The 57671-nt window shown below is 63.0% G+C and carries 51 protein-coding genes and 1 tRNA gene (2 of these 52 cut by a window edge); 15 read left to right on the top strand and 37 right to left on the bottom strand.

The features are described from left to right. The 3 genes from NEK97_RS02130 to NEK97_RS02140 all read right to left on the bottom strand — a co-directional run. Positions 1-696, bottom strand: the 5' portion of a protein-coding gene (locus NEK97_RS02130) for a phosphatase PAP2 family protein (RefSeq protein ID WP_257368215.1). Its footprint begins 78 nt before the window's first position; only the first 696 of its 774 coding nucleotides appear in the window; its start codon is at positions 694-696; the stop codon falls past the left edge of the window. Positions 697-738: 42 nt separating this feature from the next. Then, complete coding sequence (locus NEK97_RS02135) at positions 739-864, bottom strand: hypothetical protein (RefSeq protein WP_255774361.1); 126 nt, start codon at positions 862-864, stop codon at positions 739-741. Positions 865-1034: 170 nt separating this feature from the next. Then, a complete protein-coding gene (locus NEK97_RS02140; RefSeq protein WP_257368216.1) occupies positions 1035-3266 on the bottom strand; it encodes a catalase in 2232 nt (743 codons plus the stop codon). A gap of 437 nt (positions 3267-3703) precedes the next feature. Between NEK97_RS02140 and NEK97_RS02145 the strand changes: the two genes are divergently transcribed. Beyond that, entirely contained in the window at positions 3704-4051 is a 348-nt protein-coding gene (locus NEK97_RS02145) for a hypothetical protein (protein WP_257368217.1), read from the top strand. Here the strand turns inward: NEK97_RS02145 and NEK97_RS02150 are convergent. Next, complete coding sequence (locus NEK97_RS02150) at positions 4035-4370, bottom strand: carboxymuconolactone decarboxylase family protein (protein WP_235521639.1); 336 nt, start codon at positions 4368-4370, stop codon at positions 4035-4037. The genes NEK97_RS02145 and NEK97_RS02150 overlap by 17 nt on opposite strands. Before the next feature lie 180 nt (positions 4371-4550). Here NEK97_RS02150 and NEK97_RS02155 point away from each other — a divergent pair, with 180 nt between their 5' ends. Together NEK97_RS02155 and NEK97_RS02160 are read left to right on the top strand one after the other, a co-directional pair. Then, positions 4551-5459 (top strand): helix-turn-helix transcriptional regulator, encoded by a 909-nt coding sequence (locus NEK97_RS02155; RefSeq protein ID WP_257368218.1) that lies wholly within the window; start codon positions 4551-4553, stop codon positions 5457-5459. Positions 5460-5560: 101 nt separating this feature from the next. After that, positions 5561-6547, top strand: coding sequence for an aldo/keto reductase (locus NEK97_RS02160; protein WP_257368219.1), 987 nt, complete (start codon positions 5561-5563; stop codon positions 6545-6547). Positions 6548-6872: 325 nt separating this feature from the next. Here the strand turns inward: NEK97_RS02160 and NEK97_RS02165 are convergent, their stop codons facing one another. The 3 genes from NEK97_RS02165 to NEK97_RS02175 form a co-directional block, all read right to left on the bottom strand. Continuing rightward, a complete protein-coding gene (locus NEK97_RS02165) occupies positions 6873-8033 on the bottom strand; it encodes an acyl-CoA desaturase (RefSeq protein ID WP_257368220.1) in 1161 nt (386 codons plus the stop codon). Positions 8034-8046: 13 nt separating this feature from the next. Beyond that, positions 8047-9111, bottom strand: a complete 1065-nt coding sequence (locus NEK97_RS02170; protein ID WP_257368221.1) for a ferredoxin reductase — start codon at positions 9109-9111, stop codon at positions 8047-8049. 189 nt (positions 9112-9300) lie between these two features. Beyond that, positions 9301-10344, bottom strand: a complete 1044-nt coding sequence (locus NEK97_RS02175; RefSeq protein WP_257368222.1) for an NAD(P)-dependent alcohol dehydrogenase — start codon at positions 10342-10344, stop codon at positions 9301-9303. Between the two features lie 193 nt (positions 10345-10537). Between NEK97_RS02175 and NEK97_RS02180 the strand changes: the two genes are divergently transcribed. Both NEK97_RS02180 and NEK97_RS02185 read left to right on the top strand, forming a co-directional pair. Next, positions 10538-11146, top strand: coding sequence for a TetR/AcrR family transcriptional regulator (locus tag NEK97_RS02180; RefSeq protein WP_257368223.1), 609 nt, complete (start codon positions 10538-10540; stop codon positions 11144-11146). Positions 11147-11251: 105 nt separating this feature from the next. Next, the gene (locus NEK97_RS02185; protein WP_257368224.1) at positions 11252-12844 is read left to right on the top strand and encodes a long-chain fatty acid--CoA ligase; all 1593 of its coding nucleotides are present in this window, start codon (positions 11252-11254) and stop codon (positions 12842-12844) included. Positions 12845-12910: 66 nt separating this feature from the next. Here the strand turns inward: NEK97_RS02185 and NEK97_RS02190 are convergent, their stop codons facing one another. From NEK97_RS02190 to NEK97_RS02205, 4 genes are all read right to left on the bottom strand, one after another. After that, a complete protein-coding gene (locus NEK97_RS02190; protein WP_257368225.1) occupies positions 12911-13942 on the bottom strand; it encodes an aldo/keto reductase in 1032 nt (343 codons plus the stop codon). A gap of 129 nt (positions 13943-14071) precedes the next feature. Beyond that, positions 14072-15868 carry a selenocysteine-specific translation elongation factor gene (gene selB, locus NEK97_RS02195; protein WP_257368226.1) on the bottom strand — a complete coding sequence of 599 codons (1797 nt, stop codon included), beginning with the start codon at positions 15866-15868 and terminating at the stop codon, positions 14072-14074. A 3-nt stretch (positions 15869-15871) separates the two neighbouring features. Then, a complete protein-coding gene (gene selA / locus NEK97_RS02200) occupies positions 15872-17200 on the bottom strand; it encodes an L-seryl-tRNA(Sec) selenium transferase (RefSeq protein ID WP_257368227.1) in 1329 nt (442 codons plus the stop codon). A 39-nt stretch (positions 17201-17239) separates the two neighbouring features. After that, positions 17240-17334 (bottom strand) — tRNA-Sec (locus NEK97_RS02205). Positions 17335-17377: 43 nt separating this feature from the next. Here NEK97_RS02205 and selD point away from each other — a divergent pair. Further along, positions 17378-18403, top strand: a complete 1026-nt coding sequence (gene selD / locus NEK97_RS02210; protein WP_257368228.1) for a selenide, water dikinase SelD — start codon at positions 17378-17380, stop codon at positions 18401-18403. A gap of 15 nt (positions 18404-18418) precedes the next feature. Here the strand turns inward: selD and nrfD are convergent, their stop codons facing one another. The 3 genes from nrfD to fdh are packed head-to-tail and all read right to left on the bottom strand — an operon-like array spanning position 18419 to position 23826. Beyond that, complete coding sequence (nrfD, locus tag NEK97_RS02215; RefSeq protein ID WP_257368229.1) at positions 18419-19510, bottom strand: NrfD/PsrC family molybdoenzyme membrane anchor subunit; 1092 nt, start codon at positions 19508-19510, stop codon at positions 18419-18421. Next, a complete protein-coding gene (locus tag NEK97_RS02220; protein WP_257368230.1) occupies positions 19507-20517 on the bottom strand; it encodes a 4Fe-4S dicluster domain-containing protein in 1011 nt (336 codons plus the stop codon). Before NEK97_RS02220 ends, nrfD begins: the two co-directional genes overlap by 4 nt. Continuing rightward, positions 20518-23826, bottom strand: a complete 3309-nt coding sequence (fdh, locus tag NEK97_RS02225) for a formate dehydrogenase (protein ID WP_257368231.1) — start codon at positions 23824-23826, stop codon at positions 20518-20520. Positions 23827-23953: 127 nt separating this feature from the next. On the opposite strand from fdh, the gene NEK97_RS02230 reads away from it, so the two are divergent. Continuing rightward, complete coding sequence (locus NEK97_RS02230) at positions 23954-24406, top strand: rhodanese-like domain-containing protein (RefSeq protein WP_257368232.1); 453 nt, start codon at positions 23954-23956, stop codon at positions 24404-24406. 21 nt (positions 24407-24427) lie between these two features. Here NEK97_RS02230 and NEK97_RS02235 read toward each other — a convergent pair whose 3' ends face one another. The 5 genes from NEK97_RS02235 to NEK97_RS02255 all read right to left on the bottom strand — a co-directional run bounded on the left by NEK97_RS02235 (position 24428) and on the right by NEK97_RS02255 (position 32442). Then, the gene (locus tag NEK97_RS02235; RefSeq protein ID WP_257368233.1) at positions 24428-27772 is read right to left on the bottom strand and encodes a galactose oxidase-like domain-containing protein; all 3345 of its coding nucleotides are present in this window, start codon (positions 27770-27772) and stop codon (positions 24428-24430) included. Between the two features lie 232 nt (positions 27773-28004). Continuing rightward, complete coding sequence (locus NEK97_RS02240; RefSeq protein WP_257368234.1) at positions 28005-28754, bottom strand: ABC transporter permease; 750 nt, start codon at positions 28752-28754, stop codon at positions 28005-28007. An 86-nt stretch (positions 28755-28840) separates the two neighbouring features. Then, a complete protein-coding gene (locus tag NEK97_RS02245) occupies positions 28841-31423 on the bottom strand; it encodes a bifunctional lysylphosphatidylglycerol flippase/synthetase MprF (protein ID WP_257368235.1) in 2583 nt (860 codons plus the stop codon). Between the two features lie 99 nt (positions 31424-31522). Further along, positions 31523-31789: a hypothetical protein gene (locus NEK97_RS02250; protein WP_235521945.1), complete on the bottom strand. Its 267-nt coding sequence runs from the start codon at positions 31787-31789 to the stop codon at positions 31523-31525. A gap of 68 nt (positions 31790-31857) precedes the next feature. Next, positions 31858-32442, bottom strand: a complete 585-nt coding sequence (locus tag NEK97_RS02255; protein ID WP_257368236.1) for a TetR/AcrR family transcriptional regulator — start codon at positions 32440-32442, stop codon at positions 31858-31860. 88 nt (positions 32443-32530) lie between these two features. On the opposite strand from NEK97_RS02255, the gene NEK97_RS02260 reads away from it, so the two are divergent. Together NEK97_RS02260 and NEK97_RS02265 are read left to right on the top strand one after the other, a co-directional pair. Further along, a complete protein-coding gene (locus NEK97_RS02260) occupies positions 32531-33472 on the top strand; it encodes a proline dehydrogenase family protein (protein WP_257368237.1) in 942 nt (313 codons plus the stop codon). A gap of 186 nt (positions 33473-33658) precedes the next feature. Continuing rightward, on the top strand, positions 33659-35320 hold the full coding sequence (locus NEK97_RS02265) for a phosphodiester glycosidase family protein (protein WP_257368238.1): 1662 nt from the start codon (positions 33659-33661) through the stop codon (positions 35318-35320). A 31-nt stretch (positions 35321-35351) separates the two neighbouring features. Here NEK97_RS02265 and NEK97_RS02270 read toward each other — a convergent pair whose 3' ends face one another. The 11 genes from NEK97_RS02270 to NEK97_RS02320 are packed head-to-tail and all read right to left on the bottom strand — an operon-like array spanning position 35352 to position 46360. Further along, positions 35352-36032 carry an SDR family oxidoreductase gene (locus NEK97_RS02270; RefSeq protein ID WP_257368239.1) on the bottom strand — a complete coding sequence of 227 codons (681 nt, stop codon included), beginning with the start codon at positions 36030-36032 and terminating at the stop codon, positions 35352-35354. Further along, positions 36032-37525, bottom strand: coding sequence for an NAD-dependent succinate-semialdehyde dehydrogenase (locus tag NEK97_RS02275; RefSeq protein ID WP_257368240.1), 1494 nt, complete (start codon positions 37523-37525; stop codon positions 36032-36034). Before NEK97_RS02275 ends, NEK97_RS02270 begins: the two co-directional genes overlap by 1 nt. Beyond that, positions 37526-38713, bottom strand: coding sequence for an iron-containing alcohol dehydrogenase (locus tag NEK97_RS02280; RefSeq protein WP_257368241.1), 1188 nt, complete (start codon positions 38711-38713; stop codon positions 37526-37528). 5 nt (positions 38714-38718) lie between these two features. After that, entirely contained in the window at positions 38719-39705 is a 987-nt protein-coding gene (locus tag NEK97_RS02285) for an NAD(P)-dependent oxidoreductase (protein ID WP_257368242.1), read from the bottom strand. 26 nt (positions 39706-39731) lie between these two features. Then, on the bottom strand, positions 39732-41249 hold the full coding sequence (locus NEK97_RS02290) for an aldehyde dehydrogenase (RefSeq protein ID WP_257368243.1): 1518 nt from the start codon (positions 41247-41249) through the stop codon (positions 39732-39734). 11 nt (positions 41250-41260) lie between these two features. Further along, positions 41261-42364: a mandelate racemase/muconate lactonizing enzyme family protein gene (locus tag NEK97_RS02295; protein ID WP_257368244.1), complete on the bottom strand. Its 1104-nt coding sequence runs from the start codon at positions 42362-42364 to the stop codon at positions 41261-41263. 5 nt (positions 42365-42369) lie between these two features. Then, on the bottom strand, positions 42370-42879 hold the full coding sequence (fae, locus tag NEK97_RS02300; protein ID WP_257368245.1) for a formaldehyde-activating enzyme: 510 nt from the start codon (positions 42877-42879) through the stop codon (positions 42370-42372). A 2-nt stretch (positions 42880-42881) separates the two neighbouring features. Next, complete coding sequence (locus tag NEK97_RS02305) at positions 42882-43814, bottom strand: glycine betaine ABC transporter substrate-binding protein (RefSeq protein ID WP_257368246.1); 933 nt, start codon at positions 43812-43814, stop codon at positions 42882-42884. A 26-nt stretch (positions 43815-43840) separates the two neighbouring features. Next, positions 43841-44626: an ABC transporter permease gene (locus tag NEK97_RS02310; RefSeq protein WP_257368247.1), complete on the bottom strand. Its 786-nt coding sequence runs from the start codon at positions 44624-44626 to the stop codon at positions 43841-43843. Continuing rightward, positions 44623-45642 carry an ABC transporter ATP-binding protein gene (locus NEK97_RS02315; RefSeq protein WP_257368248.1) on the bottom strand — a complete coding sequence of 340 codons (1020 nt, stop codon included), beginning with the start codon at positions 45640-45642 and terminating at the stop codon, positions 44623-44625. Before NEK97_RS02315 ends, NEK97_RS02310 begins: the two co-directional genes overlap by 4 nt. After that, positions 45635-46360 carry an ABC transporter permease gene (locus NEK97_RS02320; RefSeq protein ID WP_257368249.1) on the bottom strand — a complete coding sequence of 242 codons (726 nt, stop codon included), beginning with the start codon at positions 46358-46360 and terminating at the stop codon, positions 45635-45637. Before NEK97_RS02320 ends, NEK97_RS02315 begins: the two co-directional genes overlap by 8 nt. Positions 46361-46440: 80 nt before the next feature. Between NEK97_RS02320 and NEK97_RS02325 the strand changes: the two genes are divergently transcribed. Further along, positions 46441-47349: an IclR family transcriptional regulator gene (locus tag NEK97_RS02325; RefSeq protein ID WP_257368250.1), complete on the top strand. Its 909-nt coding sequence runs from the start codon at positions 46441-46443 to the stop codon at positions 47347-47349. 43 nt (positions 47350-47392) lie between these two features. On the opposite strand, the gene NEK97_RS02330 is transcribed toward NEK97_RS02325, so the two are convergent. Next, positions 47393-48067: a DUF1345 domain-containing protein gene (locus tag NEK97_RS02330; protein ID WP_257368251.1), complete on the bottom strand. Its 675-nt coding sequence runs from the start codon at positions 48065-48067 to the stop codon at positions 47393-47395. A 148-nt stretch (positions 48068-48215) separates the two neighbouring features. Between NEK97_RS02330 and NEK97_RS02335 the strand changes: the two genes are divergently transcribed. Next, positions 48216-48455, top strand: a complete 240-nt coding sequence (locus tag NEK97_RS02335) for a hypothetical protein (RefSeq protein ID WP_257368252.1) — start codon at positions 48216-48218, stop codon at positions 48453-48455. Between the two features lie 9 nt (positions 48456-48464). On the opposite strand, the gene NEK97_RS02340 is transcribed toward NEK97_RS02335, so the two are convergent. Both NEK97_RS02340 and NEK97_RS02345 read right to left on the bottom strand, forming a co-directional pair. Beyond that, positions 48465-49472 carry an intradiol ring-cleavage dioxygenase gene (locus tag NEK97_RS02340; RefSeq protein WP_257368253.1) on the bottom strand — a complete coding sequence of 336 codons (1008 nt, stop codon included), beginning with the start codon at positions 49470-49472 and terminating at the stop codon, positions 48465-48467. Between the two features lie 247 nt (positions 49473-49719). Continuing rightward, the gene (locus NEK97_RS02345) at positions 49720-50661 is read right to left on the bottom strand and encodes a LysR family transcriptional regulator (RefSeq protein WP_257368254.1); all 942 of its coding nucleotides are present in this window, start codon (positions 50659-50661) and stop codon (positions 49720-49722) included. Positions 50662-50781: 120 nt separating this feature from the next. Here NEK97_RS02345 and NEK97_RS02350 point away from each other — a divergent pair, with 120 nt between their 5' ends. Genes NEK97_RS02350 through NEK97_RS02360 form a run of 3 tightly spaced genes read left to right on the top strand, consistent with a single transcriptional unit; the run spans position 50782 to position 53407 of the window. Beyond that, positions 50782-51774 carry a DUF1852 domain-containing protein gene (locus tag NEK97_RS02350; RefSeq protein ID WP_257368256.1) on the top strand — a complete coding sequence of 331 codons (993 nt, stop codon included), beginning with the start codon at positions 50782-50784 and terminating at the stop codon, positions 51772-51774. A gap of 20 nt (positions 51775-51794) precedes the next feature. Further along, positions 51795-52832: a methionine synthase gene (locus tag NEK97_RS02355; protein WP_235521934.1), complete on the top strand. Its 1038-nt coding sequence runs from the start codon at positions 51795-51797 to the stop codon at positions 52830-52832. Between the two features lie 2 nt (positions 52833-52834). After that, on the top strand, positions 52835-53407 hold the full coding sequence (locus NEK97_RS02360) for a flavin reductase family protein (RefSeq protein ID WP_257368257.1): 573 nt from the start codon (positions 52835-52837) through the stop codon (positions 53405-53407). A 142-nt stretch (positions 53408-53549) separates the two neighbouring features. Here NEK97_RS02360 and NEK97_RS02365 read toward each other — a convergent pair whose 3' ends face one another. After that, on the bottom strand, positions 53550-53807 hold the full coding sequence (locus NEK97_RS02365) for a hypothetical protein (RefSeq protein ID WP_257368258.1): 258 nt from the start codon (positions 53805-53807) through the stop codon (positions 53550-53552). Next, complete coding sequence (locus tag NEK97_RS02370; protein WP_257368259.1) at positions 53804-53929, bottom strand: hypothetical protein; 126 nt, start codon at positions 53927-53929, stop codon at positions 53804-53806. The genes NEK97_RS02365 and NEK97_RS02370 overlap by 4 nt, the downstream gene beginning before the upstream one ends. Positions 53930-54202: 273 nt before the next feature. Between NEK97_RS02370 and NEK97_RS02375 the strand changes: the two genes are divergently transcribed. Continuing rightward, the gene (locus NEK97_RS02375; protein ID WP_257368260.1) at positions 54203-54409 is read left to right on the top strand and encodes a DUF4177 domain-containing protein; all 207 of its coding nucleotides are present in this window, start codon (positions 54203-54205) and stop codon (positions 54407-54409) included. 164 nt (positions 54410-54573) lie between these two features. Here NEK97_RS02375 and NEK97_RS02380 read toward each other — a convergent pair whose 3' ends face one another. Then, complete coding sequence (locus NEK97_RS02380) at positions 54574-55416, bottom strand: pyruvate, water dikinase regulatory protein (RefSeq protein ID WP_257368261.1); 843 nt, start codon at positions 55414-55416, stop codon at positions 54574-54576. Continuing rightward, positions 55417-57671, bottom strand: the 3' portion of a protein-coding gene (gene ppsA / locus NEK97_RS02385) for a phosphoenolpyruvate synthase (RefSeq protein WP_257368262.1). 145 nt of this gene lie beyond the right edge of the window; 2255 of the gene's 2400 nt are visible here — the last part of the coding sequence; its start codon lies off the right edge, out of view; the stop codon is at positions 55417-55419.

Genomic DNA, 57671 nt, shown 5'->3' on the forward strand with positions numbered 1-57671 from the left:
GACCGCCCCGAGCACCACCAGCGACAGTGACACCGACGCAACCGCGTCGGTGAGCCAGTGATAACCGAGGTATATCCGGCTGACGGCCGCAAAGACAACACCAAAGACGGCACAGAGAAAGCTGACGACGGCGATTTTTGGGTTTCGATGCCGGGAGAAGACAAGGAACGTCAGGACAAGCAGGAAGTCCGACGCGCCAAGGACGTGCCCGGACGGAAAGGAGAACGTCGTGTCAGCGCCGAAAAGCATGAGGTCCACAGGTGGCCGCTGCCGGCCGACCACGCGCCCGATGATCTGCGCCAAACCCACCCCGGTGAGCATAGCGGCGGCAAGGAGCATGGGCCGCCATGCGTGCTTGGCGAGCAATCCCCAAACAACTGTGACAACCAAAACAATGACCGGCAACCCTATTGGCCCGAAAATGACTGCGACAACAATCATCACCACCGTCAGCGGCTCTGAACGAATCCCGAGGAGCCAACTTTCAGCCGCTGCGTCGTCCAGTGCGAGCCCATTCTTCTGCAGCACGCCCATGAGTGTCACCACAAAGAGCGTCACGCCAAGGAGTGCCAACATCGCGGCTGTTGAGTAGAGCGCCTTTCTGGCGCGGGGCTCCATGTAACGCTCCTCGACCACGAATTTCTGGTGGAACACTTCCCACTTGCCGGGCGTTTGCGAAGCTTCTGCCGCCGCCATCAATCTCCTTCGACCCCCTGGAAACCGTTCCTGACGAGAACGCTAGTCCTCCTCCTTGGGCTTGTGGTCCGGTGCTTTGTCATCGTTTGGGCCGTCATGTATTTTTTTCGGAATCTTGCCCTCCACGTCGGCGGGTACAGGTGGGTCTTTTTCTTCATCAGTAGACATGACCCAAGCATAAAGGCCGCGTAAAGCACGCCGGTCAGGAAACCCGCGTGCCCTCGCGAAGCACTATTCGGCGGCCGCCGCGGGCACACTGCACGGCGGTCCGGTATCGGAATTGATGCCGGCCCGCCGTGCAGATCATGTCATGCGGTTGCCCTGATCCCGCGTCCCTGTCAGGCCTCGCTGCTGCTCGGTCCTGCTGCAGGGAATCGTTCCCACACCCGGTGGGCGGCCAGCAGTTCCTGGACTGGAGTAAGCACGGCGTCCGGCGCGTCGCCGACCACGACCCCGGTACCGTCTGCAGGGATACCGGCCGCCTCCAGAGCCGTCGCACCGGTTCCCCACGCCGCGATGGCCTTGGCATGGCGGAACGCTTCCGTGAGCAGAAGGACTACCCGGGGATCAAGACCGGGTGAGGGTGCGCCGGCCTTGGCGTCCCTTCCCGCTGCTGCGTCCGGCGCCGGAGCCCCGCTTCCCGCGACGATAACGGCGTCGAACTCTGTGGATCGGGCGGTGAGGTAGGTCCGCTGGACGGCGACGGCGGCGCCGTGCTCCGCGCCCAGGAACCCGCCAACCGGTGCAACAACCAAGGGCGTGATGCCTTCGGCATCCAGGGCTTCGCGTGCAGCGGCAACCTGGGACAGGTCGCTGCTGTCGTCAGCAATAATCCCCACTACGCGGCCCGCAGCCGGCCACGTCCCGCCGATCTGCGACAAGGCCGCGCTCGGTTCGGAATCGGGGACCTGGACCGTGGCCCCGGGAACCGGCATACCCAGTCCACGGGCGACGGCGGCGCAAAGCCCGGCGTCGATGTTGGCCAGGGCCATGAGTTGCCGTTCCCTGACGTTGGATTCGTAGCACTTGCCGAGCTCGAACGTGTACGCCTGCACAATGTGGTCCTGCTCCACCGGGGTCATGCTCCGGAAGAACAGTCGGGCCTGGCTGAAGTGGTCGTCGAACGAAGCCGGGTTGCGCCGTTCCTTAATGGACTCCGCAAGGGCCTCGGGAACATCCACGAACGCTCCAACGTCCTGTCCGGCCATAAAGGGGCAACCGCCGTCGAGGGAGTTTGGATGGTACGGGGCGACCCCACTGTGTACCGCCGTCTGGTGCATCCCGTCGCGAAGCATGTCGTTGACGGGTGCATGCGGCCGGTTGATGGGAATCTGCGCGAAGTTCGGGCCGCCCAGCCGAGAAATCTGGGTATCGAGGTAGGAGAACAGCCGGACCTGAAGGAGCGGGTCATTGGTGACGTCAATGCCAGGGACCAGATGTCCCGGGTGGAAGGCTACCTGTTCGGTCTCTGCGAAGAAGTTCGTCGGATTTGCGTTCAACGTCATCAGCCCAATCGGCTGGACAGGCGCAAGTTCTTCGGGAATGAACTTGGTCGGATCCAGCAGATCGATGCCCTCGAACATCTGGTCCTCAGTGTCCGGGAAGGTCTGGATGCCAAGCTCCCATTGCGGGTAGGCGCCCGACTCAATGGCGTCGGCAAGGTCACGGCGGTGGAAATCCGGGTCCATGCCGTTGATGATCTGGGCTTCCTCCCAGACAAGCGAGTGCACGCCCTGTTTGGGCTTCCAGTGGAATTTCACCAATGTGGTGCTCCCGTCCGCGGCCACCAGCCGGAAGGTATGCACGCCGAAGCCTTCCATGGTCCGGTACGAGCGGGGAATGCCGCGGTCGGACATGTTCCACATCGTGTGCGCCTGGGCCTCGGTATGCAGTGAGACGAAGTCCCAGAACGTGTCATGGGCGCTCTGGGCCTGGGGTATTTCCCGATCAGGGTGTGGCTTGGCAGCGTGGATGACGTCAGGGAACTTGATGCCATCCTGGATGAAGAAAACGGGAATGTTGTTCCCGACAAGGTCGTAGGTGCCTTCATCAGTGTAGAACTTGGTGGAAAAGCCACGGGTGTCCCGTACCGCATCCGCCGAACCCCGGGAGCCCAAAACGGTGGAGAAGCGGACGAAAACCGGAGTTTCGACGTCGGCCGCCAGGAACCCTGCCTTCGTGATCTTCGATGCCGTTCCGTAGGAACGGAACACGCCGTGTGCGCCCGCGCCCCGGGCGTGGACAACGCGCTCCGGGATGCGCTCGTGATCAAAGTGGGTGATCTTTTCCCGCAAGTGGTGGTCCTGAAGCAGAACAGGTCCGCGGGTGCCCGCCCGCAGGGAATGATCAGTGTCCCCCAGCCGGAGCCCTTGGGCGGTTGTCAGGTACTGGCCCGATTGCGCCCGGGAGTTCACCGGCGCACCGGTGGGGCTTCCCGTCGGGGAAACCGCCTCCGGTGCTTGCTGATCGGGCTTAGGGGGCAATGGCTCACGTGGGGTCGTCGGCTCGTCGACTGTGGGAGGCTCACTGGAGGGAGCGCCGGGAATCACGGTATTGTCCTCAACTGGCACGATTTGTTCTCCTTTTGATTCGCTGCCTTAACCCGGAAGCTAAGCTTGCTTACTAATCCTAGGGTGATGTTCACTACATCACAAAGCGGGCCTTGCTTCGATACTGGGCGACGTCCTGGGAGCAGGAATATATGCGCTCGTGGGCGCCGGCGTGACCAGCGCCGCGGGGCTGAGCTTGGCTTTCGTCGGCGATTACCTCAAACCCTTCCTGGACCCACCGCCGGCGCCGACAACTTTTGGCTTTCCTGCTACAGGTCGGTTTGCTGAACGCCCGCGGCGTCAAAAAGTCCGTTCGCGCCAACGTGGTCATGACAGCTATTCAATCCGGAAGTCTCGCCGGGGGCTGGAATCCTGGCCGCATCTCCGCCGCCTATTGATCCTTCGTTGGATTCGAGACTTCAGCCCACGTCGCCGAAGAGGTTCGAGGCGTCAACCGCGTGTACCCGAAAGCCCTTTTCGGCACCCTGCTGACTGCCGGCGTCGTTTATGTCCTTATCGGAATGGCATCTTCCATTGCGTTGCCGGCAGCCGAACTCAACAGTTCCTCAGGCCCGCTGCTGCAGGTGGTTGAGGCCACCGGTTTCGGCATTCCGGGCCCTTCGTGGTCCCCAACCTGGCCCTGTCAAGCAGAGTCAGCCGCAACAGCGCAGCGACGCCGGCAACGGCTTCGGCTTCAGCAGCGGCTTCGGAGCGGAAGCGCTTGGACTCCCAGGGGGGCGCCGCCCAACGGAACGCAACCGGACGGGCAGCGGGAAATGGAGATCCACCCTACTTCTCCTTGGTGAAGACCTTCTTGGCCACGGTCATCGCGCTCATTCCGTTGGGCCAGCCCGTGTAGAAGGCGAGGTGGAGGATGACTTCCTTCAATTCTTCTTCGGTTACCCCGTTTTGGCGTGCATAGTCGAGGTGAAACGTCAGTTGATCGGCTTTTCCCGTAGCCGTTAATGCAGCGACGGTGATCAGGCTACGGTCTCTCTTGGACAAGCCCGCGCGTTCCCATACTTCGTCGAACAGCACCTTGTCGGTGTAGTGGACCATTCCGGGCGCAAAGTCACCGAACGCGTTTTGCCCGCCGGTCCATCCTGCACGTGGGTCCTTCGCCATGTCTTTTTCCTTTCGTGTATAGGTTCCCTCGCCAGTTGGGCGTGTACCGGCCAGCGGCCGCATGCCCTGCGGGTGTTGAGATTCCATAGGACCTCAACGACGCCAGTTATGGGAGTCACCGCTGAGGGGCGTACCAACAGGGCATCCCTCGCAACGCGTGGACGTCGTAGCCTTGGGAACGTGGACAACCGGAATGAAGTTCGAGAATTTCTCATGTCCCGCCGTGCGAGGGTAACCCCCCAGCAGGCCGGGCTGGCAGTTTCCGGGAACCGCCGCGTCACGGGTCTCAGAAGAAACGAGGTAGCAGCCCTCGCCGCTGTAAGCGTCGAGTACTACGCCAAGATTGAGCGCGGGAATCTCTCCGGGGTCTCGGATGCTGTTCTCGATGCACTTGCGGTGGCCCTCCAACTGGACGACGCTGAACGCGAACACCTCTTCGACCTTTCACGTATCGCCAACGGCGCTGTCCGCGCCGTGCGCAAGCGCAAGTCGCAGAATTGGGTGGCGAGGGAAAGCCTGACACGCGTCCTCGCCGTGATAACGGAAGGGCCGGCATTCGTGCGTAACGGCCGGATGGACATCCTCGCCACCAACGCGCTGGGACGGGCGTTCTACGATCACGTGTTCGACGGTCCAGGGCAGGGCAACCTGGCGCGGTTCTGTTTCCTCGACGAACGGGCCAAGGATTTCTATCCGGGCTGGGACGCAGCCGCAAACGTCACCGTCTCAATCCTGCGAACTGAGGCGGGACGCGACCCGGAGGACAAACGGCTTCACGACCTGGTTGGGCAGCTTTCCACCCGAAGTGCAGAGTTTGGGATCCGGTGGGGGTCTCACAATGTCAGGCGGCATGGATCCGGCACCAAGAGCTTCCACCACCATGAGGTAGGCGAACTCACGCTGACATATGAAGGCCTGGAGCTAACCGCAGAGCCGGGCCTGTCAATGCTCATCTACACAGCCGAACCTGGCTCTGCCAGCGAGGAACGCCTACGGCTCCTCGCCAGTTGGGCCGCCACGCTCCAACAACAGAACGACGCCGGGCCGATAGTGCCGCACGTCGACTCGCCCAGGGGGACGCAACCGTAAGGGCAACTTCCGTCGTCCCGCACCTTGGATCTCCCTGGTCGGCACGAACACGTTCCAAACGAAGACACCACCGCATTCAACAGCACAATGGAGGCACCAGCATGCATACAAGAACTCTCGGACAGGGACTTGAGGTATCGGCCATCGGCCTAGGTGCCATGGGCATGTCCCAAAGTTACGGGCCCAACCCCGGCAGCCGCGATGAAATGGTCAGCGTGCTCCGTTCAGCCGTCGACCATGGCGTCACCTTTTTCGATACGGCCGAGGTATACGGCCCCTATGTGAATGAGGAACTTGTCGGCGAGGCACTGGAACCGATCCGCGACCAGGTGGTGATCGCCACCAAGTTTGGCTGGGACATCCAAAACGGCGAAAGCATCGGGCTGAACAGCCGCCCGGAACAGATCCGCCGAGTCGCCGAAGAATCCCTCAAGCGGCTCCGTACCGACGCCATCGACCTGTTCTATCAGCACCGGGTCGACCCCGAAGTGCCCATCGAGGATGTCGCCGGCACCGTCCGGGATCTGATCTCGGAGGGCAAAGTACGACACTTCGGACTATCCGAGGCTTCCGCCGCCACAATCCGACGGGCCCACGCCGTGCAGCCCGTCGCTGCCCTACAAAGTGAGTACTCGCTGTGGACGCGCGACCCCGAGGCCGAAATACTTCCAACCCTTGCCGAACTCGGTATAGGCCTTGTTCCCTTCAGCCCCTTGGGTAAGGGCTTCCTCACCGGTACGGTTACCGCGGACACCACCTTCGCCGAGGGCGACATCCGCAACCTTGTCCCGCGTTTCAATGACGAAAATCTGACCGCCAATCAGGCTCTTGTTGCACACGTCATCGAACTCGCTGCGGCGAAGGATGCGGTTCCTGCCCAAATCGCGCTTGCATGGCTTCTCGCCCAGCAGCCATGGATCGTCCCCATTCCGGGCACTCGACGTACCGCACGCATTAAGGAGAACGCCCAAGCTACCCGCGTGGCGCTCACTGCCGACGAGGTTGCCGCCCTCAATGCCCTAGCCCGCAATGTAGGAGTGCATGGCGATCGCTACAACGCCACGCATATGGGCTACGTCAACGGCTGAAGCACCGAAATAGCCAGTGGCATTTGCCCGTCTTGGGGAGCAGAGTTTACGGTGAATAGTAAGGAGCCTGCGCATCAAGCTCTGAAGGAGGCCCCCGACAACAACGGGACAGCTGCAATGGACCCACGACAATCAGCTCGAAACCTTCTCCAACGAGAGGCCATCACGCTTGAACAGTTATGGATCAAATACTGGGCGGAAGGCGGCAATGCCACCCCCGTGGAATTGGATGCCTACGTGCACGACGCGCTAGAGCCTCACGAATTCGAACTAACCCTCCTCGCCTGGGCAATGGAAGGGATGCAGGGCAGCTAGCGATTCTGCTCTAACGCTGTGGCGGAAGAGCGAGCTTGAAGACTTTGGCCCACGCTGAGCCAACCTGCTTCAACAGCGGCCCCGTGGTGTACTTCAGGCCGTAACGATCGCAGATTTCGCGGACCTTCGGTGCAATCTCTGAGTACCTGTTCGAGGGAAGGTCCGGGAAGAGGTGGTGCTCGATCTGATGTGAAAGGTTTCCGGTCATGAGATGCATAAACCGCGGGCCTGAGATGTTCGCGGATCCGATCATCTGACGTACATACCAGTCGCCCCGGGTTTCGCCTTCGACCATTTCCTCGGTAAAAGTATCCGTACCTTCGGGGAAGTGGCCACAAAAAATGACTGCGTGGGCCCAGACGTTGCGTACGGCGTTGGCCACGAGGGTGCCGTAGAGGGCTTGCTTCCCGGAGCCCGTGAGCATGGCCAAAGCGGGGGTGGCCGCATAGTCCTTCGCGAACTGCTTGGCGGCCTTACGACCCAGTGCCTTGAGGTCCTTGACCATCGCCTCTTTGGACTTCAGGCCCTCCTTGTACTCGGGGATTTCCAGGTCGTAGATGGCGATACCCCATTCGAAGACGGGCGCCAGCAGGGCGTTATAGAGGGGGTTGCCCAGGTTGAAGGGCTTCCATTCCTGATCAGGGTCCATCCGCAGAAGGTTGTACCCGACGTCGCGGTCTTTGCCTATCACGTTGGTCCAGCGGTGGTGAAGATCGTTGTGCGTGTGCTGCCACGAGCGCGATGGGGTGACGAAGTCCCATTCCCAGGTGGTGGAGTGGATGTCCGGATCGCGCATCCAGTCCCACTGTCCATGGAGGATGTTGTGCCCCAGCTCCATGTTTTCAAGGATCTTGGCCGCGCTTAGGAGGGCTGTTCCAGTGACCCACGCGCCCTTGTTCCTGCTGACGAGCAGCGCCGCCCGACCGGAAACTTCCAGACCCCGCTGGATCTTGATCATGCGCCTGATGTAGGCCGAATCGCTGGAGCCGCGCTTGGCCAGGATCCCGTCGCGGATAGCGTCGAGCTCGCGTCCCAATTCGGCCACTTGCTCGTCACTCAAGTGCGCAGCCGCCGGAGGACGCATCGTGGGTCGACCCGCCTCGGCAAGGGCGCCGGGCCGCGTTTTGAGCCCGACGGCGGTGGCGGGGTTTTTGGCCGAAGCTACTGACATGCGGTGGTACTCCTCAGAGCTTGAGATTGACGGGCCCGGCGGCAGCCGAGACACAGGTTTGGATGAGTTCACCCGGTTCGCCACGCACCTCACCGGTACGCAGGTCGCGGACGCTGCCGGAAAGCAGCGGAGTGAGACAGCTATGGCAAATCCCCATGCGGCAGCCACTGGGCATGAGGATGCCCGCATCCTCCCCGACGTCAAGGAGGGGCACGCCGCCGTCGGCCATGACCTCGCGGTCCGATGTTTCAAAGATGACCAAGCCGCCCTCACTTCCGTCCCGCCCTTTGAGCTCGACATGGAACCGCTCAATGGTCAGCGAGCCCGCTGTAGCTTCCTGTGCTGCCTGGTTCCAGAGGGCTTCGGCATCGTCCAGAAAGCTCTCAGGGCCGCAGGCGTAGGCGGTTCTGTCCTGCCAGTCAGGGCAAATGCGCTCAAGTTCAGCCGGAGTCGCCAAGCTCAGGCGTCCACGGCCACCCGTTTGCCACTGCACCACGCGGAAACTGGGAAACTGATCAGCGAGCTCGAACAGTTCCTCTCGAAAAATACTGTCATCCTCCCCGCGGGAGGAATGAATCAGGACAACGTCGGCGTCGGGTCGTCCGGGGACGAGGGTCCGAATCATCGACATGACGGGAGTGATGCCGCTTCCGGCAGTAAGCATGAGCAGGGAACGCGGATGCTCAGGCAAGACGAAGTCGCCTTGTGGCGGGGCCAGGAAAAGGATGTCACCAACCTTGGTCTCACGAACCAGAACACGGGACACCGACCCCACGTCCGTGACAGTGATGGCTGGGTCCTGACCGGCCGGCGCGCTCAGGGAATATGATCGCCAGTGCCGCACCCCATTGAGCTCTACGCCGATCCTCGCCCACTGGCCCGCGAGGTGGGCGTGCCAGCCACGGCCGGGACGGAAGAAAATGGTGACTGACTGCGCAGTTTCCTGAACCACTCTGGTGACGACCCCGCGCAACTGGCGCGATGAGTAGACCGGGTTGAACAACGCCAGGACGTCTTCCGGGGCCAGCGGCGTGGTCAAAACCGAGGCGATGCGGGCCAGTGACCGGAAGTTGAACATGGACTACTCTCCGCAACAGGGAAATAAGAATCCCGACCATGCCGGTCAGGATCCCTCCTACTCAATATCATAAGCATACTTATGATAAGTCCCCCAAAGCCGCGCTGGAATGTGCGGAAAGCCCCCCGGAAGGGGCTTTCAACATTACCAAGAAGGAGCGGGGTCCCCAACCGTGCCGGCTCGGGACTACTACTGGTGCGGGACTACTACCGCCCGGGCGCTCAGCTGCCCGTCGGCGAGTTTGCGGTAGGCCGAGAGACCGTCCTCGAGGCTGAAGGTTTCTACTTCGGGGACGATCTGCCCCGCACGGTACATATCCACTACTTCATGGAGTTCCTCGATGGTGCCCCAATACGTGTTGGTGATGGTGGATTCATAAGGCGTGTTGAAGAAAGTCCACTCATGCAGGCCGCCGGCAATTCCGACGACGGTCAACCGGCCACCCTGGGCCATGGAACCGGTGGCTGTGGCGATCGTCGGGGTCACCCCGACAAAGTCGAACGCAGCGTCCACGCCGCGTCCGCCGGTGATTTCACGGATCCGGGAAATCTGGTCGGGACCGCCTGGAACCGTCAAGGCCCCCGCCGCCTCGGCCTTGGTCATCGCTTCGGGCTTCATATCGGTGGCAATGATGGTTGCGCCAGTCAGTGCCCGGAGGATCTGGACGGCGATCTGACCCAAGCCTCCCAGCCCCACCACCAGCGCGAACCGGCCACCTCCATTCAGGTGTGGCAGCGCCTTCTTAATGGCGTGGTACGGGGTCAGCGCTGCATCTGCAAGCGGTGCCGCAGCGATGGGGTCTGCATCTCCAAGCGGGATCAGGTTGCGGACGGGAACCGTGACGTATTCCGCCATTCCGCCGTCGCGACCCAAACCTATGCCAAGGTATGGGTTGGTCGCAGCGTTCTCGCAGTAAGTGTCCTGCCCGCGGGAGCACGCCTTGCAATGCCCACAACCGATGGGCCCGTAGACCAGATACGCGTCACCTACCTCGATACCCTCAACACCGGCACCCAACTCCTCGACCCAGCCCGAGTTCTCGTGCCCCAGCACAAAGCCCTTGGTGATATTCCCCGGGACCTCGGCGGTGAAGTCCTGGAAAATACTGACGTCCGAATGGCAAGCACCTGCGCCCGCTACCTTCAACAGCACTTCGCCTGGCCCTGGTACGGGCCGGGCCACGTCCTCCAGTACGGGGAACTGCTTCCATTCTTTGAATACGATCGCACGCATCTAATGTCCTTCTTGTCTGTGTCGCGTCTCTTTGTTGCGTCTATCAAGGGACTGCAAATCCGCCGCCGACGGCCTTCGGTGCGATGAATCGGCGCAACTATCCGACATCTGTTGGATAGTTAGAACGGTACGCTTGAGTCGTCCGAATTTCCACCGCCGGAGGGCAAGATCACGGAGGAGTGTGACCTGAATAATGCTGGAACCGAAACAGTCCGCCGAGACAGCTTCCAGTGACCCCCGGGCCCTGCGTAGCCGGGAAAAGCTTTCTTCGGCCATCCTTGACCTCGCGGCCGGGCACGACGCCGGAACACTGTCCGCGGGGCAGGTCGCCGCCACCGCCGGGGTCAACAGATCAACGTTCTACCAGCACGCCGCCTCTCCCGCAGCGCTTCTCCGGCAGGTTCTGTCCGAAGAGCTGGACACCCTCCGCGAAACCCACCTCAGCGGGCCGGGAGACATTGGCCCGGCCATCGTCGCAGTCACCGCCGATGTTGCCAGGCACGTGGACCGGCACCGCGACGTCTACCGCCGGGGCCTGGTTACCGACTCGGGCACCGGAGCGCTGCACGCGATGCTGGGATCCCACTTTGAGGCATCTGTCCGCCTGCTGCTCGCCCGTCGTGCCATCGAAATACCGGCACCGGGCGGCCGCGAAGTCCCACCATCCATGGTTGCCCGGTACATCGCCTACGGCGTGGTGGGCGCCTTGGAGTCGCGCCTCCTGGAAACCCCGCCGCGGCCCGTGGACGAATTCCTCGACGACCTGCGCGAGCTTCTTCCGGACTGGTGGCCCATCGGCTGAGCAACCCAGCTCCTCACGTGTTAGATTCACGGGCATGCCCAACGATTCCTCCCCTGATCCTCAAGGCATAACCAGCGGCCACCTTCATCAAGCAAGGACACGACCATGACAAACACGCCAGCCAATGACGGCTTCGGCACCATTACTGTTGCAGCCATACTGGCCGAGTCCGCCGCCCGCCACCCTGAGTCCGTCGCGATTATCGTGGAAGACGAGGAAACAACCTACGGACAACTCTGGAAAGAAACACTGTCCTATGCCGGGGCCCTGCGTGCCCGGGGCATAGGACCGGGAGACCCCGTTGCGCTCCTCATCCCCAACGTTGCCGACTTCGCCCGCGCCTATTATGCGGTCCTGGCCCTTGGCGGAATCGTGGTTCCCGTCCATGCGCTTCTTAAGGCGCGTGAAATTGAGTACGCCTTGCGTGACAGCGGAGCCAAGCTGCTGATCTGTGCTGCACCGCTGATGACCGAGGGCGTCCCGGGGGCGGCGGGAGCCGACGTCGACGTGCTGACGGTGATGGCGACAGACGCCGCCGACGGCACCCCGCGGCTGGAAGCCGAAGCCGCCGCCGCGGAGCCGATTCGAGGGTACGTTCCGCGTAGGCCACAGGACACCGCGACCATCCTTTATACCTCCGGAACCACAGGGAAACCGAAAGGTGCCCTCGGCACGCACTTCGCCCTGATGGAACAGGTCAACGTGCTACTGTCGGACACCTTCGACCTCCGGGCGGGCGACAAGATCTTCGGTGGCCTTCCCCTCTTCCACACCTTCGGCCAGACCTGCGTGCTCAACGCCGGCCTGCGTGCCGGTGCCACGATCATCATGTGCCCGAGGTTCACCGGGCCCGCTGCGTTGGATCTGGTGCACAAACACGAGATCACGGTCTTCTTTGGCGTGCCAACCATGTACGTTGCCCTGCTGGAGGCGGCCAAGGCCAACCCGGGACGCCCTGAAGCGCTGCGCTACGGAATCTCGGGCGGTTCGTCACTTCCGGTCGCCGTACTGGAGAAATTCCGTGAAGCGTTCGGGGCCCAAATCTACGAGGGCTACGGCTTGACCGAAACCTCTCCTGTGGCCAGCTTTAACCACGTGGGCGTAAGTCCGCGACCAGGGACCATCGGCACTCCCATATGGGGCGTGGAAATCGAGATCGCCCGCCCCGAGATCATCGACAGCATCGAATTCCTGCCCCGGGGCGAACTCGGAGAACTCGTGGTCCGCGGGCACAATCTTTTCAAGGGTTACCTGAACCGGCCAGACGCTACGGCTGAAGCGGTGGTGGATGGCTGGTTCCGCACTGGAGACCTTGGCATCAAGGACGACGACGGTTACCTGCGGATACTGGACCGCACCAAGGACATGATCATCCGCAATGGCTACAACGTCTACCCACGCGAGATTGAAGAGATCCTGAGCCAACATCCCGATGTCGTCAGCGCCGCTGTCTTCGGTGTTCCGCATGAGATGCAGGGGCAGGAAATAGCCGCCGCAATTGTGCGGACCCCCAACAGCACCACCACTGCAGAAGAACTGATCAGCTTCGCCAAGGATCGACTGGCTGCCTACAAATACCCGCGCATTATCGAACTTCTGCCGGAACTGCCTCTTGGCCCCAGCGGCAAGATCCTCAAGCGGGAACTGGCCGCCACATATAAGGGGAACACATCCGCCGCAGGAGCTGATGCGGAATAAACAACGACACTCTGAGCTACATCGAATATGACGTCCTGGTCGGTGCGATCACTCCCGACCCCGCCGTTACCTGCCGCCTTCGATCTTCCGGCTGCGCTGTTCATCGGCCATGGGCCCGTAGGGATAAACCCCGACGCGCGGCTGGCTGGCATGGGTCAGACGCTCAGTTTCGTCGGACGTGAGTTCAAGGTCAGCAGCGGCAAGGTTGTCCATCAATTGGTCAACAGTACGGGCACCCAGGATCACGGACGTCACGGCTGGCCTATCCACCAACCAAGCCAGCGCGACCTGCGAGGCGCTCACGCCGTGGTCAGCGGCAATCTGTCCTACGACTCCAACAATGTCCCACGTGCGCGGGTCATCGTTGCGGGCCTGCCATGCTTCCATGCCCCGTGTGGGGTTCTCCCCCAACCGGGTCGCGCCAACAGGCGGCTCATCGCGCTTGTACTTCCCGGACAGCCAGCCGCCACCAAGCGGAGACCACGGAAGCAGGCCTATCTTCGCATCGAGGGACGCCGGCACGATCTCACTCTCGATCCCGCGAACCAGCAGGCTGTACTGCGGTTGGAGGGTTACGGGCGCGTTCCAGCCATGGGCCCTGGCCACGTGGACAGCCTTGGTCAATTGCCATCCGAGGAAGTTCGAGAATCCGTAGTAGGCGATCTTGCCGCTACTGACAGCGTCATGCAGGAAACGAAGGGTCTCTTCCAGTGGGGTGAGGGGGTCCCACGCATGCATTTGATAGAGATCAATCTGCTCCACTCCGAGGCGGCGGAGGGAATCGTCCAAGGCCTTGGTCAGGTGGCGGCGGGATGTGCCCACGTCGTTCGGCGCCTTGCCCATGGGGAAGCGTCCCTTGGTGGCCAAAACAACCAGGTCGCGTTGCTCCGGCCGGCGCGAAAGCCATCGTCCGATGATTTCCTCCGACGTGCCGGCACTGTAAACGTCGGCTGTGTCGATGAAGTTGCCGCCCGCGGCAACATAGTTGTCCAGGATGGCGTGTGACGTTTCCTCCGTGGCTTCGGCTCCAAACGTCATTGTTCCGAGCGCGTAGTTCGATACCACTGCCCCGCTGTTACCTAGTGTGCGATACTGCATAACTCTCCTCTGCTCTCGGGCGGAGTGTTCCGGCTGGAGTCGACGATACCCACTTCGCACGGCCTGGTCAGCAGGTTTTCCTGTCCCTGTTCTTCCTAGGACGCTGAGTCCTACCTTGGGAGCAGCGGGTCAGCGCACCACTTTGCGATGGCCTGCGTCCAGGCGCTCTGTCCAGCCGCGTGAATCCAGATATTCCAGCAGCGGGACCGCGATCCGGCGTGTCGTGTCCAGTGCTTGGCGTGCCTGGCTCGTGGTGAAGGGCTGGTCAAGGCGGGCAAGCGTTCGCATCGCAAGGGCCGGCGCCGTCGGGAGCAGCACGACACCGTCGCCCAACCTCAGGAGGCGACCCTTGCGTTCCGCAGCAGCGAGTTCGCGTGCGCCGAGACCCAACGCGGCCAGTTCATCGGATTCGGGTGCGCGGAATGCGTCCGCCCCCATCCTGGCCTCCAGCGTGGCGACGGCCTCCTCGATGGGGCCAAGATTGTCCCCGCTGCCGGGCAGGTGGATGTGTCCGCCATCCTGTTCCAAAGCGGCACCGTGGATGACATCGGAAAGCAGCCTTCCGTCCGGCAGCATGAGCAAGTCCCGCGCTGCTCCCATGGAAAGACCCGGGGCCAGGGGATCGCGTTCCTGCAACAGCTCGACGGACGCGCGCAGGCGACGCTGCCATGCCTCGAAAACCGGGACATGCACCCACCAGCCATTCAAAACTTTGACTCCCTGCGGGGCTTCCGAGTCGGGGCCGGCCACGAGCCCAAGCTTGTGCAACTGCTGCACCTGGACAGCTCCGCGGGCTGCCACCTCACCCAACACGTCTCCGGCGGGATCCATGCCTGCGAGGCGCTCAGCCCAGCGGGCGCCATCGCCGCGTCGCCGCAGGGCAGGCGGGTTTGCATCGAGGATACGCGCACCGCCCAGCACCGAACGGCTCCCGGGGTCCCGCAATACGAGGCGGTCGCCGAGCACAAGGGGCAGTTCCCTGTCGAGGACGAGTCGGGCGTGGTCAGCCCCAAAGGGACGCAACCGTGCCGGCACCGACGCGGTGCCGACGTGCACAGTGAGCTGCTCCGGAGTCGCTGTGTACTCCACTCCGGTGGTGCGTTGGATGCCGATAACCGAAGTGGTGGGCCAGGCGTCGGGAGTAAGCAGTGCGTCGCCACGACGAATGTCCGTGGCGGCGACGTCGCGAAGATTCAACGCCACCCGGCTGACCGGCTCCACGGACGGGCGGGCCGTGTCACGGCTCTGCAAGCCACGGACGACGACGGGCCGGGAACCGGCGTGGCCGACCAGGTCCAGCACGTCTCCCTGGGTCACTGTTCCGGCTGCCAGGGTACCGGTCACCACTGTTCCGGAACCGGTGATGGTGAACGAGCGGTCCACCCACAACCGAACCCGCCCAGTCACTGGAGGAGCAGGCACCCGCGCCAGGACTTCGTCCAGCGCGGCACGCAAATCATCCAGGCCAGTCCCGTCAATGGCGGAAACTGCTACTGCGGGCGCATCCTGCAGACCTGTTGCAGCCAACTCGATACGGGTTTTGGAGAGGACTTCTGAGATCCGCGCGGCGGATGCCCTGTCCGCGCGGCTGAGGACCACGACCCCGTTGTGGATGCCGAGGGCAGCAACTGCATCGCGGTGGTCGCTGGATTGCGCTTGCCAGCCTTCGTCAGCAGCAACGACGAAGCAGACCACCGGCGCCGGCCCGATTCCCGCGAGCATGTTCCCGAGGAAGCGCTCGTGGCCGGGTACGTCCACGAATGCCACTTCCTGTCCGGACGGCAGGGTGGTCCATGCATAACCCAGGTCGATGGTCAGCCCACGGCGGCGCTCCTCTTCCCAGCGGTCCGGTTCCATGCCGGTGAGGGCGCGGACCAGGGTGCTTTTGCCGGAATCGACGTGGCCAGCGGTGGCAATGACGTGCATTTCTCAGCCCTGCCCAGCGGACTGACCCGCCCGGACCGACAAGGCCTGCCGTGCCGCGGCGAGAATCCGGTGGTCATCGGCAGCGGGAATGCAGCGTAGGTCAACAAGGCAGGCACCGTCGTGGACACGCGGCAGGACGGCCGGATTTCCGGTCCGCAAAAGGACTGCGAGGTCGGCAGGGAGCTGCAGCGCCCATCCCGGCAAGGGAACTCCGGGAGCGCCGCCACCCCCCACCCGGCCGTCATGGGCCACGACTGGCACGCCGAGGGATTGTGCCAGCTTGTCAGTTCGGCGCCGCAGTTGCTTGACGTCGGCGTGCAGTGCCTGGACAACCGGTGGTGGTCCGCCCGCAAGAGTCGCCTCGAGGGCGGCGAGAGCGAGCTTGTCCGCACGAACGGCGCGCGCCAGCGGATGGCGTGCCAACCGTTCAATGATCTCCCTGCGGCCCAGCAGCAATCCTGCCTGGGGGCCGCCCAAAAGTTTGTCACCGCTGGCGATGACGACGTCGGCCCCGGCCGCCAAAGCCGAAGCAACATCGGGTTCATCGGGCAGTTGCGAATCGGGGGCCAACAGCCCGCTGCCGAGGTCGGCCACAAGCGGGACTGCGTTTGCCCTTGTCACCGTGCCCAGGTCCTCCAGCGCTACTGTCGAGGTGAATCCCTCCACGCGGAAGTTGCTCGGGTGCACCTTTAGCACGCAACCGGTGTCCGGGCTGAGGGCACCCTCATAATCGCGCAGGTGGGTCCTGTTCGTGGTGCCTACTTCGCGAAGCCTTGCACCCGTTGACTCAATCAGGTCGGACAACCGGAAACCGGCACCGATCTCGACAAATTCCCCACGACTGACCACCACTTCGCGGCCGGCGGCGAGCGCCGTGGTGGCCAGTACCAACGCCGCCGCTCCGTTGTTCACTACCAGTGCATCCTCGGCGGCCGGACAGGCCGACAGCAGAGCGTTCCTGGCACCGGCTCCACGGCGCGACCGGCTGCCGTCCGTCAGGTCCAGCTCCACGTCGACATAGCCACTGGCGGTGACCACGGCTTCGACCGCATCAGCGGAAAGGGGCGCGCGCCCGAGGTTCGTATGGACGATCACTCCGGTGGCATTCAGGACGGGGCGAACGCTGGTCACCTTGTGTCCAGCGACGGCGGCCAGCAGGGTCGGCTCCACGTCCGACGGCGGGAGCTCGCCGCGCCGGGCCCGGTCCTGGACGTTGCGAACGATTCGGCGGATGACGTGTTCGCTCAAGCGGTGGCGGGCTTCGACGACGGCCGGCAGCGCAAGCAGGTCATTCGTACGTGGAATCATTCTGCGGGGATCTACGTGGTCCACAGCGGCTCCTCGCTTCACGGCAACTGCACGGCGGTGCTTTGGCGGTGGCGGACGGGAATCGAACCCGCCAAGCCGAGATACTCAGCCTCACCGGTTTTGAAGACCGGGGGGCCCACCAGGACCCGGACGCCACCGCGCCTCAATATAGCAGGTTGCTTACGAGGGTACGCTGAACGGGTGAATGAGACCCAGGCCACAACAAACGACGTCGAGCAGGGAACCGATGGAGGGCTCCGGCTCACCGACTACGCCCACGGCGGGGGTTGCGCATGCAAAATTCCGCCAGGGGAACTCGAAGATGCTGTCCGCGGCCTGATCGGCCAACCGGGCGCGGACGTTTTGGTCGGCTTGGACAGCGGGGACGACGCGGCTGCGGTCTTGGTGCGCGAGGACCTTGCAGTCCTCTCCACCGCCGACTTCTTCACCCCTGTGGTCAACGACGCTTTTGACTGGGGCCGGATCGCAGCCGCCAACGCCCTCTCGGACATCTACGCCATGGGAGGTCGCCCGATCACGGCCATCAACCTGATCGGCTGGCCCCGCGGGGTTTTGCCGATCGAAGTCATGACCGAAGTCCTCCGCGGAGGCCTGAGTGTCGCATCCCAGGCAGGGTGTCCCGTCCTGGGCGGACACTCAATCGACGATCCGGAGCCGAAGTACGGCATGGCCGTGACCGGCGTCGCCCATCCCGAGCAGCTGCTCCGCAACGATGCCGCCCGGCCCGGGCTGCCCATCACGCTGACCAAGCCGCTCGGCGTCGGACTTCTCAACAACCGTCATAAGAAGACTGGCGAGGTGTTCCCTGAAGCTGTGGAGATGATGGCGGCCCTTAACCGTGAAGCGTCCGAGGCCGCAGTGGCGGCAGGCCTTCGCGCGGCAACGGACGTGACCGGTTTTGGCTTGCTGGGCCACCTGCACAAGATGGTCCGGGCCTCGGGCATTGGGGCGGTGATCGACGTCAAGGCGGTGCCCCTGCTCGATGGTTCGCTGGAAGCCCTGCGGGACGGTTTTGTGTCCGGCGGAACCCGTCGCAACCTCGAATGGGTGCGGCCACATCTAGGTTCGGCGGGAACCGTCACTGAAGACGATCTCCTGCTTCTGGCCGACGCCCAAACCTCCGGCGGACTGTTGGTAATCGGCGAATTGCCCGGGTACCCGGTGATTGGCCACACCACGGCGGGTCGGGGCGTCGAGATCCGCTAACGTGCCGGGGAAGCACTACCTGGCTGTGGTGATCGCGTCATCGGTCACGCCGGCAGCACGGCGCGCCGCCAGTCGGTTCTTCTGCGGCTCAATCGTGTAGCGCGGATCCCGGGCCGAGGCCAGACCTGCCTCGAACACCCCGAACCGTGTGAGCGCTGAGGCGGCAAGCAACGCAAGCCCCGACGCCGCGGCAACCGCACGGTTGCGGCCGGCCAGTAAGGCTCCCAGGCCACCACCGAGTGCCAGCCGCTCGCTCCATGTGAGCATGGTCCCGGCCTTGCCCAGGTGCAGCGGCTCCGCGGCCACAGGATCCATCCGGTGTTCCATCACCTTCATTGCTGCCAGATCGCCCAGGACGCCCAGCACTGCGAGCTTCCGGGCAGGACCGGCCTCGTGGACCGGTGTGGTGACCATGGCCAGCCCCGCCGATGCCAGACAGGCAGAACTCACGAAAACAAACGGCAATTCCTCGTGCGCAGCGTTCCACGTCGGGGTCGCGGTGTCCCCCAGCAGGACAGCCGTGTACGCCGCAAGCGGACCCGCGAACACCGCCGCCTCAAACCCTGCGGGCCCCTCAACAGCCTGTAGTGCCTTCCGCAACGGACCCAGGGGGATCCGGCAGCCAGTCATCCGATCAATCTCGGCGGCCGCCACGACGGCGGTCCCCGCACCGAAAGCGCTCAGGATCCACGAACCCACGCTCATCGGCGAAGTTACCTTGAAGGTACGCAGCATATTAAGGAAACGCTCGGGCCTGCCGAGGTCCTTCACCAACGCGCCGGCACCCAGGCTCAGTGCTGCCAAGGCACCCAGCCGGGCATTGCGGCGCAGAATCGGCCGCCCGGTGAGCTGTCCACCCAGGCCAAGGAGGGCCGAACCCCCTGCGACGCCACCAAGGAACAAGTAAAGAGCGACGTCCTCGCCCCACGGCGCCGGTTTGACCACTGGACGGCCATAGTAGGAGGTGAATTCAGCTTCCGGAACCATGGGCATTTCCCGGGAGCCGTCACCGTTCTCCCGACGACGGCGGGTGCCGGGTTTGCCGTCCGCCCCTCGGCGTCGGGCAGGCCCGGAGGGGCGGAGGTTGTCGAACTCAGACAGGGTCACGCGCGTCCTCCAAGGAAAGCCAGGGCAGCCGCCGCGGCCATACCAGCGACCGCAAGCCCGGCCCGGCGATACATCGTGGGCAGATCTGCAGTCGGCACGCGGGGATCCGGCGGAAGTCCATAAACTTCAGGTTCGTCCAGCAAGAGGAAGACCGATCCGGTTCCGCCGACGCCGTCGTTTTCGTTGGCACCGTACAGCCTGGCTTCCGTTAGGCCCTTGGCGTGGAGGTCGGCCACGCGTTCCTTGGCGGTCTCCACCATGGCGTCGTGGTCACCAAACTTGATGGACGTCGTCGGGCAGGCTTTGGCGCAGGCGGGTGTCTGGTCATCCACCAGCCGGTCGTAGCACAGCGTGCATTTCTGGGCGATGCCTGCATTGGGAACCGCGGGATGTTCGTCGTGCTGGTCTTCCCTGCTGGTTGCCACTTTGACCGTACCGTTGCTGCGGCGCTCGATAACCCCGAACGGGCAGCCGGCCACGCAGGTTCCGCAGCCGTTGCAGACGTCGTCCTGTACCACCACGGTCCCGAACTCGGTGCGGAACAGGGCTCCGGTGGGGCAGACGTCAAGGCAACCGGCGTGCGTGCAGTGCTTGCAGACATCCGAAGACATCAGCCACCGGAAGTCAGCAGTGTCAGGCGGTGTGGTGTCCGCTTCAGCGGGATCACTGGAATCCGGCGCAGCCGGGGCGGGAGGACCGATGCGCGGCATGCCCAGGTTGACCAGGGCGCGGCCGGACTCTCTTGCTTGGGTGATGCGTTCCTGGCCCTGCTCGATGAAGGCGACATGTCGCCATGTGCTGGCACCCAGTGATCCGGTGTTGTCGTAAGAGGACCCGAGGAGTTCCAGGTTCCCGTCCTGCGGGTTGTGGTTCCACTCCTTGCAGGCGACTTCGCAGGCCTTGCAACCGATACAAATGGAGGTGTCGGTGAAGAACCCCTTGCGTGGATGGTTGTGCTCCCAATGGGCATCGGTGGTGGGGTCGGTCGGTCCGGACAACTGGCCCATCTAGTCCTCCAATGTCGGGTCGACGCCTTCGGCCGACGGGTTTGTCACGGCGGCGTTGCCGGTCTCCATGGTCACTCCTGCCCGCTCCCGGTATTCGGCAACCAGGGCGAGGAGTTCCTCGCCGCGGGGCCGGCGCCCGGGGCGGATGTCGCACGAGGCAACCTTTGATTCCTGGATCTGGACATTCGGATCCAGGGTTACGCCCAGCAGATCATTGGCCGCATCACCGCTGACGACGGCGTTGTTTCCGACGCCCCAGTGGTAGGGCAGCCCGATCTGATGCACCGTGTGGCCACCGACCTTGAGGGGCACCATCCGATCGGTAACCAGCACCTTCGCCTCGATGGCGGAGCGCGGCGAAATGATCGTGGCCCAGCCGTAAGGTTCCAGTCCCCGTTCAGCCGCAAGTTCAGGCGAGACCTCGCAGAACATCTCCGGTTGCAGTTCGGACAGGTAGGGCAGCCACCGGCTCATCCCGCCTGCCGTGTGGTGCTCAGTGAGGCGGTATGTCGTGAACACGTAAGGGTAGATGTCGGCGCCCTTGGTCCCGGCGCTCGGCGCACTCGGGTTGTCCGCGCGGGGGAACACCAACCGGGCGGGGCTTTGCTGCTGCGAGTAGAGCGCGTTGGCCACCGGCGATTCCTGTGCCTCGTAGTGGGTAGGCAGGGGCCCGTCCAAGAGTCCTTTGGGGGCGAAAAGCCAGCCCTTGCCGTCGGCCTGCATGATGAAGGGATCGTCTCCGCTCAGTGCCTCAGGGCCGCCGACGGAGGGGTCGGGATGGCTCCCTGGCGCACGGTCAACCGGGAAGTCGGGCACATCGTCTCCGATCCATTTGCCCTGGTCCTGATCCCACCAGATGTATTTTTTGCGCTCGCTCCACGGTTTACCAGCGGGGTCCGCAGATGCCCGGTTATAGAGGATCCTGCGGTTGGCCGGCCATGCCCAGCCCCATTCCGGGGCGGCCGGGCCTTGTTCCTGGCCCGGTTTGCGGTTGGCGGCGTGGTTGACGCCGTCGGCATAGACACCGGTGTAGATCCAGCAGCCTGCCGCCGTGGAACCGTCGGCACGAAGTTCGGTGTAGGCGGAGAGTGGTGCGCCCGCGTCGGGGCCATCAAGGTGACGGCCGTTAATCTCCGCAAGTACCGCTTCGGGGTCCGGATCACCGTGTTTGTCCGTGGGATAGTCCCACGTCAGGTCCAGCAGCGGCCGGTCCCGTTCGTCGTCGGAATCGGCGAGCTTTTCCCGGATCCGTTGGCCGAGTTCAAAGAAGAACTGCAGCTCGCTCTGGCATTCACCAGGCGGCGCCACAGCCTTGTGACGCCACTGGAGCAGCCTCTGGGTCTGCGTAAAAGACCCCGCCTTCTCCACATGCGTTGCGGCCGGAAGGAAGAACACCTCCGTTTCGATGTCCTCGGTGCGCAACTCCCCCGATTCGATCTCCGGACCGTCCTTCCACCAGGTCGCCGACTCGATAAGGTTCAGGTCGCGCACCACCATCCACTTCAAGTGGGCCATTGCCAGGCGTTGCATTCGGCCATGGGCCGAACCTACTGCGGGATTTTGTCCGAGAAGGAAGTAGCCTTCCACCTCGTCGTCCAGCATGCCCATGACTGTTTCGTAGGTGCCGTGTGCTCCCGTCAGCCGGGGAAGATAGTCATAGGCCCAGTCATTATCCGCGTTCGCTGCCTCGCCCCACCACGCTTTGAGCAGGCTGATGGTGTATGCATCGGCGTTCGCCCAGTAGCCCTTCTGTTGTTTGGACCCAATCGTTGCCAGATACTCGTCAAGGCTGTCGTGGCGACCCGCGCTGGGCATCGGCAGATACCCGGGAAGCAGGTTGAACAGGGTGGGAATGTCCGTGGAGCCCTGGATGCTGGCATGGCCCCGCAAGGCCATGATCCCGCCGCCCGGGCGCCCCATATTTCCAAGCAGGAGTTGCAGGATGGCGGCGGCCCGGATGAACTGTGCGCCCAAGGAGTGCTGGGTCCAACCCACGGCGTAGGCGAAACACGTGGTCCGGTCGCGTCCCGAATTTTCCGTGATGGCGCGCGCCAGATACTCGAAGTCCGCCACGCTGATGCCGCACATGTCCTGCACCATCTCCGCGGTGTAGCGGGCATAATGCCGCTTCACAATCTGGAAGACAGTCCGGGGATCCTGCAGGCTGTCGTCGCGCTGTACCTCTGCATGCTCCAAGGGAGGGCCGCCGCTGCCATAGCTGTGACCGGCGGCCCGGGCGGTCGCGTCGGCGCCGTGTTCGGAACCGGGACCGGGTTCGTCAATGGCTCCCTCCCCCCGTTCGGCATACCCCCACGACGAGGTATCGTAGGCGCCCTTCCCGGCATCGAAGCCGGAGAACAACCCGCCGAGGTCTTCGGCATCACGGTAATCGTCATGCACCAGTGTTGCCGCATTGGTGTATGCGCCCACGTACTCCTTAAACCAAAGGTCGTTGGAGATGACGTAGTTGATCAGGGCACCCAAGAGCACAACATCAGAGCCTGCCCGGATGGGAATGTGCTTATCGGAGACCGCCGAGGTCCGCGTGAACCGCGGGTCAACGTGGATAACTTTGGCTCCCCGGGCCTTCGCCTCCGCTACCCACTGATAACCCACGGGATGACACTCGGCCATGTTGGAACCCTGGATGACAATGCAGTCGGCGTTGGCCATGTCCTGCAGTGATTGCGTCGCACCACCGCGTCCAAATGAGGCTCCCAAACTGGGAACCGTGGCAGAGTGTCATATGCGGGCCTGGTTCTCGACCTGCACCGCCCCCGCAGCCGTGAACAGCTTCTTGATGAGGTAGTTTTCTTCGTTGTCCAAGGTGGCGCCGCCCAGTGAAGCTATTCCCATGGTGCGGCGCAGCAGTCGGCCCTCACTGTCGTTCTGCTGCCATGTCCTGCGGCGTGTCTCGATGAACCTGTCCGCGATCATCTCGACAGCGGTACCCAGGTCCAGGTGTTCCCACTCGGTGGACCGGGGTGCCCGGTAAAGTACTTTGGTCTGGCGGCCGGGCGAGTTGACCAGCTGTTCACTGGCGGAACCCTTGGGGCACAAACGGCCGCGGGAGATGGGCGAATCCGGGTCGCCCTCGATCTGGACAACTTTCTCCTCCTTGACATAGACGCGCTGGCCACACCCTACCGCGCAGTACGGGCAGATGCTTTGGACCACCCGGTCAGCAGTGGTTGTTCGCGCAGTTATTGCTTTGGTCTTGGCCGATGTGACCGCAGGCCCACGGCCAAACAGGTCGCCCGTACTCAGTTGACGGACGACCGGCCATTGAAGAAAACTTCTCGGCGCCATTTCTGGAGCATAGCCCAAACCACTGCGGCAGCAACAGGACCAACACCCCGGCGCCGCTAACCCTTTTTCCGCTGTGTTTCGTTTAATGGTGGAAGGCGCACCGGACGGCAGCAATTGGAGGAAGACCATGACGCAGCGGGATATTCCCGACGACGAACATGCATCGGGCCCGGGGGGTTTGGCCCCAACCGACGTCCCCGGGCCTCTGACGATTGACCAGCTACTCGCTGAGAGCCGCCTTGGATTGGACCGGGTTCACCCTGGGGATCTCGAGCGGGAGATCGAGGAGGGCGCCCTGGTTGTTGATACACGGCCGGTCGATCAAAGGGACCGCGACGGTGAGCTCCCGGGAGCGGTGGTCATAGACCGGAACGTTCTCGAATGGCGACTCGATCCATCCAGCCCGCACCGTATCCCGGGCGCCGGGGATGCCGCCCGGCGGATCGTGGTCGTCTGCAATGAGGGCTACAGTTCCAGCCTGGCCGCACACAACCTGCAACGGTTGGGGCTGGCCCAGGCGACAGACCTCATCGGCGGTTTTCAAGCCTGGGCGGCACTGAAGCGCACCGAATCCACGTGATCGGGCACCGCAGTCCGGCGGTTATGGTGCGGCACGAATCTCAATGACTGCGAGGTTCCAGCGGTCCGTTGTCGGTGAGGTGTCGTTGATCGTCACAGCCGTGCCGTTGGTTGGGGTGGCGGAGTTCTGGCGCTGAACCCAGTAGGTGTCGCCCGCTGGCGCCAGGTACTGGTCGACGAGGGTCTGATTGGACCCTGCCGTGCGGGCTATCGGGTTCGACCAGTCCGTACCGACGCCCCAGACCCAGGAGCCGGCCCTCGTGGTGGTGAGGGTGGCAGTTGGCGCGCCCGAGGCGGCGTTTGCGCCCAGTGTTGCGCCCGTCGTGATATCGGCTCCCCGGAAGGCGACAACCGACATGGCGGCCTGCCAGCTTCCCGAGGCCTGCGTGGCGGTGACGGTCGCATTCGAGAGCGGTCCGGGGGCGACGGCCTGCCAGATTTCCGCGGTCCCTGGCTGTGTATTGGACCTTTGTCGGAGCGTCCAACTGAGCCCTCCGCCGGAGACGGCACTGATGCTTGCCGAATTCGCGGAGTTCGGACCATCCGAACTGATGAAGGCAAGGAGGAGTTCATTGGAGCCCGTGGTTGTCACACCCGGGGCGCTGATCGTCGACGTACTGGTTCCTTGGTGGACGGAGACGATTTTGTCGACCGTGATTCCACTGCCCGCAGCAACGGCCTGCGCCGTTGCAGTGTTCGACGGCGGACTGACGTTGCCTGCCGCGTCGACGGCGGCAACCGTATAGGTGTACGTCGTCCCGGCGAGCACCGAAGTGTCGCTGTAACTGGTGGACGCCGGGCTCCCGACTAATGTTCCGTCGCGCGAAACCCGGTACGAGGTGACCCCTACGTTGTCCGTGCCGGCCGTCCACGTCAAGGCGATCTGTCCCGCAGACGCTGACGCAGACAGGTTCGTCGGAGCCGTAGGAGGGGTGGTGTCCTGGCTCGGCGCTGACAATCGGATCATTCCGGCCGTGGACGGAACGCCATTGCCGTCAACGATCGAGAGCAGGTAATACCCCGGAGGGGCGTAGTTGCCGTTGGCCGGCATTTGGACGTTGAGGCCACCGGCGGCCTGCGAGAAGCCCAGGTTCATGGCTACCGCGTTCTGGTCGAAGGCATGGGTCACGGATCCCGTCTTGATCAGTGACACTGATTGGATCCGCGCCCCATCGGGGGTGCCGATGAACGCCGTCGAACTGTACTGGGCACTGCCAGGTACGCTGGATATGCCCGGCCGCGGACCTTTGAAAAGGTATGGCGGCGAGTAGATCTGGTAGCTCTTCTGGTCCGCAACGCCTGTATCGCCGCCGCTGCCGGATACGAACACCCTGCCGTCCGGAAGCAGGACGGCAACCGAGTGGTAGAGCCGGGGAACCGACATCGGTGCCACGGTGCTCCACGTTCCGGCGGTCGGTTGCCAGATCTCAGCCGGCATCACGGCTTTGCTGATGTCCTGGCCCGATTTGTCGGTCCCCCCTCCTGTCGCAAGGACAGTGCCATCGGGCAGGTTCGTCAAATTCACGAAGCTGCGCGGGAACGCCATCGACGCTGTCGCCTGCCAGGCTGGGCTTTGCGCGTTCATGTCCAAGGTGTAGGCGGTATTGCTGGACTGGCCCGTGAATCCACCGTCTGCGGCAGATCCGGCCTTGATGAACTTGCCCGGCGCGTAGTTCGCGATCGAAGCGGCGTCCAGGACGCGGGCGTCTACGGTGGTCCATTGCTGCGTGGAGATGTTGAGGGCAAGGCTCGATGTAGCTTGTTCGGAGGCTCCGGCCTGGAAGATGCGGCCGTCGGGCAACTGATAGATGAAGGGGTAGTACGGAATATTCCGGTTCGCGCCCGGCAGGTCGGTCCAGGAGTTCGTGGTGGGTGAATAGACCTCCGGGATGGTCACGATGTCTGTCGAGTTCGTGTTCGCACCCGAGGTCACAAGGACCCGGCCGTCAGCCAACGTCGTCGCCGTCGGATACCACCGTGGGTGGTTCATGGGAGCCAGGCTTTGCCAGGTTTCCGTGGTGGGGTCGAACGCCGTGACATCGCGGATCCCCAGCCCGCCGCTTGTCGCCGTCCCACCGACGACGAGGATACGTCCGTCGGGCAGGACCGCCTGCCCTGCGCAGAAGAGGTCAACTGCTGCGCTGGGCACCTGGGTGTAGTTACCTGTCACGGGATCGAGGAGGTATTGCTGGCCGCCTTGGGAGAAGTCGCCCTGCCAGGTAAGGACCTTGCCCGTGGGCGTCAGCGCTGCGTGGATGGACACCTCAGGCCAAGCCACGACAGGTCCCCACGAGCCAACCACGGATGGGTCCGTGCCGGAGCCGGCCGTGGTGAAGGCCGCATCGCCCGAGACGGCGAGGTTGCCCGCAGCGTCCGCGGATTTCACCCTGTAGTGGTAGAGGGTGCCCGCCGACAGCCCGGACAATGCCGCCGAGTGGGTGGTCTGAAGCGTGGGATCCTGAACTGTGTTTTGGCCGTAAGCCGCAGTCGTGCCGTATTCCACCTGCGTGCTGGAAGCCTCGTCCGTAGTCCAGGTGATGGTTGCGCCACTCGTACTGGGTGTGCCGGCTGACACACCCGAAATCACGGGCGGAGTGGTGTCCCCTGTTGCTGGCGCGGCCGGAAGAATTTCGATGACGGAGAGGTTCCACCGGTCAGTCGTCGGTGCCGTGTCATTGATTGCCACGACGGTAGGGGGCGCTTGGGCCGTCACAGCGGTTTGGCGCTGGACCCAGAAGGAATCGCCTTGGTTTGAGAGGTACTCATCGACCTTGGTCTGGCCGGCGCCGACAGTGCGGGCCACGGCTTTGTCCCAGTCGTTTCCCACTCCCCACACCCACGAGCCCGCGCGGGTTGTGGTCAGGGAAGCGTTTGGAGCCCCTGTGGTGGCATTCCCTGTTCCGACGGCGCCGTCGGTCGCCACATCGGCGCCGGCGAAGGTGACCACCGTCATTGAGGACTGGAACGCGCCTGCGTTGGTGGCGGTGACCGTTGCGTTCGTCAGCAGGTTCGGTGCGACGGCTTGCCAGATCTCAGCCGTGCCCCACTGGGTGTTTGTGCGTTTGCGTAGCCGCCAGGAGAGGCCGCCACCGGCGACGGAGACGAAGGACTCTCCCCCAGTGGTTTTCGGCCCATCGGACATCAGGAATGCAACGAGGAGTTCATTCGGCTGGCTTGTGGTGAAGGCGGGCGACACGATCCGCGTCGAAGGTGTGCTCTGGTGCGTGCTGACAATCCGGTCAGTTGCCAGCGGAACGGCTGCCGCTGCGGAGCCGGCAGCGGGGAGCAGACCCAAGACGGAGCCTGCGACGGCAAGGGAGAGGCTCGCCAGCAGAACGAGCGCCCGGGAGGAAAAGATGCGTAGCATGGTTGGTCACACGTTGCTCTCCTGACGGTTCGCAAGGAAACGCATCACCCATCGGGCGGAGACCATGCGTTCAGAACGGGTGAAACCCTGACGGCGGCAGTTAGCCGCGTGAAGCGCCGGGCCAGGTAGGCGGCAGATGGAAAGACCCTCCTGAGCCGGCTCCACAGTCGAAGAATAACTGCGTGAGAGCGGTCTTAGCAATGAGAGTTGGTAAGACCATTCCCCAATCTGTTCATCGATCCAATGGAGCAGGACGTGTACGGACGTTCGCACGGGAAGCGACGACCGAGACTGCGGTGATTGCGCCGGTGGCCATGATCCCCGCCAGGACCACAATCTGGAACCGTCCTGCTTCCAGCGGCGAGACACCGCCGAATATGGCACCGACAAAAGCACCCGGCAGAGTCACCAAACCCGTTGTCTTGGTCTGGTCAATCGAAGGAATCAAAGCGGAATATACGGCGCTGCGGGCCAAGTCCAACGTGGCTTGACGGGGAGTCGCACCCAACGCCAGCCACCCCTCAACTTCCTCCCAGTGGTCATTGACCGCCCCGGTGAATCGGCGACCGGCCAAGACCGCCGTGGTCATTGAATTGCCGATGATGATCCCACCGATGGCCAGCGCATAGCGAGGGGTCAACTCAATCGCACCAGAGGCGAAAATGATGCCCATGCTGACCCCGATCCCCAAACTCATGGAGGCCCCAACACGACGAAGGTTTCGCCAGTTCCAGCCAAGACGCCGGGCAGCAGTTATCCCCGCGACGCTGAACATGACCAACAGCGCCAAAGCAACGAACGTGGAGTTGGTGATCACACCGCTGAGAATGACACTGATGGCCGCGAGCTGGACTGCCCCTCGCAGGATTGCCATCGCCGGAGCCCACCGATGGGGCACTCCGTACCCGCCAAGGACTCCCCACGTCACTGCTGCGAGGAGGACGACGCCGAGAATCGTGCCCCAGAAGGCCACAGTTGTCATCCGCCCAGCCTATAGAGGGACGGCCATCGCCACGGGGCAATGCGCGGGACAATCAAGCCGCCGGACCTCCTCCTGTGCACTCCTGTTCATGGCCGCGAACGCAGGGACCGTCGCACCCGGGAAACTACCGACTGCAGGAGGGTCCGGGCGAGCGAGAGCCCCTGTTCGAAGCCCACCTCCGGCAGGTAGGCGCGGGTAACGGCGCTGCCGATGGTCGGCAACGCGGCCGGATCGGGATAAACCATGTACAGCGGAACGTAACGGGGCTGGAATTTGGACTTGAAGCCAAGCAATGAGCGGAATCCATAAATGGGTTCAAGAGTGGATCCGAGTCCTTCAAGGAACCTGTCCATGGCGTTCGGGGAGGGGCCCGGTCCAGTCCCGCCGTCACTGGGTGGGGGTGGCGCCAGCGGGGCTCCTGACAGGCTGATGAACGCGTATCCTTCGTCCCGCAACGTGACGGCTGCGGAGGCTATGAGGAACTCGGCGCTGGCGCGCATGGCCGTGCTTCGCCTGCGGATCACATCCAACGTCCAGCCGACGACGACGCCGTCACTGTAGACAGGGAGCCATGAGGTCACTGCGTGCACTCTTTTGTCCTTATCAATGGCCACAAGACAACGAACTTCGGGATCGTCGAGCTCATCAAGGCTTCCGAGTGTGAAACCCATTTCGGGGATTTTTTTGTCCGCGACCCACTCTTCGGAGATTTCCTGGATTTGTGCTTGAACGCCTCGTGGCGCGGCTTTGTACGTAGTCCACTGAGCCTGGACACCGGCTTTCGCGGCGTTGTTCATTGCCGTCCGGATGTCCTGGAACTTCTTTCCTTTGAAGGTGACCTGGTCCAGGTCGAGGATGGTTTCCTGCGCGACAGGGACACCCGCCCAACCTCTGGCGGTGGCATGGTCTTTCAGATTCTGGGGCACGGAATAGAAGCACGGGCTCCAGCCGTTCGCGGTTGCGTGGACCGAGAATTCGTCGAACGTTTTTTCCTGGTCCGCCCTGGGGCCGACCGGTGGGCCCAGAGTCAGGGCGACACCGCCGATCACCCGATAGGCCACGAAACTGTGGCCGTCCGAAGTGAACCAGTACCTGTTCCCCGGCCAGGTGGTCATCCACGACAACGTTCCCCCGCTCTGGGTCTTGATGATGGCCCGTGCCCGATCTTCGTCCAGGCTGTGCCGGTTGTGGGCCGGCCTGAGGAAGGTCCGGAGCAGGGCGGCTCCCGTCACGGCCCAGAAAACGATGCCCACACCCTCGTACACAGCCACCGCTCCGGGGCTCAGTGGTACGAACGCCGGAGTCTGGTCGAACATATAACCCAGAGGCAGGAACCGGTCAGGGATGTCAGCCAGAATCCCGGCCAACCCAGGCTGCGGATTGAAATCCTGGGCCATGACCGACGCCGTAGCCATGTATGTCAAGCCCAGGACCGCCGCCAACCCCACGACGAAAGCAGCCAGACGGCGGTAGGTCCCTCTCGGAGCGCGGACTGTAAACAGTTTCCGTCGGGTCAGCAGAAGCACCGCGAGCAGCAGGGGCAGCAACAACGGCAGAACAAGGGCAAACGGATGGCCATAACCGCCGGCATCCACAGCAGTCATACTCTCTGCTGCAGCGGTATCCGGAGCTGAGGGCTGCAAAACCGCAACGATGGTAGCCACAGCCATGGCGGAAAGTGCTGCTTGAATGAGCAGGGTTCCCGCCCAAGCGAACCGGCGTCCGCGACGCAACCCGTCGGCAAGCAAGAGCAGCAGGAACGACGGAAGGACCGCCATGAAAGTGCCGCCCGCTCCGGCCCGCAATTGCAAACCAGCGGCAGCACAGTCCCTGGCCAGGGCGGGGTACGCGCAAAGCGTCTGCAATGTCTCAGGGTCCACCGGTTGGAGGTTGGTCAAGAGAAAGCGAAGAACCGACAAAGGACCTACCGCGTGGGGCGCCAGCCCGGCTACGACCGGCCCGATGGCCGTAACAGCGACGAGGAGCGCAATCAGCACCCGGCGTTCGTGCCGGGAACTTACAGGATGCGGCGTTACCGGTCTACGTCCGGAGAGTACTGGTCCTGCAAGAGCTCCCACGGTAGCGGCGAAGAGCCGTACCAAGTCGGCGAAACCACCGTTGTACAAAGCCAGCAGCAGGAGCAGGGCAAACACGCCCAATCGTATTCGGCGCCGCCATAGCGTCGTCATGGATGCGGTGGACGCCATCAGGACGGCGCAAACCAACGCGCTGGGGCCGGCAAAAGCGTTTCCACCAATTTGGCCAACCCAATCCCCCATCACGCCAGCCGCCACGGCCACGAACCCCATCGCGGCAGCCACACCCACCACATGGCCCGCGGCCGCAGCCACGGCGAACCGGCGGCTGCCGATGCGGCGTTCCACCGGGACGCCTACTCCCAACAACAGCAGTATTCCGATCACGGCACTTGTCGGGTTGCGAGCCCAGAAAGCCGAACTCAGCAGTACCCACCAATGCTCGGGGAAAGACCGCGCTGTCGCGCCCAGGGGTACCCGCGAACCGTCACCGAACCCACCAAAAACTGCTGCCAAAATCCCGATAAGAAGGACGCAGCCAATGCTCACCGGGGCACCGGCGACGCTGGCCACGAGCTGGCCCAAACGACGCCGCTTTTGGGGCACCACTGCAGCACCGTCCAAGTGCGTCATTACGGGCTTCCTCTCCGGGAACGGCAATGCAGACCGTGGCACCCGTCCCGCGCCAGGACGCCCCGGCCGAGCGGCGCGGACCAATCCGGCGCCACCTTGTTATTCCATCACAGGAACCTCGGAGGATGACGAAGTCCGGGGCTCTCTGGCCTGCTGCGCATCCGCAGCGGGAGCCTCCGTCCGGGACTGAAGAATGGCAGATTCAATCCTCAGGCAACAACCCATGAACACGAGAAGCGAGCCAACAACCAGCGGCCAAAGGACAAATGAGCCGGTCAGGAAGGACTGGATTGCAATGACGACGAATCCGATGAAGATGGCAAACGAACCGTTGCGTTGCGTGCTGATAGTGGTCGAAGAAGCCAAATGCGGTTCCCTTTCGAAGTGTTCAACAATGGAAGCTGTCCGGCCTCCGTTGCCCGGCCTGATTGAGCTCAAAGTCTAGTGCGTTCCAAGAGTCGGTCGATGGACCTCTCTTGTTGCTCAGTGGAATAGCTCTCGGTGTCAAGCAGCGACACTGCGTTAAGTCCCTCGCTCAACGCCGAAACGTCCACCGCAAAGGATGTGACGTCGTCGTGGGTCCAGTCTGGTCGTGCTGCCGCAGCCAGCCTTTCAATGCGGCGCAGCAGCATCCGGTTGCCCTGCCGGTGATGTTCCGCAATGTCCTCATCGGCAACGGCCGCAGCGAGGAAACTGACCCAGACCCGCGCTTCGTCGCTAGCGCCGCGGCGACCTGCGGGCAGGGCGCGAACGACATCCTGGAGGGCGGTGAGAGGGTCCGGTGCATTGGCCTCTACCTCTTCAAGCCGGGCAACGGCGCGTTCGGTCAGTGTCTTGCGCGCATGGACAAGAAGGTCACGCTTCGTGGGGAATGTATGGAACACCAGCCCGGTGGTGCATCCAGCCTCCTTCGCCACAGCACTGGCTGTGAGCCCAGTCAGTCCGGTCCGGGTCAGCACCGTCCATGTGGCCTCTGTCAGGGCGCGTTTTTGTTTCTCGACGTCACGTGTTCTCGGCATGTCACTTCCCCTTCGACAGGCAATACGATACCGTAGCGCACAATACGGTAGTGCCGACTACGGAATAACCGCAGAGAATGGGAGAGCAATGAACGGGAGTGATCGTGAGGCAGCAGCGGATGTGCTGCGAGCTTGGGCGCTGGACGAAGATCTGAAGGAAAAGGTGATGACCTCGCCCCTGCTGGCACCCGTTGCCTCCAGGATCGCGCGCCAGTACTCGGCTGGCGACACCGTGGCCGACGCCGTGGAGGCAGCTCAGCGCTCGATGTCACGCGGGCACGGGGTCAGTATCGAATACGCCGGTGAAAGCGTCCGCGATGCCGACCTGGCCCGTCATGAAACAACCGTCTTCCTGGAGCTGATCAGCGCACTTCGGGAAGCAAATATTGCAAGCACCGTTTCTTTCGACCTCTCCCACGTCGGGCTGCTCCTGGGCCAGGATCCAGCAATGGAGAACGTCCGCGCGATGGCCAAAGCCCTCGCGCCGTTGGGCACATCGCTCATGATCTCTGCGGAGGGCTCGGACCGTACCGACCTGGTCCTGGACACCTATGACGCCCTCATCGCGGAGGAACTGCCAGTGGGGATCACCATCCAAGCGCGCCTGCACCGCAGTGCAGCCGACCTGGAACGAGTGCTGGAACACCCGGGCGTCATCCGCTTGGTCAAGGGAGCATTCCTCGAACCGGCCGACCGGGCCTACCCGCGTGGGAGCAGCGAGCTACAGGACGCATACCTCCGTTTGGCGGGCCGCATCCTGGAGGCTGGACACCCGCTGTCCATCGCAACCCACGACGCAGCACTGATCGGGAAACTCACAACAGAGCACCCGGACCTGATCAGTCGGCCGGACGTGGAATTCGAAATGCTGCTCGGGCTGGGCACCGCCACCTTGGACCAATTGCGCAAGGACGGCTACACCACGCGGGAATATTCGATCTTTGGCGATCAGTGGTGGTTGTACGTCCTGAACCGCATCGCAGAAGAACCCGAACGGGTGTTCACGGCACTCGTGGCTGCGGCCCAATAGACGGGGCACCTCCTACCGACAACCCGTGCGCAACACGTCAGGGCCGTAAGGCGCAGGGGTTACGCCTTGAGGGAAAAATATCTGGACACGGTCGCGCGAACGGCCGATGAACAGTGCCCGAAAGCGTGAGGAACCACGGTGTGTGGGTGCCAACTTCGCCTCGGCGCCGTCCTAGCGTTGTTGACCATGATCAACCCCAATCATCGCCACCGCCGCGCGGTTATCACCGCCTTGGCCGTGTCCCTCCCCTTCACCTTCCTGGCCCCGGCCGCCGTCTCCAGTGCGGCACCCCAGGCGCCGGACCAGCAGGCAGCTGCGCCTTCACTGGCAGACCACCTGGACCTTGGCGCAGAGGACCAGCCCGAAACCCGGACCGTCACCACTCTGGCCCCAGGCGTGACCCGCACTGTGATCACCCGCGGCGCTCCGAACGCCGACTTCTCCTGGACCGCTGAGGTTGCGCTTCCCTCCACCTCTCCGGACCCAGACGCCCCCACCTCGGCACTATCGATACAAACAGAGGCCCAGAAAGTTGCCGACAAGCTCACGGCTGCGGGTGTAACCGCCCGAGTCGAGCACGTCGAGTCACCCCAGCTGGCCGACGCCGGCGGAGACCTTGGATACAGGGTCCGTGTTGGGCAGTTCGGCACTAAGGCAGACGGTGCCGCCACCGTGGACCGCATCAAAGCCGCCGGTTACAAATCCTCCGTGATCTACACAGGCTGGGACGGTGACGCGGGAAGCAGCGAGGACGATCACGGACCCTGGAACCTGCAGGTGCTCACGATCGACCCGAAGGAATTCAAGGGCGACCTCACCTCATCTTTCGGGCCGAACCTCGAGGACCGGGAGACGACAAGCCAGCTCTCCGCCGCCGCCGGCGCCCTGGCCGCGGTGAACGCCGGGTTCTTCACCATGGACCCGGCAGCGGGCGCTCCCGGCGACCCGGCCGGAGCCGCAGTTCACAATGGCAAAGTCCTCAGCGAACCCGTCGGCGACCGGCCCTCCCTCGTCCTGGACAAGAACGGAACCTCGATCCAACGGCTGCACTGGCACGGTGCCGTTACAGCGCCTGGTTCGACCGAACTCCCCCTGGATGGCATCGACAGGGTCCCCGGGCTGATTCGCAACTGTGGCGGCACAGACGACAACCCGACGAACCTGCCCTTGCATGACTTCACGTGCACTGATGCCGACGAGATCGTCTCTTTCACTCCGGAGTTCGGCCCCACAACCCCGACCGGCCCTGGACTCGAAGTCGTCCTGGATGCCCAGGGAACCGTCACCGCCGTCAACCACAGTCGTGGCACCGCTGTGCCGGCCGGCGGCCAGACTGTGCAGGCGATCGGCGCCGACGTCGAAAAGCTCGCCGCCGTGGCCGTCCCGGGCAAAAGGCTGAAAGTCGACAATGACCTGCTCACTGAGAACGGCAAGTCCCTGAAGACCACCCCGTCGACGGACGTCGTCAACGGCGGGCCGGCCCTGGTCCAGAACGGCCAGCTGGACGTCACGGCCAAACGCGACGGCATGGTCCGGACGAACGACAGCAACAGCTTCTTCTACGGTTGGGTCCACAAACGCAATCCCCGCACATTCGCCGGCGTCGATGCCCAGGGCCGCACCCTGCTGGTCACCGCCGACGGCCGCCAGACGACGTCCCTCGGCCTGAGTTTGAATGAAGAAGCCCACGTGGCCAAGTCTCTCGGCATGGTCAACGCCATGAACCTCGACGGCGGCGGATCCACAACGATGGTCCAGGGCAGCCAGGTCACGAACTCACCCTCCGACGCCACCGGCGAACGTCCCGTCGGAGACGCCCTTCTTGTGCTGCCCCGCCACCAGCCCTGATCGGGCGCGGATGCTGGACGTCCCTTCAGACTCAGAACGCCTGACCAGTCGCCCTGACAATCACTTCGGAAACGTCGACGCCGGGTGGCTGGGTGAGTGCCCACAGCACGGTCGCAGCCACGGACTCGGGCTGCATGAAGGCATCCGGCGCCTCCTTCCAGAGCGGCGTATCCACGTGGCCCGGCGCTATGTGGAGCACCCGCACTCCAGTCCCCACGAGTTGTTGCCGGAGCGACTCCGCATAACCGGTAACTGCCCATTTGGTTGCGGTATACAAATTTCCCGGATACACCTTCCGGCCCGCGGTACTGCCGATCAGCACCATGTGACCCCGGTTCGACAGGAGATGCGACATCGCCGCTTTGGCCAGGATTGCCGGGCCGTAGACATTGGTGAGCACCATGTCTCTCCAATGCTCCGGATTGCCGTCCGCGAGGTCCCCGGATGCGGAGAACCCTGCATTGGCCACCGCGACGTCAATCCCACCCAGGAATTCGTGGGCCGCCGACACCGCATCGGCTGTCTGCCCCCAGTCGCCGGCATCGGCAACCACTCCGCCCACACGACCCAGTCCGGCGCAGGAGTCCACAAAGGCTGCAAGCTTGCCGGCGTCACGCCCGGTGGTAAACACCGAGTGGCCAGCCCTCAGCGATTCCCTGACCAGGGCGGCACCGATTCCGCTGGTGCCGCCCGTGATCAGCAGACGAAGCATCAGGCCGGGTCCGCGATGCCGATGTACCGGGTTTCCAGGAACTCGTCGATGCCTTCGGTCCCGCCTTCGCGGCCGAGGCCGGAGTGCTTCACGCCCCCAAACGGAGCCGCAGGGTTGGAAACGATGCCCGTGTTGAGCCCGAACATGCCAACGTCCACTTGCTCGGACAGCCGGATACCCCGGTTGAGATCGCGGGTATAGGCGTAAGCCACCAAACCGTACTCTGTGTCGTTGGCCAACGCGACCGCCTGGTCCTCGGTGCTGAAGCTGACAATGGGTGCCACCGGACCGAAGACCTCCTCGTGAAGGATCCGGGCCGTGGAAGCAACGTTGGTCAGGACCGTTGGCGGATAGAAATGGCCAGGCCCGTCAGCCACGGAACCGCCGGTCAGAACGCTCGCGCCCCCGTCAACGGCGTCCCTCACCAGGTCATCTACCTTTTCCCGGCTCTTGGCATCGATAAGCGGTCCGATATTGGTCCCTGCAGCGGAACCTCGCCCCAGCACCAAAGAAGACATCCGCTCCGCCAAGCGGTGGCTGAACTCCAGGGCCAGCGACTCGTGGACTATGAACCGGTTGGCGGCGGTGCATGCCTCACCCATGTTCCGAAGCTTGGCCACCATGGCACCGTCGATCGCTGCGTCCAGGTCCGCGTCCTCGAAGACCAGGAACGGCGCATTGCCGCCCAACTCCATGGAGGTCCGCAGAACTTGGTGCGCGGAATCAGCGATGAGCTGCTGCCCCACACCGGTTGATCCCGTGAAGGAGAGCTTGCGCAGGCGGTTGTCCCGGATCAGCGGACCCGTGACTTCGCCGGGGCGGGTGGTGGGAATGACATTCAGGACGCCCGCCGGAAGGCCTGCTTCAGCCAGTATCTGCGTGAACAACAACGCCGTGAGCGGGGTGAGGTTGGCCGGTTTAAGAACCATCGTGCAGCCGGCGGCAATGGCTGGAGCAATCTTTCGGGTAGCCATGGCCAGGGGAAAGTTCCACGGGGTGATGAACAGGCACGGACCCACGGGACGCTTGGTCACAAGCAGGCGGGACTTACCATCCGGTGCGGTTGAGTAGCGGCCCGAAATACGGACGGCTTCCTCGGAAAACCACCGCAGGAACTCCGCACCGTAGGCAACCTCACCGCGGGACTCGGCCAGCGGCTTGCCCATCTCCAAGGTCATGGTTAAGGCGAAGTCCTCGGCGCGGGCAGTGACAAGCTCAAAGGCCCGGCGAAGGATTTCGCCCCGGTCGCGAGGAGATGTGGCCGCCCACGACTCCTGCGCTCGGGCCGCAGCTGCCAGGGCGCGGTCGCCATCAGCGGGAGACGCGTCAGCGATCCTGGTGAGGACAGCGCCGGTGGAAGGGTCTTCAACAGCGGACGTCCCGCCGTCGGACGCGTCTGTCCACTGGCCGTCGAGGTAAAGCTGAGTGGGCAGGCCAGCCACGAAGTCCCGCTCTGCGACCGTCAGGGTATCGGATTCGAAGGAGGTTTCCACTTATAGCGCTTTCTCGAGGATCGTGCGGATTTCGACGGCGGTGGGCGGCACCGGGGTGTTGTTGATGACCGAATCTGTCAGGGTGTCCTCAACCAGGGAGTCCAGGTCGGCTTCAGTCACGCCGAAGTCGGTCAGCCGGGCCGTCATGCCCACTTCCCGTGCCAAGGTGGCGACAGCATCAACCGCGGCATCAGCGTTCTGTTCGACAGTTGCCGCGGTGTCGCCGACACCCAGGGCGAAGGCCAGCCGGGCCGTCCGGTCCAGCCTGTTGCGGAGGTTCAGGCGCAGGACGTCCTCGATCACCAAACACAGCGCCAGGCCGTGCGGAATGTTGAACCTGCCGCCCAGTGGGTGCGCGATGGCGTGGACCAGGCCCAGGCCGGTGTGGGAGAAGCCAACACCTGCAATGTGGGATGCCAAGAGAAGTTGGGAACGTGCCTCGATGTCGCTGCCGTCAACCACGGCGCGCGGAAGGAACTCAGCAACCATTGAGACCACTTGAAGGGCTATGCCGTCCGAGTATGGGTTCTGCCGGATGGAAGAGTAGGACTCGATGGCGTGAGTGAGGGCGTCCATGCCAGTGGCCGCCGTTGCCTTCGGCGGGAGTCCAAGGGTCAGTTCGGGGTCCAGCACGGCCGCCTTGGGAAGGGCCGATTCGTGGCCCACATAGAACTTACGGTGCGCGTCAACGTCCGTGACCACGCCGAAAGCGTTGACCTCAGCCCCGGTGCCCGCGGTGGTGGGTACGGCGACAATGGGCAGTGCCGGGTTCTCGAAGTGGTTGCTGTAGTCCAGCCCTGCTCCCCTGGCCGGGTTCACGGCGCCCAGCGAGATTCCCTTGGCAGCGTCCATGGAGGACCCGCCCCCGACAGGAACCAGAACATCAACTCCGGAGGAAGCCGCCACGTCCGAGCCTTCGTCTACACATGTGGTGGTGGGGTTGGGGGTGACTCCATCGAAGACCGTCACGGCAACCCCGGCGGACTCCAAAGAAGTTCGAACAGCGGCCACAACATTGGTGGTCGCGAGGAACGGGTCTGTCACGATCAGCGCTGACTTTGCGCCGAGGGCGGCAACAATCCCACCAACCCCGGCCACCTTCCCCCGGCCAAAGTAGGCGGTGGGCTTCGGATCGAGCGTCAGTTCCGTCGAGGCCAGCTCGGCATGAACCTGCATACTTGTCTGCACGGTGATCAAGCTCCTTCTGCTGCGATACCGGCGGCGGCTGCGGGCGTCCGCAGTTGCACGCCAATCGCATCTTCGTAAAGTTTCACGGGGGTCATCTCGCCGGCTTTGTCGCCGTAGAGGGCTTTGGCCCTGCGGTAGAGCTGCTCTACCAGACCGGACAATTCCATGGGGACACCGACTGACCGGGCCAGGTCCACAGACAATCCGAGGTCCTTGCACGCCAACGCAATTGCGAAACCTTCGTCGTAGTCGCCGTGGTTGAGGATGGACAGGACATCGTTCTGGACGAAATTGGAATTAGCCGGGCTCGCAATAAGGGCCTGACGCAGAACTTCCAGGTCCACACCGGCTTTCACTCCAGTGCTGAGGACCTCGGCTGTGGCTACCAGATGCGAGAACCACAACTGGTTGATCATGAGTTTCACCGCGTAGCCGGCGCCATGGCCACCCACGTGCAGGATCCGTTCAGGATCACCCATCGCTTCGAACACGGGCCTGAGGCGGTCGACGTCGGCCGCGTCGCCGCCGATGAAAATCTGCAGCATGCCGTTGGCGGCACCCACGGACATACCGCTGACCGGGGCATCCAGGACGCGGATGCCGCGGGCCGAACCCGCTTCGCAGACCCTGTCTGCCACCTCCGGAACCGATGTGGACATGTCCACCCAGGTGCCGCCGTCGGGCAGTCCTGCAAGGATACCGCCGGGTCCCATGGCCACCGCTTCAACGTGCTTGGGCGTAGGGAGCATGGTGATGACGACGTCGGAGCCGGCCGCGACGGCCGCGGCGTCGTCTGCCCATTCAGCGCCGTTGGCGAGGAGCCCGGCAGCGGATTCCCGGCGCACATCGTTAACGATCAGCTGGAATCCCGCGGCTTGGAGATTGCGGGTCATACCCGAGCCCATGTTGCCGAGCCCGATAAAGCCAATGCGGGAGGTACCGGGCGCGAGGGGTTGTGTTTTCGTGCCGGAAACGTGCGTTGTTGCAGTCATGGAGAGTCTCGATTCAGGCTGGGTGGTCAGTCGTCCAGGGCTGCGTCGCCCAGGTTGATCCAGGTTGTTTTCAATGCGGAGTAGGCGTCCAGGGCATGCAATGAACGGTCCCGGCCAAAGCCCGATTCCTTGAAGCCGCCGAAGGGAGTGATGATGTCCGCGACGTCGAAGGTGTTCACCCACACGGTGCCGGCGCGAAGCTCGCGGGCGGCGGTGTGTGCCTTGGTGATGTCCTGCGTCCACACGCTGGCGGCCAGGCCGTACTTGGTGTCGTTGGCCATTCGGATGCCCTCAGCGGCGCCGCGGAACGTCGATACCGCCAGTACCGGCCCGAAGATCTCCTCCTGACCGATGCGGCCGGCGTTGTTGACCCGGTCCAGGACGGTCGGTTCCAGGTAATAGCCATTTTCGACGCCGTCAGGGTGTACTCGGGTGCCGCCGCTCGCGACGGCGATGCCCTCGTCGTCGGCGACCCTGTAGTAGCCGAGGATGCTTTCAAGCTGGCGGTCATCGATGATCGCGCCGATCTGCGTGGCAGGATCCAGCGGGTCGCCAAGCTGCAGCGACCGCCCCACCTTGATGACCTCCTCCAGCAACTCGTCGTGGACGCGTTCGTCCACCAGGAGCCGGGACCCGCCGTGGCAGGTCTGCCCTGCGTTGTAGAAGATCCCCCAGGCCACGGCCGACGCGCACGCGCCGAGGTCTCCGACGTCGTGAAGTACCACTTGCGGCGACTTGCCACCCAGCTCCAGCGCAACCTGCTTGCCGTTCGATTCGGAGGCATAGCGCTGGAAGTACCGGCCCACTTCGGGTGAGCCCGTGAAGGTGATCTTGTCCACGAGTTCGTGCCGGCCGAGTGCGGCGCCGGCGATATGGCCCAAACCTGGGACCACGTTGAACACGCCGTCCGGCACGCCGGCTTCCGTGGCGAGCTCAGCAAGGCGCAAAGCCGTCAGGCTGGTCTGCTCAGAGGGCTTGAGGACCACGGAGTTTCCGGCCGCCAGCGCAGGAGCTACCTTCCAGGCAGTGATGATCAGCGGGTAGTTCCAAGGAACCACGGCGCCGATCACGCCCAGTGGCTCCCGCGAGATGACGGCGAGTGCGTTGCGCGGTGTAGGTGCGACGTCGTCGTAGACCTTGTCCAGGGCCTCCGCGTACCAACGGAAGGTCCTCGCGCAGCTGGGGACATCGACGGCGAGCGCGTCGCTGATCGGGTGGCCGGCACCCGTGGATTCGAGGAGAGCGAGTTCTTCGAGGTTTGCCAGGATGAGGTCAGAGAGCCGGGTGAGGACAGCTTGCCGGTGGCGGCGGTCCGTTCGGGACCACACGCCATCTTCGAATGCACGGTGCGCAGCATGGACAGCGTCATCAACGTCCTGATCCCCCGCCGCCGCTATGTGAGCCGTGACGGAGCCATCCCGCGGCGAGACCGTGGGGAATGTTTCGCCGCTGCGTGCGGCGCGGAAACCGCCGTCGATAAACAGTCCCGTTGCTGGCTGTTGGGCCTCCGCCCGCTGGATCCAGTCGTTCTTGGTTGTTGCCATGTCGGTGTTCCTTAGACTGAGTACTTTTTGACGGCGTCGTAGTCGATAACGGCGCCAAGGCCCGGCAGGTCAGGCACGCGAAGCGCGCCATCGTCGTCGATGTCCAGCGGTTCCATGAAGAAGTCGCGGCGCTCCGGGGTCCAGCCGGGCGGGTCATAGGGGAATTCCAAGTATGGACCCGCGTCAACCCCAGCGGCCACGTGCAGATTGGCCAGCAAGCCCAAGCCGTTGCTCCATGTGTGCGGTGTGAAGAAACGGTGCTTCAGGTTTGCCGTGTCGGCCACTTGACGGGCGCGGTACATGCCCACCGCCAGGGCGACGTCCGGCTGGTAGATGTCGTAAGCGTCGGCTTCGATGAGAGCCATCATTTCCGGCATGCTGCGCACCATCTCTCCGCCCGAGACCTGGATGCCAGTCTGTTCGCGGACACGCTGCGCACCCTTGATGTCAGCCTGCGGCAGCGGCTCCTCGAGCCAGCGGACATCCAACTCCGCCAGTTGCGCTGCCAGGCGGTGCACCTTGGCGAGTTCCAAGGCGGGTTCGATGTCCCCGCTCATGCGCCACATCTGGTTGAGGTCCACCATCAGGTCGAAGTCCTTGCCCACGGCTTCCCTGGCAACGCGGACGGACTCCACGCCTTCGTCCAGATGATCACGGGAGATACGGATCTTCATGGCTTTGAATCCACGGTCCTTGGCTGCCAGCGCAGATTCTGCCCGGGCGGCCGGGGCCTTCAGCTCGCCCGAGGAAGCGTAAGCCACGAGCCTGTCCTGGGCACCGCCGAACAATGTTGATACGGGCAGCCCGGCAACTTTGCCGATGATGTCCCACAGGGCCGCTTCGAGGGGCCAGTAGCGGCCGCCATGGAAGTTGATGGTTTCAATCCGGCGGACCTGATTGAGGATGGCCATCGGGTCGGTTCCGATGAACAGGTGTTCATAGGCTTCGAACCCGTCCATGGTGTCACCGGAGCCAACGCCGGTGACACCTTCGTCGGTCTCCACTTCCACCAAGGTGGCGGGAAAGGCAGTGCGGGGTTCGGGATCCCACGCCGCGTTGAACGGCGGATCCAGTGGCAGGACCATGCGGGTCAGCCGGATTGCGGTGATCTTCATTGCTGTCAGCCTCGTGGGGTAAAGAAGGGGTTGGACGGGGAGTTGCGTGCTTCGATCACTTCTGATGTGGATGGGAGGTTCTTGGCCCCGTTCTCCAAAGCAGTCCGGACGGACTCACGGTTATTGCGGTAGACGGCGTCGTCGTCGTCGGCGTTGGGATTGACCCACACGGCGGCGATCAGCGCGTGGGAACCGGCCTGCTCGTCGGTGAGGATACCGTCGGCTACGGCATCTGCCACGCCCGCGGCGATTCCAGCCTGCGCTGCGCCCCAGATGAGGTTGCCGTGGTGGTCATTGGCCGGGGCAGCCTTGGTGACGAAGAGCGTCAAAGGCTTTACCGGGAGCGAGGGGCGGAGGACGGCCACGAACGGAACGTGGCCTGCACTCGGGGTTGCAAGGGCCGTGGCCCAAGCGGTTCCCGCGGGTCCGTTCCGATGTCCCAGGACGGTGTTCACGTGCGCTGCGTTGACTCCGTCCCCGATGAAGGACTCACCAATCTGGATTTGCTCGGTCATACCTAGGCCAGCCCTTCAGATTCGAGCCAATCCTTGGCGATGTCTTCGGGATCTTCGCCGTCCACATCGGCTTTGGCGTTCAGTTTCTGCATGACCTCGGTAGTCAGCTTGGGCGAGACTTTGGCCATGATGTCGGCGATGGCCGGGTATTTGGCCAGAACGTCGGCCTTGATGGTCAGGGCTCCCTGGTAGATCGGGAAGAAGCTCTTGTCGTCTTCCATGACTTGGAGCTTCAGTGCGGGGATACGGCCGTCTGTTTCGAAGACCTCGCCGAAGTTGCAGTCCTGGCCCTTCTGGGTAGCCGTGTAGATGACGCCGGTGTCCAGCATCGACACCTTGGCGTCCGGGCTCAAACCGTACTCTTTGCGCAGTCCCGGCCAGCCGTCGTCGCGGGTTGAGAACTCGCTTTCCATGCAAAATGTCTGCTCGCTGACCGGGAGCTTGGCCACATCCGAGAGGCTCTTAATACCGAGCTCCTTGGCCTTTTCTTCACGGATAGCGAAAGCGTAGGTGTTGTTCAGCGGTGCAGGGTCCAGCCAGGCAATGCCTTTCTTGGCGTCGGCGTCCTTGACTGCCTTGAACATGTCCGCCTTGTCCTTGATGGGCGTGGTCTGCTTGTTGTAGGTAATCCAGGAAGTTCCGGTGTATTCCCAGTAGCCGGCGAACTGGCCAGTCTCAAACGCCGTGCGGACGTTTGCCGAGCCCACCACGCTGGTGTTGGTGGTGGTCTGCGCACCGTGGGCGTTGAGGACCTGGCTGGTGATGTGGGACAGGATGAACTGCTCGGAGAAGTCCTTTGCACCGAATACACCGGTCAGGCCTTCCAGTTCCTTGCTGTTTGATGCGCTGGAGCTTGAAGCTGAGCCGCCGCAGGCTGTGAGGCTCAGTGCCACGGCAATACCGGTGGCCAGGAGGGCCATTGCGGGTTTCTTCATGATGTTGTCCTTAAGAAGTAGGAAAGTCAGATGCCTTTGGGCTTGAGCAGGTCTTCGGCGAGGCCTGCAAGCCAGTCGATGGTGAGGGCAATACAGGAGACGACGACGGCGCCTGTGATGAGGACCGGCCATCTCTGGAGCTTGAGTCCGTTGACGATCATGTCGCCCAGGCCCCCGGCATTGATGAACGTGGCCACAGTTGCTACGCCGACGCAGAACACCAGCGCAGTCCTCAAGCCGGCGATGATGACCGGGACGGCCAAAGGAAGTTCGATCTTGGTCAGCACTTCCAGCGGACGCATGCCCATGCCCCGGGCGGCTTCCGTGAGACTGGAGTCAACCTGCTGGAGTCCCACCAGGGTGTTCCGCAGAACGGGGAGGACCGAATAGGCCACCAAGCCAACAAGCGCCACCTCGAAGCCGGTCTTCCACACGATGGCCAGCAGGATCACCAGGCCGATGGCCGGCGTTGCCTGCCCCACATTGGCAATACCGAATACCACCGCGTGCACGGCCTTGGAATGCACCCTGCTCAGTGCGATGCCCGCAGGGACCGCAATCAGGGTCACAATGGCGGATGCGGTAACGGTCAGCAGGAGGTGCTCCCTGGTCCGGTCCGCAAGGTAGTCCCAGTTGAGGGTCCGCAGCTCGATCGAATCAAGGGACAGTGAGGAGAGCCAGGCCAGCAGTGCCAGCAACGCCAGGACTATGATCAGGGGCGTTCCGAAGCGCTTGAAGGAAAAGTATTTGCCCTTGCGGTTGGAGGCAGTGCCGAAGGATGTCGCCAGGTCCTGCGTTGCCTGTGCAGTCATGGCCGAACTCCCAAGGCAAGGGCGGACGGAACAATCTCGGCTCCCAGGACAGCGGAGATCCGCTCTATATCGATGGAGCCCACAGCCCGTCCGGTTTGATCCACCACAGCAACGGGAACGCCACCGGACAGGACCAAGGCATCCAACGCATCGCGAAGAGAGTTCTGAACGCCCACGCTCAGGGCAGTTGGTGCCGCTGCCGGTCCCAGCGTCGCGTGGCTCACCGGGATGGGTCCCAACCGCTTGAGCGCCGCTCCGTGCCCTACGAACTGAGAGACGTAATCGTTGGCCGGGTTGGCCAGGATGTTTGCCGGGGTATCGAACTGCTCGATCTGTGAGCGTTCGGACAACACCGCAATCCGGTCGCCCAGGCGGACAGCTTCATCAAAGTCGTGGGTGACGAACACAATCGTCTTGCTCAGCTTCTCCTGCAGGCGCAGGAATTCGCTCTGAAGCTTTTCACGGGTGATGGGGTCGGTCGCTCCGAACGGCTCGTCCATGAGCATTACGGGCGGATCAGCCGCCAAAGCCCGGGCGACGCCAACACGCTGCTGTTGTCCACCGGAGAGCTGGCGCGGGTAGCGGGAGGCGAACGTTTTGGGATCAAGCTCGACGACGGCCAGCAGCTCCTCCACCCGATCCCGTGTACGCTTCTTGTCCCAGCCCAGTAGCTTGGGGACCACAGAGATGTTCTCTGCGATGGTCATGTGCGGGAACAAGCCGATTTGCTGGATGACGTAGCCGATCCTTCGGCGAAGTTCGTTGGGATTCAGGGACAGGACATCTTCACCATCGATGGTGATGGAGCCCGTGCTCGGTTCGATGATCCGGTTGATCATCTTCATGGTGGTGGTCTTGCCGCAGCCGGAGGGGCCTACGAACATGATCAGCTCACCGGGAGCGATATCCATCGAGAAGGACTCGACGGCGGGAATCACCTGGCCGGGATACGTCTTGGTGACGTCTTTGAGGACAATCCGGGCGCCGGCGGCCGGAGGGGTTGTTGTTTCAGACACGAAGTCCCCTTGAGGTAGTAACGCGGCGGATGAGCACGAACGCGCCATCCAGCAGCAGGGCTAGGACAATGACACCGACGGTTCCCACGACGGCGAAGTTCAGGGCGTTCTTGGATCCCAGGCTCGATAGACCCTTGAAGATCATTTCCCCAAGGCCCGGCCCGCCCACGTAGGCAGCGATCGCTGCGATTCCCATGGAGAGTTGGGCCGAGACGCGCACCCCTGTAAGCACTACAGGCCAGGCCATGGGCAACTGGACACGGAACAACGTCTTCACCTTGCCCATGCCCATTCCGAGCGCGGATTCGGACACGGCTGCCGGCACTTCGCGCAAGCCCACCACCGTGTTGCGGATGATGGGAAGGAGGGCGTAGAAAGCCAGACCCACGATGGTGGGGGTCCAGCCCAGCCCCAGCACGGGGATGAGGAGCGCCAGCAGTGCCATGGACGGAATGGTCAGTCCGACGCCGGCGCCGGCGATAGCCAACGAGCGGCTGATGGGCTTGTTCCAAACAAGGACACCGACCCCCACACCGATGACCGTTGCAATGAGCAGGGAAACCAGGACAACCACCACGTGCTGGGTGGCGGATTCGGCGATGTCCGCCGACCTCTTGGTGAGGAACTGTCCAAGATCAGACAGGAAAGAGTCGTTCAACGTGATCCTCCTTTTCACTTCATTGGGGTAAGGATCGGCGCTCACATCTCCGTGAGCCATGACACAACCGTAAAAGTCCAGTTCCCTTTTGCGCAATGCATGTTGTGGAAATGTCAACGCTCTCCGGATACTATCGAAGTATGACCAGATCAACCAAGGAGACAGCCGTGAACGACACAGGCACCCCCAGGCGCAACTCCTCCGGCCTCCGCAGGGATTTGGAACTGCTGGAGATTCTGGGTTCCCCGGAGGCCGTCGCAGGAGGCGGGTTCGGAGTAAACAAGGTTGCGGAGATCACAGGGCGGGACAAAGCCCAAGTCTCCCGGACGCTCGCGACCCTGGCGGAAGCAGGCCTGGTTAGCCGGGACGCTGAGAGCCTGCTCTACACCCTTGGGCACAGCCTTTACGCCCTGGCCGCCCGGACTACCGAGGCACGCATGGTCAGCGCGTCGGCGCAGTACCTCAAGCGCGTGGCGACTGCGACTCACGAAACCACACACCTCTGCGTACTACGTGGGGGCAGCGTCCTCACACTCAAAAGTGAGATGTCCAACCACACCTACAGGGCGCTGGGCTGGGAAGGCGTCAGCGTTGACGCGTGGAGCACTTCGGCGGGCAGGGTGCTGGTCAGTGATTGGGATGACGCTGCATTGAAAGACTGGTATGACACACACACTGCCGAGGCCAAGGCTGGAGTTCGACCTGATCGCCAGGACCTCTCGCCGCTCGCCCTTCAATCGGGCCAAGGCCCGTCAACTGGAGATCCCGTATTCAAGATTCAGTCGTTCGAGGACCTTCGCAGGGAGATCACTCTTATCAGGCGGCAGGGATATGCGGTGGTGGACGAAGAATTCGAGCTCGGCGTTGTAGGAGTCTCAGCACCCGTCTTCGACTTCAAGCAACGCGTGGTCGCAGCATTCAACGTCAGTGCGCCCAAGCAGCGGTTCGGACGTCACCTGGACCAGGCCGGAGTGCTGGCCGCTAAAGTCGCCCGGGAATTCTCCATGGCGCTCGGGGCCTCCTCCGCCAGTGACTTGGACCGCAAGTAGCCGGGCCAGTCGGGAGGATCCTGGAGCGTCAGTGCTGGGGTCCCTAGCGAATCAGTCCGGCGACGAGGTTGATGGTGGTAGCGAGGACGATGGTGCCAAGGAGGTAGGACAGCAAAGCCTGGCGCAGAACTGTGGTGCGGATTGCGTCCGTCTTCAGGTCGGTGTCCGAGACCTGGAAGGTCATACCAACTGTGAAGGCAAGGTAGGCGAAATCCATGTAGCGCGGTTGTTTGCTTTCGTTGAAGTCCACACCGGTTTTGTCCCGGTAGTAAATGGATGCGTAGCGCAAGGTGAAAAGGGTATGGACAAGAAACCAAGAGAGTGCCACGCTGCCAACGGCCATGGCGATGATGGCGGCCTTTTTGCCTCCCTCGGCGTCGGCAGCGTCCAGCAGAATCAAAGCAACGCCGGCGAAACTGGCAATCGTTGCACTCAGCACCAGCGCATCCGCCCCTGCCCGTCCAGGGTCTTCGCGCCGGGCGTGTGCGGCTGTCTCAGATGACTGTAGACGGCCTATGACCGTCCAGACCCAAACCAGATACGTTACGGACGCCGCGGCCCATCCCATCGCCGGGGCATAGGCCCAAGACTTCAGCAGACCGACCATTAAGGCAGTTACCAGACCCACGGCGATCATCACCGCGACCCGAAGTCTCGAGTGATGCGCCGTTGTATCAAAGTCCCGTTCGGGCTTGGCGGAGCCGTTGCTTTCGGTCATATCCGATCATCTCATCAGGAACGTCATTTCCCGCGTTGTTCCACTGAACTGCATGAGTTTTGGGCCCCCGCCGGCACTGGGTCCAGCGAGGTCACAAGCCGGGAGGGCTTCGTCCTCGAAAAGGTAATAGCCCATCAAAGCTGTCTTCATGGACCGGAAGACCGGCTGCACCGCGGTAAGTTCCCATGAACCGGACGGCGCCAGGGGCGATCTCCTTAGAGCGACCGGAAAACTGAAGCCCGCGCACTACAGCCCGAGCAATGTGAAGGAATCATCGACCGCATCCCGCAAGATCGCCCTGGGCCACGCGCTGCTTTCTTACTTCTTCGCCACCTTCGTCGTCGCAGTAGCCATCAACCTTGTCGTCAGCCAGGGACAGTCCGGTTGAACGGTCCGCTTAGGCAGGCGGGGCGCCGGTGGGTGGATTCCCGCCAGGGCCCCCTCCGTTTGGTGGCATCGCTCCGCCTGGGGCGCTGCCGGCACTTGGAGTGGTGGTGGTGTCGACGGCGGCGGTAAGGGCCACCTGGTAGCCGGAAGTGGTGTCGCCGGTAACCTGTCCGAGTTGCAGCGCACCTCCATCGTCCCCGAAGACGTTGTCCGAGGTCAGGCTTACCCGGGAAAGGTTCGAGCTTGAACCCTTGTATTCAGACAGTGCGTACACCTTTTCGCTGATGTCCTGGGGCAACGCGACTTGGGACGTTGCGATTGCCTTCGTTGAATCAGTGATGTCTTCCACGGCGGGGTACACCTCGAAGTGGATATGCGGCCAACGCCCCGTGTAACAGGCCGGGTAAATGGACGTGTAGCTGACTTTCCCATCGCTGTCGGCGACCTGCACTCCGCGGAGGTAGGTTTCGTTCTGGATGCCTTGGGAGTACATCGAATACCCGCCCTCGGCATTGCAATGCCACACATAGACAGCGGCGTTCTTTAAGGGGACACCACCGTTGGCCATGTCAAGGATTGTGAGGGTGAGCGTCATGGGCACGCCAGCCGCCATGGTCCCGCCGCCGATGCTGGAGCGGATGTCACTTCGCACGATGCCTGAATTCTCAAGGACATCCGCACCGTTGGAACCATCACCAGGGTAGGGCCCGGCAGTCTCGTCAGGAATCTCCGTCAAACCCGAAGTGCCCGTGGAGGACCCAGTGGAAGCGTTGGCCGTGGAACTGGCGGCCGGGGTCTGGGCATCGATGCTTCCTGTGCTGCCGGGTGAGCAAGCGGCAAGGGCTACGGCTCCCATGCCCGCCCCGAATATCCCTAATATCGACCGGCGGCTTACCAAAGTCCCGATGTCGAAGGCAACGCCTTGATCGACGACTTCGTCGTCGACGCGGTGTAGCGCCCGCCCCTCATACATGGGACCGTTGATGGTGTACTCGGGTTCAGGGATTCTGCTGCTCATGGTTCCTCACTCGACTGCTGGTATCAATGCTTACAGCCTTCATTGGCAATCAAGGGTCGGACTGTGGTGAAGCTGTGTTGCGCCTTTGAAGCGTGGAGATGGTCTGGACATCGAGTTGGAACTACGCGACGAGACGTGGGTAGTCCGCCGGTTCTTCATCCGTGATCCTGCTGGCCGGGTTATAAGCATCGCCAGCCACATCAGACCCTAGATCATCTCCTCCCCCACTCCGCCCACTCAACTGCCGTCAGTCGAGCAGCGCTACGCCAAACTCTGCGACGACAGCCCGCAACTCCCCGAGGTAGCGCTGCGCCTGGTCGGTTAGCGGAATTGCGGCGTGGCCGATCCAGCCGATCTCGATGCGTTCGTCAACGTCGAGCGGGATGGCGACGATCTCCGGGTCGAGCTGCCCGCTGATGATGCCCGTCGAAATCGTGTAGCCGTGGAGCCCGATCATGAGGTTGAAGATCGTGGCGCGGTCAGAGACCCGGATCTCCTGCTTACTGGACAAGGTGGAGAGTATTTCCTCGGCGAAGTAGAAAGAATTGTTCGCGCCTTGATCGAAGGTCAACCGCGGCAAGCCGGCGAGATCATCGAGGTTCGCACGCTCCTTTGCAGCCAGCGGGTTCTTCCGTGAAATGAATATGTGCGGATCGGCGAGGAAAAGCGGAGTGAACGCGAGCCCGGACTCCCTGAGCAGCTTGTCGATGACTTTCCGGTTGAAGTCGTTCCGATAAAGGATGCCGATCTCGCTGCGGAGTGTCCGGACATCCTCGATGATGTCCCAGGTGCGGGACTCCCGAAGTGAGAACTCGTATTCGGCTACATCAGAGGCCTTGACCATCCGGACGAAGGCGTCCACCGCGAACGAGTAATGCTGCGTTGACACCCCAAGCAGACGACGCCGCGGCGGCCTGCCAAGGTAGCGCTGCTCAAGGAGGGCGAACTGCTCCACGACCTGCCTCGCGTAGCCGAGGAACTCTACGCCGTCGGCGGTGAGGGTGACTCCGCGGGCGGAGCGAACCAGGAGCGAACGGCCAACCCGGGCCTCAAGGTCCTTCATCGCGGCGGACATGGTCGGCTGGGCTACATAGAGAAGATCGGCGGCTGCGGAGATCGATCCCTCAGCTGCAACTTCGATGAAGTAACGGAGCTGCTGCAAGGTCAATCCGCTCGAAATTTGGGCCATAGGGAGATTCTATATGCGCGCATAGCAACCACTAGTTACCTGATAGCCCTCGGAAGGTTGCACCATGGATACACCACCTTCTGAAAGGCCGTCTCCGGCCATCAACAACGGATTGGCAACATGGCAGACGACTTCAGCTTCAGCATCACCACGACCCCCTTCAACGAGGACTACTCCCCGTCGGAAGGCTCGAGGATCACGACGAATTTCGCCAACCTGGCACGTGGCGAGCACCGCCAGGAGAACCTCCGCAACGCTTTGACCATGATTCGGCGCCGCTTCAACGATCTCGCAGACTGGGACAACCCGGACCGGGACCGTTACACGCTCGAGCTTGAGATCGTTTCCGTGCACATAGAGTTCACTGCGGAAGGTACGGATCAGCGGTTCCCGCTGTTCGAGGTTCTCGACATCCAGATCGTCGACCAGCTGAACGGCGTCCGCCACCAAGGAATCGTGGGAAACAATTTCTCCTCCTACGTCCGTGACTTCGACTTCAGCGTCGTCCTGCCGGCTGCAGCAGCAGAAGCCGGCAAGCCCGTTGTTCCCGAGGACTTCGGCGATCTTCACGGCAAACTGTTCCAGCAGTTCCTCGATTCCCCGGCATGCCAGGAACGCTTCCCGCAGTCGCCAGTGGTGTGCATCAGCGTCTCCACGAGCAAGACCTACCGGCGAACGGAAAACCGCCACCCCATCCTGGGCGTCGAGTACCAGCAGGACGAGTTCTCGCTGACGGACGCGTACTTCGCGAAGATGGGGCTTCAGGTCCGCTACTTCATGCCGCGAGGCAGCGTGGCGCCGCTCGCCTTCTACTTCCGCGGCGACCTGCTCAACGACTACTCAAACCTGCAGCTCATCGGCACGATCAGCACCATGGAGACCTTCCAGAAGATCTACCGCCCGGAGGTCTACAACGCGAACTCCGCCGCCGCCGTCGTCTACCAACCGAGCCTGGGAGAGCAGGACTACTCACGGACCCAGATCGCTTATGACCGCGTCGAGCGCAGTCAGCTCGCGATCACGCAGGCGAAGTACACGGAGGAACACTTCATCACGCCCCACAAGGATCTATTGGACCAGTGGACCGCCAAATACCCCGCTCTCGTCAACTGACCCACGGAGAATCGTCAATCATGAACACACTTTTGCCCACCACCGTTGTTGGAAGCCTGCCGAAACCGTCCTGGCTCGCACAGCCGGAGACCCTCTGGTCCCCCTGGAAGCTGGAGGGAGATGCGCTTCTCGAGGGTAAGCAGGATGCGCTGCGCATCGCGCTTCACGAGCAGAGCCGACGCGGCATTGACATCGTCAGCGATGGCGAGCAAACCCGCCAGCACTTCGTCACGACCTTCATCGAGCACCTCAGCGGGGTCGACTTTGAACAGCGCAAGACCGTGCGCATCCGCGATCGCTACGACGCGAGCGTGCCGACCGTCGTCGGACCGGTGCGCCGCGAGCGGCCGGTATTTGTCGAAGACGCAAAGTTCCTCCGCGCAACCACGGACCAGCCGATCAAATGGACTCTTCCCGGTCCAATGACGATGGTGGACACGCTCTACGATGACCACTACAAGAGCCGCGAGAAGCTGGCCTGGGAGTTCGCTGCGATCCTGAACCAGGAGGCGAAGGAGCTGGAGGCGGCCGGCGTGGACATCATCCAGTTTGACGAGCCCGCGTTCAATGTCTTCCTCGATGAGGTCAAGGACTGGGGCGTGGCTGCGCTTGAGCGAGCGGCAGAAGGCCTGCGCGCGGAGACCGCCGTGCATATCTGTTACGGCTACGGGATCAAGGCCAATAATGACTGGAAAGCGACGCTCGGCTCACAGTGGCGGCAGTACGAGGAGACATTCCCGCTGCTTCAGAGCTCCAGCATTGACATCATCTCGCTGGAATCCCAGAACTCCCACGTGCCCATGGACCTCATCGAGCTCCTCCGCGGCAAGAAGGTCATGCTCGGGGCAATCGACGTCGCAAGCGAGACGATCGAGACCCCGGAAGAGGTCGCCGACACCCTCCGCAAAGCACTGCAGTTCGTCGATGCGGACAAGCTCATCCCCAGCTCCAACTGCGGCATGGCACCGTTCCCCCGGGATGTCGCCTTGGCCAAGCTGAGTGCTCTCAGCGCAGGCACGAACATCGTTCGCGAGGAACTCGCCCGCAGGGTCTCATAACGATGTTCCACGCCTACCCTACAGACACCTGGCTCGAGGCTCCTAAGCAAAGCTTCCCGTCCTCCCTTTCGGCTGACGACTTCAAAGCATTGTTCCGTGGCCACCCAGGAGGTGTCGCCGTCATCACGGCGGATGCCGGCGAGGGACCGGTGGCACTGACTGTATCGTCGGTGGTCTCAGTAAGTGCGGAACCTCCGTTGCTGATTTTCTCGGTCTCGGCACTGTCCTCAGCGTCGAAGGTGCTTTCGCGAGCGGAAACCGTCGTCGTTCACCTGCTGGACGCCCACGACGTCGACTTGGCGAAGTTTGGAGCGACACCAGGCGCCGACCGCTTTGACCAGACGCACCGCTGGTCGGCCCTTCCGACCGGCGAAGCGGTGTATGACGATGTCCGCGCCTGGGTGCGCTGCGCAGTCATCAATCGTATGGAAGTGGGGACCTCGACCATCGTCGCCGTTCACGCCCTTGAGTCCCGGGTGATGCGTGACGTCCAAGCCGGCGAGCCCGGCGATGCTCTGGTCTACCACAACCGTTCATGGCACCGTCTGGGCGAGCATTCGAGGCTCGAAGGCTGAGCGGCACAGCATCAACGTGTGGCGGAAACCCGAACAGGCTTCGCCAACAACGTTTGCACAAAAGGAGGCCGACGGCGGCACAAAGTGTCGTCGTCGGCCTCCTTTCAAAGCCGCGTATTGCCATCAAGCACAGACGCCGCGTTTAGGCTGCCTTGCAAAACGTGACGTAGCTGCCACCGACTGGGTCTTTGTGGACGCCGAGAACTGTGACGTAACTGCCACGGGAAACGTTTCGGTTGCCGGGGGCGGTGACGTAGGCACCTTCACTATGCGTCCGGGAAAGGGCAGTCGGCAGGGTTACGTAGCTGCCGCCGATCAATGCGGTTTTGGACACGGTGACTGCCGCAGCTGCGTCGGAGGCGGGCGCGGGCGTTGCGGGACGTTCAGTCAGTAAAGTCATGGGTTCTCCTTGGGGTTCAGGATCATGGCCAGTCCGGGGGTCCAGTACCGCTCAAGCGGAAGGGTGTTTGCGGTTGTGGCGCGCCCTGCCGGCCCGGGAATGTTCACCGGTGCGGTACTCAAGGGCGGCTCTGGCCTATACCCAGCTTACCTCCTTATTTTGAGTTGATCAAAATAAGGAGGGAGAGTCACCTACCAGCGCGGCAGGACGGGCACGGGACCTTCGGCCTCGATGAAACCGCTGAATGAGCTTTGAAGAAATTGGATCCGATCAGGTCCGTTCCCTCCGGTATCCCCCCGTTTGAAGCCACAACGGAGACAGCGGTGTCATCCCAGCAGCCCGGTGGCCATCCAGTAGGATTGCCGACAACTGGCCAGATAGGGAGGAAACGGTCTATGCACTACGTCGTCTTGCAGGTCATTCTCAAAGAAAAGCTATGGGGAACTGGCTCGGGTAACTTGACCGAACTGGAGAGGACCATCAACGCTCAGGCGTCCAAGGGTTACCGGCTGCATACGATTACCACCTCCAGCAGCGGGAGCAAGGGGCTTGGCGGCGGCGACCGTATCCAGGCCACCATGGTGTTCGAAAGCTTGACATAGCGGACAGCATCGCGAACCTGCAATGATCAGGTGAAAGTCCCAGGGTCGACCCTTCGCAACGAGGTCGCTGGCACAAACGCCGTTCACCAGAACCTTGACTACGGCTACTTCCGGATCAAGCCGTAAGCGACTCACCGACCACACGCTCCCGAAACCTCAGCTTGTCAGTGGTGCAGTTGCATGCGTTGAAGGACCGTGGCGGAAATTTCTTCCACGGACATGGAGGCGGAGTTGACGTACGGGATGTTGTTGGCCCTGTACATGTCCTCCGCGTTGCGAAGTTCAAAGGTGCATTGGTTCAGCGACGCGTAGTTGCTGCCCGGCCGGCGTTCCTGGCGGATCTGGCTCAGCCGGACGGGCTGGGAAGTCAGGCCAAAGCACTTGTCCGCGAACGGCAGCAAGGGTTTCGGCAGCGCCATGACATCAAAGTCCTCTTCGACCAACGGGAAGTTCGCTGCCAGGATGCCGTGCTGCAGGGCAAGATACATCGTGGTGGGTGTCTTCCCGCAGCGGGAGGGCGCGATCAGGATCAGTTCGGCGCGTTCGAGCGCACGGAGCGACTGGCCGTCGTCGTGTTCAATGGCATATTCGACGGCGGCCATGCGGGACTGGTACCGGACGGCGTCGCCGACACCGTGTGCCTGGCCCGGTTTTCCGTTGGCGACCGCACCAAGTGTTTGTTCGAGCTTCCCGATGTGGGACCCGAACAAGTCGAAGAACTGACCCCGGCTTTCCGACAGCACGGCACGAATGTCCTGTCCCACGGCAGTGGAGAAAATGATCGGCACAGGACCGGAGGCTGCCACCTTGTCGATAACCGCTACCACCTCGCGGGCTTGCTCAATGGTGGTGATGAAAGGGATGGTTCGCCGTTCAAGCCGTTGGCCGGGAAACTGGGTCAACAAGGTGTTGCCCAGCGTTTCAGCAGTGATACCGGTGCTGTCAGAGAGGAAGAACACCGTAGGGGCGGACGCTGCGCCCGCCCCCACGGTTTGGTTGTCTGCCACTTAGACCACGGTGCTGGTGGTCTTAGCCAGGCGCAACCAGGTCTCGGTGACTGCGTCCGGGTTCAGCGAGATGGAGCTGATGCCCCGGGCAAGGAGCCACTCCGCGAAGTCGGGGTGGTCACTGGGGCCCTGGCCGCAGATTCCGACGTACCGGCCCTTGGCGCGACAAGCACTGATGGCCATCTCCAGCAGCTTGGTCACTGCCGGGTTCCGCTCATCGAAGCCTTCAGCCACAAGCGCAGAATCCCGGTCCAGGCCCAAAGTGAGCTGGGTGAGGTCGTTGGAACCGATGGAGAACCCATCGAAGTACTCCAGGAACTGGTCCGCAAGGAGCGCGTTGGCAGGCAGCTCGCACATCATCACGATCTCCAGCCCGTCCTCGCCGCGCCGCAGTCCGTTGGCGGCGAGGAGGTCGATCACGCCACTGGCCTCGTCCAGAGTCCGTACGAACGGGACCATGAGCTTGATGTTGCTCAGCCCCATCTCGTTTCGCACGTACTTGAGCGCTTCGCACTCGAGCTCGAACGCCTGCCGGAAGGCCGCGGACAGGTAGCGGGACGCGCCACGGTACCCGATCATCGGATTCTCTTCCTCTGGTTCGAACGCAGGACCGCCGATCAGGTTGGCGTACTCGTTGGACTTGAAGTCAGAGAGTCTGATGATCACCGGTTCAGGGGCAAACGCGGCGGCGATGGTCGCGATACCTTCAGCCAGACGGCGGACATAGTAGTCGCGCGGGCCCTGATAGGCCGCAGTCTTTTCCTGGATCAACCGGACGGTGTAGTCATCCAGGCTTGCCGGTCGCTCGATCTCGCCGGCGACGGCCAGCAAGGCGTTGGGGTGGACCCCTATCTGCCGGTTGATGATGAACTCAAGGCGGGCCAGACCAACGCCGTGGTTGGGGAGCTTGGCGAAACTGAACGCCTGCTCCGGGGTCCCGACGTTCATCATGATCTTCACCGGGGCCTCGGGCATAGTCTCCAAGCTGGTTTCCTGGAGCGTGTACTCCAGCAGCCCTTCGTAAACCAGTCCGGCTTCGCCTTCGGCGCAGGACACTGTCACGGGGGTGCCGTCCTTGAGGATCTGCGACGCGTAGCCGGTTCCGACGACGGCGGGAATCCCCAGTTCGCGGGCGATGATCGCAGCGTGGCAGGTCCGCCCGCCACGGTCCGTGACAATCGCAGCGGCCTTCTTCATGATCGGTTCCCAGTCCGGGTCCGTCATGTTCGCCACCAGGACATCACCTTCCTGGAAGGAGGCCATCTGCTCAATGGAGGACAGCACCCGCACCTGCCCGGCGCCGATCCTTTGACCGATCGCGCGGCCTTCGACCAATACCGTTGAACGCTCAGCGAGCGTGTAGCGGGACGTGACGCCCGCTGCTTTACGGGACTCCACGGTTTCGGGCCGCGCCTGCAGGATGTAGAGCTCCCCGTCCACCCCGTCCTTACCCCACTCGATATCCATGGGACGGCCGTAGTGCTGCTCGATCGCTACGGCGTGGCGTGCAAGCTGCTCGACTTCAGCATCCGTAACGCTGAAACGGCTCCTGGAATCCTGGGGCACGGGAGTGAAGTCAATGGTCCTGCCAACTTCGTCCGAATCCGTGTACACCATCTGCACGGCCTTCTCCCCCAGCCCGCGCTTGAGAACTGCCGGCCTGCCAGCCGCCAATGCCGGCTTGTAAACATAGAACTCGTCAGGGTTCACGGCCCCCTGGACCACGGCCTCGCCGAGGCCGTAAGAGGAGGTGATGAAGACCGCATCCTGAAAACCGGTCTCTGTGTCCATCGTGAACATCACGCCGGAAGCGCCGACGTCGGAACGCACCATCCGCTGCACACCGGCCGAAAGTGCCACTTCCGAATGCGTGAAGCCGTGATGAACGCGGTAAGCAATCGCGCGGTCGTTGTACAGGGATGCGAAAACGTCCTTGATAGCCAGCAGGATGTTGTCGATCCCGCGGATGTTCAGGAACGTCTCTTGCTGGCCGGCAAAGGAGGCGTCAGGAAGGTCTTCGGCTGTTGCGCTGGAACGCACCGCCCATGACACATCCCCGCCATGCTCCTCGGTCAGGCGCTGGTAGGCCGCGCGGATTTCCTCTTCGAAACCGGCAGGGAACGGCGTCTGACGGATCAGGTCCCGGATCTGCCCGCCGACCTTGGCCAAAGCGGCCACGTCGCCGCTGTCCAAGCCCTCCAGGATGGCTTCAATCCGTGTATCAAGCCCCGACTCCGCCAGGAAACGCCGGTAAG

This window comes from Paenarthrobacter sp. UW852 (genome assembly GCF_024608385.1).
GTDB lineage: Bacteria > Actinomycetota > Actinomycetes > Actinomycetales > Micrococcaceae > Arthrobacter.

Bases quoted from the DNA above. Each gene is read 5' to 3' on its own strand.
- NEK97_RS02135 (WP_255774361.1), bottom strand. From the start codon at position 864: ATGTCTACTGATGAAGAAAAAGACCCACCTGTACCCGCCGACGTGGAG.
- NEK97_RS02150 (WP_235521639.1), bottom strand. From the start codon at position 4,370: ATGGCGAAGGACCCACGTGCAGGATGGACCGGCGGGCAAAACGCGTTC.
- NEK97_RS02160 (WP_257368219.1), top strand. From the start codon at position 5,561: ATGCATACAAGAACTCTCGGACAGGGACTTGAGGTATCGGCCATCGGC.
- NEK97_RS02165 (WP_257368220.1), bottom strand. From the start codon at position 8,033: ATGTCAGTAGCTTCGGCCAAAAACCCCGCCACCGCCGTCGGGCTCAAA.
- NEK97_RS02170 (WP_257368221.1), bottom strand. From the start codon at position 9,111: ATGTTCAACTTCCGGTCACTGGCCCGCATCGCCTCGGTTTTGACCACG.
- NEK97_RS02175 (WP_257368222.1), bottom strand. From the start codon at position 10,344: ATGCGTGCGATCGTATTCAAAGAATGGAAGCAGTTCCCCGTACTGGAG.
- NEK97_RS02180 (WP_257368223.1), top strand. From the start codon at position 10,538: ATGCTGGAACCGAAACAGTCCGCCGAGACAGCTTCCAGTGACCCCCGG.
- NEK97_RS02185 (WP_257368224.1), top strand. From the start codon at position 11,252: ATGACAAACACGCCAGCCAATGACGGCTTCGGCACCATTACTGTTGCA.
- NEK97_RS02190 (WP_257368225.1), bottom strand. From the start codon at position 13,942: ATGCAGTATCGCACACTAGGTAACAGCGGGGCAGTGGTATCGAACTAC.
- selB (WP_257368226.1), bottom strand. From the start codon at position 15,868: ATGCACGTCATTGCCACCGCTGGCCACGTCGATTCCGGCAAAAGCACC.
- NEK97_RS02220 (WP_257368230.1), bottom strand. From the start codon at position 20,517: ATGGGCCAGTTGTCCGGACCGACCGACCCCACCACCGATGCCCATTGG.
- NEK97_RS02230 (WP_257368232.1), top strand. From the start codon at position 23,954: ATGACGCAGCGGGATATTCCCGACGACGAACATGCATCGGGCCCGGGG.
- NEK97_RS02235 (WP_257368233.1), bottom strand. From the start codon at position 27,772: ATGCTACGCATCTTTTCCTCCCGGGCGCTCGTTCTGCTGGCGAGCCTC.
- NEK97_RS02240 (WP_257368234.1), bottom strand. From the start codon at position 28,754: ATGACAACTGTGGCCTTCTGGGGCACGATTCTCGGCGTCGTCCTCCTC.
- NEK97_RS02245 (WP_257368235.1), bottom strand. From the start codon at position 31,423: ATGACGCACTTGGACGGTGCTGCAGTGGTGCCCCAAAAGCGGCGTCGT.
- NEK97_RS02255 (WP_257368236.1), bottom strand. From the start codon at position 32,442: ATGCCGAGAACACGTGACGTCGAGAAACAAAAACGCGCCCTGACAGAG.
- NEK97_RS02260 (WP_257368237.1), top strand. From the start codon at position 32,531: ATGAACGGGAGTGATCGTGAGGCAGCAGCGGATGTGCTGCGAGCTTGG.
- NEK97_RS02265 (WP_257368238.1), top strand. From the start codon at position 33,659: ATGATCAACCCCAATCATCGCCACCGCCGCGCGGTTATCACCGCCTTG.
- NEK97_RS02270 (WP_257368239.1), bottom strand. From the start codon at position 36,032: ATGCTTCGTCTGCTGATCACGGGCGGCACCAGCGGAATCGGTGCCGCC.
- NEK97_RS02285 (WP_257368242.1), bottom strand. From the start codon at position 39,705: ATGACTGCAACAACGCACGTTTCCGGCACGAAAACACAACCCCTCGCG.
- NEK97_RS02290 (WP_257368243.1), bottom strand. From the start codon at position 41,249: ATGGCAACAACCAAGAACGACTGGATCCAGCGGGCGGAGGCCCAACAG.
- NEK97_RS02295 (WP_257368244.1), bottom strand. From the start codon at position 42,364: ATGAAGATCACCGCAATCCGGCTGACCCGCATGGTCCTGCCACTGGAT.
- fae (WP_257368245.1), bottom strand. From the start codon at position 42,879: ATGACCGAGCAAATCCAGATTGGTGAGTCCTTCATCGGGGACGGAGTC.
- NEK97_RS02305 (WP_257368246.1), bottom strand. From the start codon at position 43,814: ATGAAGAAACCCGCAATGGCCCTCCTGGCCACCGGTATTGCCGTGGCA.
- NEK97_RS02310 (WP_257368247.1), bottom strand. From the start codon at position 44,626: ATGACTGCACAGGCAACGCAGGACCTGGCGACATCCTTCGGCACTGCC.
- NEK97_RS02320 (WP_257368249.1), bottom strand. From the start codon at position 46,360: ATGGCTCACGGAGATGTGAGCGCCGATCCTTACCCCAATGAAGTGAAA.
- NEK97_RS02325 (WP_257368250.1), top strand. From the start codon at position 46,441: ATGACCAGATCAACCAAGGAGACAGCCGTGAACGACACAGGCACCCCC.
- NEK97_RS02330 (WP_257368251.1), bottom strand. From the start codon at position 48,067: ATGACCGAAAGCAACGGCTCCGCCAAGCCCGAACGGGACTTTGATACA.
- NEK97_RS02335 (WP_257368252.1), top strand. From the start codon at position 48,216: ATGGACCGGAAGACCGGCTGCACCGCGGTAAGTTCCCATGAACCGGAC.
- NEK97_RS02340 (WP_257368253.1), bottom strand. From the start codon at position 49,472: ATGAGCAGCAGAATCCCTGAACCCGAGTACACCATCAACGGTCCCATG.
- NEK97_RS02345 (WP_257368254.1), bottom strand. From the start codon at position 50,661: ATGGCCCAAATTTCGAGCGGATTGACCTTGCAGCAGCTCCGTTACTTC.
- NEK97_RS02350 (WP_257368256.1), top strand. From the start codon at position 50,782: ATGGCAGACGACTTCAGCTTCAGCATCACCACGACCCCCTTCAACGAG.
- NEK97_RS02355 (WP_235521934.1), top strand. From the start codon at position 51,795: ATGAACACACTTTTGCCCACCACCGTTGTTGGAAGCCTGCCGAAACCG.
- NEK97_RS02360 (WP_257368257.1), top strand. From the start codon at position 52,835: ATGTTCCACGCCTACCCTACAGACACCTGGCTCGAGGCTCCTAAGCAA.
- NEK97_RS02365 (WP_257368258.1), bottom strand. From the start codon at position 53,807: ATGACTTTACTGACTGAACGTCCCGCAACGCCCGCGCCCGCCTCCGAC.
- NEK97_RS02375 (WP_257368260.1), top strand. From the start codon at position 54,203: ATGCACTACGTCGTCTTGCAGGTCATTCTCAAAGAAAAGCTATGGGGA.